Below are 57671 nucleotides of genomic sequence, written 5' to 3'. Positions count from 1 at the left end.
AGGGTCCACGGATATCCCGGATCACCATGAATCGCAGCGAGAGCAATGCTCATATGCTTGTCGGACAGCGCCGAGAGCCAACCGGGGCCTGTGCTAGCCGTGTCGCTCAGATGCAGGCGAAGGGCCTGAATGAGCATCGTGTAAGCAAGCTGCTGCGCAATGAGCGAGCCACCGGGCTTAGGGTCGCGCAGTTCTTCCCGTAGACGTTCCAGAGACCAGCGCATAGCAGCCTTGTCAGATTCGCGCCGGATGTGGACGACGGGAGGCAAAGATTGCAGAAGCATGCCGGCGTGACTTCCGGTCAGCGAAAAGTGGCCACCGGCGATATAGCGCGCTCCTTTGATCATTCCAAGGGCTTCGCTGCTTATTCCCAGCCGCGCCCGGGCGACCGTGTATGGAACCGCTTCCAGTGACAGGTCAGTTGCAAGCCGGAAGGGCAGTCCACGTGGGAGAAGGAAACAATCCCCGGCGTTGAGCTGTACTGGCTCGGCTACTCCTTCGACGACCAGCCAGCACTGACCGGCGAGCATGGCATAGCATTTGATCCCTTGATGTCTTGGGAAGTGGATCGCAGCGTCGCCCAGGACCGCAAAACCTCCGGCGACGTAGACCTGCGGCTTCATCAGGGCAAGCACCTCGGAGAGCGGGTCCATATACTGGCCCGATCCCTGACCGGCCTGGCTGGGCGGCAGGGTGACTAACTGCGCTTGAAATTCCGTTGCTGATGGGACGATCGGACTATTCATAAGGACTTTCAGTATAGATCGTCCACATTATAAGAACCATCTACTAGTGGACCGCTCATTAGGCGCGTACTTATGGAATGAAAAAGGAGATTCATCATGCGTATCTTTGTTACCGGTGCACCAGGATTCATCGGTTCGGCGCTCGTTCCGAAGTTGATTCAGGCAGGGCATGAGGTTCTTGGACTTACCCGGTCCGAGGCGGGTGCCGAAGCGCTTCGCACCGCCGGCGCCGCGGTGCAGTACGGCAATATCGAAGACCTCGACAGTCTCCGTGACGGAGCCGCCAAGTCGGATGGGGTGATTCATCTCGCGTTCAATCACGACTTCTCGCAATTTCAGAAGAACTGCGACGATGACCGTAGGGCGATTGCGGCCATCGGTGAGGTATTGCTCGGGTCGAACCGCCCCTTTGTGATGACCTCCGGGACGGCGATCGCGTCCTCCGTGGATGGTAATCCATCTACGGAAGACGGTCCAACTGCTTCGTGGAATCCGCGGGCTGCTTCAGAGGACTTGATGCGGGAACTGACGGCACTCGGGGTAAACACCACCGTGGTGAGGTTGCCGCAGGTGCACGACACCCGCAAGCAGGGGCTGGTGCCCTACGTGACGGCGGTGGCGCGCGAGAAAGGGGTGTCTGCCTACATCGGAGACGGTGCCAATCGTTGGCCGGCGGCGCATATCTCGGATGTAGCGCGGCTCTACCACCTCGCATTTGAGAAGGCTGAACCGGGTGCGATCTACCACGCAGTGGACGAGGAGGGAGTTTCCATGAAGGCCATAGCCGAAGCGATCGGTCGTGGGCTGAAGGTACCTGTAGTTAGCATCAAGCCGGAAGAGGCCGACGCCCACTTCGGCTGGCTCGGCCGTTTCGCCGGACATAATATGCCTGCTTCCAGCGCGCTCACGCAACTGAAGCTCAATTGGAAGCCAACCGGGCCAGGATTGATTGCCGACCTGGATGCTATGGACTACACGCTGGCCTAAGCAAGTCTGCAGCGCACTGGTGGATTCTCCGACCGGTGCGCTGCCTCCATAAAACGGGTTCTGGGCGGTAGAAACGCTAAATCGTTCCGCCGCCGGTTGCTCTTGGTTTCCTGTAGTTCAGCCCGGAATGTTCAGGGCTAGGGTGATTCACCTTGGAGACGCGACCGCTCTGGCGCATTCTCTGGTCAGCCTCCTCCCAGGAGGGGAGGGCAGTGCCTTCTTGCTCCCAGTGCGCGACGGAGGCTTCGTCGCACCAGTGCATCAGGTGAGGCATTGCGGTCTTGTGTGCCCCTGTGATCATGTATCGATGCATGCTTTCGCGCCCATCCCATGCTGTCATGGTCCAGAACACCCAGCTTCGGTCGGGCAGGAGCGATCCGGTGATAAATCCGGGGGCCTTCTTCACTTGCCGCAGAGATCGCATGGTGTGGATTGCAAACAGAGGCAAGTAGCGGATGGAGCGGATACGCAAGCGGGTGAGACTGACGAATGTCATAAGGGCGGACTTATCCGTATTTATGTTACCTCTCGACGTATGCCATTCTGCGCTCCTCTGTCGAATAAAGTGGTGCGCTCTTTGGAGCTCTTGCTGCAGAAGGTAAGGCAAACCATGCCTTGAGTGGTAGCCCCGCTTCGTATATTTGCTTTGCCATCTAAAAAGGCTCTTGTCCCAGCGATCGCTAAGGACAAGAGCCTCTCTAGATGGCGTTGACTGCGAAATGAATTCTCTAACCGGTGATTCCCTGATTGACGACGATCGTGACGACCACTCGGCGGTTCTGAGCCTGTGCGCTCCTGGAGTGCTCGGTTGCGACTTGGTTCGTCGTTCCCATCGCGGCTGGCGCGAGAATCCTCGTCATAGGAACAACACCTGTCTGCTGAATGATGGCCAGCACAGCATCGGCACGTTCTGCGCTCAGCTTTTGATTCATGGCGGCAGAGCCTGAGGTCGAAGCGTAGCCCTGTACCTCAATCATGTAACCCGGCGTATCCGCCGCAGATTTCACGAACTCGGTAAGCTGATCCCTATCCTTCTTGGTGACCGTAGCTTTCCCGTTGGCGAAGTTGACGGTAATGCTTCCCTTGGTAGCGTACTGATCCAAAGCCCCGATTCGCTGGTTTGCGTGGCCGACGCCCTGTGTATTTGCGGTCGTGATCTCATTCGTGGCTGCGAGTCCCTGCTTGGTGGCGTCGATATCCTGAGTGTTCTTTGCGAGATCCTGCTGGGTTTGATCGAGATCTTTGCGATCAGTACGAAGTTGATCCTGCGCCGCCGCAACCTGATCGTTGACGGGATTCAAGCCTGCCTCGATCTGTCTCGCAGTCTTCATCGAACTCCGCGAGAATGTGACCTTCGTAGCAACCAACTGGTGATCAGGGTTGTACGCACCCTCGACCTTCACGGATAGGCCAGGAACCAGGGCGGTGATGCCAAGGCTTTTTCTATCCAAGCCGAGAAAGCCTCCCTTTTCTGTTGCCTTTGTGCTGTCCGATAGAAGCACGGTGGTCTTGGGACTGTCTGCAGTCCTCACTGACATCGAAGAGCCACTCCTTCCGGTGACCAGGCCTTCAATCGTCGCTTCCTGAGCCAATGCCGTGAGACTAAGCGATGTAAACATCGCCAGGGATATTGCTAAACCGCGAGTTGCTTTGAGCTGACGCTGAATGTGCATGCATTGCTCCTCTTCTTGATTTGACCGGTCATCGCTTGCCGGAATCCGGCGCGTCGAGACCTGTCTGCCCGTGCCATGAAGCCCGCAACAGGGGGGCGACACAAGCTTTCGGTGTTGGATGCACGAATCGAGGAAAGGGGGGTCTGGAGCGATTGCCTATTGCTCTATGTCTAGCATTATCAATGCTTTGACGGATACTCTCTATCGAGTGCATATGTGCCAGAATCTACGCAACGTCTCTGGTGGCTCGATGGAACGCGTGGCGCCCTGGCGGCTATGAGCGGATGCAAAAGCATTTGAGCCCATGCGATTCAGGCATGGAGCCGTCTTTCGCTGGGATGCACTGCCCGTGAGGATCGACGTGCGGATGCCCCATCTTTTCGGCGATCCGGTCTTCAAAGCTCTCAGAGATAAAGTGCTCCAACCGTTCTGCTTCGTCGTGCAACTCATCGATCGGGTAGCCGAGCTCCCGATGGAGAAAGGTCTCGATGAGCCGATGGTGGCGGATGATCTCAAGAGCCCGCCTTCTTCCTCGAGGTGTGAGACGCGCTCCATCATGCCGTTCATAGAGCACAAAAGGAAGCTTTGCTGCTGCTAGCTTTTGGATCATGTTTGTCACGGAGGCCGGTGCGACCGAAAGTCGTTGGGCGACAGCGCCGCCGCTGACATTTTTCTTACCTTCACTCCCCAGATGAAAGAGTGCCTTCAGGTAATCGTCTACTGACTCTGTCGTCGTATCTCGCGAAGGGCTCTTTGACATCACTTATCCAGTATTGACCCATCCACGCTTTTAGTCTAGCCTAAAAATACTTTTAGGTGAGGCTAAATTTGAAACGTCCTTTTCTCCTGCTTTCATTCGTATGCAGTTGTGTTTGCCTTCAGGCGCTCTCGGCTCAGAGCAGTACTGCCGTGGAATTGTCTGGAGCAATAACCGACGCCAGCGGTGCCGCACTAACGCAGGCCACCGTAACTGTCCTCCATCAACAGACACAAGCGCGCCGTCAGGTGACGACGGACGAGGAAGGTCACTTCAGCTTTCTGCGACTTGCGACGGGGGAGTATCTCCTGACGGCGCAAGCCGAGGGGTTTGCCACTGCCTCAGAGGATGTGAACTACGACGGAACTCCGGCTCGGGTTATCCTCCGCCTCTCTCCAAAGGCCCTGGATAGTACCGTGAATGTCTCCGCAGACGTCGCATCACTCGATCCCGCAGCGTCAGCGCGTGTATCCGTGACGCTTGAGCAGATCGAGCGTATCCCAAGCCAAAGCGTCAGTTCTCCGCTAAGCTCTCTCATCACCAACACGACCCCCGGCGTGTCGGCGGATTCCAACGGCTCTTTCCATCCGCTGGGAGATCACGCCGAGGCATCGTTCGTCATCGACGGCCAACCCATTACGGATCAGCAGAGCCGGACCTTTTCCTCGCAGGTTTCTCTGAATGCTCTGCAGTCACTCGAGATCCGGGAAGGCGCGCCGCTGGCCGATGTTGGCGATAAGACCAGCATGGTCATCGTGGCGCAGACGCGATCTGGCCTGGCGCACACAAGGCCGATGGGCGAACTTGCTGCTAGTCGAGGCGGTTTCGCGACGAGTGAGGCAAGCGCCCACCTCGGTTACGGCAGCGAGCGCTTCGGAACCTTCACCGCAGTCGACGCGCTCAACAGCGGGCGCTTCCTCGATACGCCGGAACTCGCTGCTCTTCATGCCAACGGCAATGCAGAGAACTTCATCGAAAGGCTTGACGATCGGCTTAGCGCGCAAACGTCACTGCAACTGAATGTTGGTCTCAGCCATGCATGGTTTCAGACCCCGAACACGTACGACCAACAGGCGCTTGGTCAGAATCAGCGACAAACGATTCAAAGCTTCAACGTGGCCCCGTCGCTTCTTCACACCTTCGACGCAGCGTCGTTTCTGCAGGTGAATCTTTGGGTGCGGCAGGATAAGGTGCGTTATTTGCCTTCGGCAGATAGGTTCGTGGACACGCCGGCGTACCTCGCACAGTCGCGCCGTTTAACGAATGCGGGTGCTCGTTCCACGTATAGCCATGCGCGTGGCAGACACATCTTCTCCATGGGGGTGGAATGGAAGCACACCTTCCTTGCAGAACGCTTTGCCACCGGGCTTACGGCACCGGCATACAACAGTCCCTGCCTGGGGGCAGACGGGTCGCCATCGTCGAGCCCCTCGCTCATGGATACCGCGCAATGTGTTGGATTGGGCCTCACCAAGAATCCGGCGTTCCTCCCGCAGCTCCTTGCTATCGATTTGACACGCGGCGGAACGATCTTCGCCTTCCATGGCTACACCGATATCAAGCAGGAAGCACTCTTCGGGCAGGACAGTCTCACTCTCGGAGACTTCACGGCAAATATCGGCATGCGCTTCGACGCGTACAACGGCATCACGCGGTCCACGGGTATCCAGCCGCGCGTTGGCCTGGCGTATAAATCATCCTCTCTGCATACCGTATTGCGTGGTGCCTACTCGCGGATCTTCATCACTCCGTACAACGAGAACCTTATCGTCGCCAGCTCGGCAGGACCAGGGGCAACCGCGACGGTACTCGGTGCCGCGGACTCAGCACCACTTGCGACAGGCCATCGCAACCAATTTAATGTAGGTACGGAATCGCAGCTCTTCAAGAATGTGATGCTGAGCAGCGAGTATTTCTGGAAATTTACCTACGGCGCTTACGACTTCGATGTTCTGCTCAACAGTCCGCTAACCTTCCCGACGCAATTCAGAAAGTCCAAGATTGACGGCGGTTTGCTTCGCCTGAATGTTTCGGACACACATGGTTTCGCGGGATACATGACAGCGAGTCACGTCCGTTCACGACTGTTTGGGCCGGAGACGGGTGGCGTTAGTTTCAGTGCTCCGTATAGCAACGTCGTGCGGCCCGATCATGACGAAGGCCTGGCAACCAATACCTACCTCCGCTACCAGTTCGGTCGGAAGGGCCCATGGGCAGGCTTCTCCTGGAGATACGATGGTGGCCTCGTCTCGGTGGCCACACCGGACTTTGCCACGGTGCTCCGTATGACGGGAGACGAACAGGCGCAGTTGGGATTGCATTGCGGTGCAGTCTTCGCAACCGTAGCAGTACCCGTGCGCGCATGTCCTCTCGAGAATCTTGGAACCAGGCGTGTGCGCATCCCCGCGGCAGGCACCGAAGATGATGATAAGAATCCGTCGCGTATCGTTCCCAGAAATGTCTTCGATCTTTCAGTGGGGAAAGATGATATCTACCGCCACGAGCATCAGCAGGTTGGCCTCCATCTGGACATCGTCAACCTCACTAACAATGGCGGTCTCTACAACTTCCTCTCGACGTTTTCTGGCACTCACTTCCTGACCCCGAGGTCGATGACAGTGAGTCTGCGCTACGGGTTTTAGCTTACAGCTAGGGATAGACGGCCCAGGTGAAAACCGTCAACGAGAAAGGAGGTACAGAATAAGGAGTGGCTTTCTGAAAGTTGGGAATCGAACCATGGGAGAGGTTCACGTTGGCCCCCGTCTCGTTGTTATCGGTCAGATTCGCGGAAGTCAGTACCGAAACGCCTACCGTGCCCTTGGGTGCGTTCGGTCCCGAGAACGTGATCGGGAGCGATGAGGTTCGGCTGAGATTGATCACGACCGCACTATGCTGAAAAATGCCATCGCTGAACGCGAACGCCTGCAGGAAGTGGGCTCCATTCAACTGAATCGAATCGTTCGTACTCGCTGCCTGATTCCAAGTGGGGTTCGCGCCTGTGATGGTTGTTGCCAACATATTGCGCATGATCGCGGTATTGGTCAGTTGCTCCGCGAGAAAGACCGGCCGGCGCAGATTGATCTGCCCGCCCATATCGACAACCGTCCCGAAGAGCGGAGAGCTCTCCGAACCGCCATTGGTATTGTTGAATTGGATCGCCGCCCCCGGAAGAGCCCACACATTCTGCGTCTTGATACCGAGATCCCGCATCTGCAGAAGCATGTGGTCGGCCATGGCAATCGCTCCGCCCACGGAAGGAACGACAGCATTGACCATGCTTTGGGTCGCCGTACCACTCGATGTGCCGAGGTTCTCCTCGTAAGTGACGAGAGTTTTTCCGGCGGCCGTTACTGTCTGTGATTGCTGCGCCATCCAGCCGGTCGATACGCTATCCCACATCTCCGGTTGCGCGAACATGGGCCCGAAGATGGCTTCATGGGACGAAGTGTCGTTGAGCGTGGAAAACAGATAGGGAGCTACCGCTATGGAGTCGTAGCCCGAACTGCTTGCCATCTCCTGGCCCGTGTACCAAGAATTCAGAACGAAGCTGCCCATAATCAGGTCGAAGCTCTTCTGGTTGTAAGAGGGCGAGCGCCGCGCTGCGCCGAAGATCGTGGCAACCCGGTTGCCGTAAGCGATCGGATCGTTGATGGCGTTGCCAGGGAACGTAGGATAGTTCCACTGTTCGTTGCCCAGTTCAAGATGGATCGTTGGGAAGACAAGGGTCCAGGGCAGAATCTGTCCGAGTGCCGCGCGCTTCGCTCCGTAAGGCGTCAGGACGGATCCGCCGAGATACTCGATAAGGTGCTGCATCTCCAAAGGAGAGATCGCGGGAGGCAGGTTGTACCAGGGCTCCGCACCAACCGTCTGGCAGAGCTGCAGGAACTCATGCAACCCAATGGCAATATCGTCCTGCTCGGTCTGCTGCGTGCTCGAGCCCGCACGCTGACGGCCGAAAGCAGGCGTCAGCATATTGTCGATGGAACTCCCGAAGCTTGGCAGACCATCCATGTAGCGAAGCGAACCGGGATGCAATGCAGTCAACGCGCTGACGACATCGTCGCGAAAAACCGTCGGGTTGTTGGGGCTCGCTGCGGCGGGCCGAAGGCTGACGTCATCGAGCAGTACATCTCCTCCGTTCGTCTGAAAGTGGAGATCGACTGTTCCAGGCTTGACCGAGGCGTTCTCCGTCGCTCGAAAAGGGAGGGTGTAATCCTGCCAGGCGGAGCTCAGGGTGATCGTCTGATTGAAGTAGTTGCCATTGGGGATCAGCCGTCCCAAGGAGACATTCAACTGATTGTTGCCGCCCACGCCTTTGGCCCGGAACGTGATCACGTAAGGGCCGTTGAGCAGAACGAAGTTATGCGTATTGCTGCTGTCGAAGTACGAATCCACCCCAGCGGATTGCCCGGATCCGGATGCCGTCATGCGCAAAGCCTGCTTGCCGAGGGTGTTTGGCGAAAGATCCGTAAACTCCGTGCTGAGTGTCCCTCCGCCGTAGGTGCTTGGCCACCATCCGGCCTGCGCGTTTCCGGGAACCTTCATCTTGACGACGACAAAGTCCCCCACTGCCGGAGAAGTCGTCATCGACGAGAGTTGCAGCGTCGTGCCAACGCCTTTGCTTGGATTGGCCGCGCCGCTCGCAACAACCACTCCGGTCTCGCCCGAAGCGGCCCCATGGATAAACTCAAACGTTGCCCCGGCAAGAAAATTTGCTGGCCACTGTGCCCATACGTTTCCGTCCGTGCACGTTGTGGCGGTCACTGCGGCACAGTGCAAAATCGACTGCCATATCTCCCCTTCAAAACCGGGATTGCGGAATGTCAGGTTACGCATCATCTGGCCGGAGTCGTAGAAGTTCTGGCTGTCGATATTCATGCCGAGCCGTTTCATGCCGGTATGCAGCACGCTGCTGCCAATCTCAATGTTCGTCGCGTTCGGATCGGGGGGAGTGGTTGCCACTGACGTCATTGGACTTGGACCCGGCTCTACACTCGTCGACGTCCCCACCTTGTCCGGCTGCACTACGGTCTTGGCCAAAACGTGTAGCGGATGGCCGCAGACTGAAAACAATGCCGCTGCCGCCGTAATTATCCGAAAGCAAGATTTTGCCAAATTTAAGTTTCGCTGCTTCGATGGGTTTTGCATGGCACTCCGCTTCGAATCGAGATGCGCGAATCAACAGCGCCTGGGGAGCGTACAGCAACAAAACAGCAAAAGGTGTCGGTTCATCTTGAAGATGGTAGACATATTATCCTCTAGAAATGCGAATTCGATAGAGTACGAAGGTACTGGAATACAAAAACCTTCGTCGCACCCTCTTTCCAAAGACGACCGGGAAAGAGCGTTTGCTTCTAGAATGATCGAAAACGGCCCAGGCACGGAGATTGCGATGAACAGAAGAGATTTTTTAGCGTCGACTGCGACCATTCCATGCGCGTTCTTGCAAACGGCGCAGCACGTGACGCACGTAGATACAGTCCGGGACGGTGCCCCCTTGAAGAGTTCCGTTGTCAAGGGACAGGACCTCCCCGCTGTTGGTGATAGCCCTGGTGCAAGGGCCAAAGTGCATTTCAATGGTCCTACCAGCCAGCTTGCCGCAGTGGCATCCGGCGTCGTGACGCTCGAGCCCGGCTCCAGGCCCCATCCGCCACATCGCCACCCCGAGGAAGAGCTTGTCATCGTCACCGAAGGCACTGGTGAGATCGAGATCGACGGGGTCCCAACGCAGGTCAAGGCTGGAGACATGATGTACGCGGAAGCGAATGTGCTCCACGGCATAACGAACACAGGCAGCACCATGATGACGTTCTACTTCACCAAAATGCTCGGGAAGAATGCCGGCTAGATCGTTTGCGCGTGCGGGCTGAGTCTTTCTCGGGAAGACATCGCACACCCGCCGGGCAATATCCCGGCCCACCGTCTCGATGCGGCGGCGTATCTTTCAACCCTGGATCATGGCTAGGATTTGATACCGTTGCGTTATGCAGACCACGTCGCGTTCTACGATCTTTACCTTCCGTTTCGGGATGAGCGCAGTTCTTGCGTGCTCCCTGTTCATGCCATTCAGCTCATCCGCGCAAACCCCGGAGGCCAGAGTGCAGGCGCTCAGTGAGCGCTTTTGGACGTGGCGTGCGACCGAGCAGCCGTTTTCGAATGACGATATTCCACGTCTGGATCGGCCTGCGGGATTTGTATCGCATTGGTCGGCCCAGGATGTAGCCGGCTACCAACATCGCATTGCGGACTTCGACAAAGAGTGGCGCGCGTTGGATGTGAGCAGCGCTCCGGTCCCGGTGCAGGTGGACTACCGCTTGATCGGTTCGGCCATTGCGCGTGTCTACTGGGAACTGCAGGTGATCCCGGACTGGAAACGCAATCCATTCTTCTACGTAGACCAGGGCCTCACCGCCATGCAGCTTCTGATGCTGGTGCATGAACCCTTTACGCCGGAACGCCAGCGTGAGGTGGTGCTGCGTCTGCAAAGTGTGCCTCGGCTTCTCGAGGAGGGCCGCATGAATCTGACGGATATGCGTCAACCCTATGCCGTGATTGCCATGGGTGAGCTTGGAAAAATAGAAGAACGGATGCAACGATTCCGCGAGGCGGTGCACTCTGATGCGAACTTCAGCCCCGCCGAACTCGCGCAGTTCGATCGGGCGGAGGATGGAGCGGTAAAGGCGTTGGTGAGCTACCGCGAGTGGCTGCGGCCGCAGGTCGACGGCTTGAAGAAGGAGACTGCCGTCGGGCGCGAGGGCTATCTCTATTTCTTGCGCAACGTAGCCTTGTTGCCATACACGCCGGAGAGGATTCTTGCGGATGGAGAGATCGAGTTTCAGCGTGCAGTCAGCTTTGAGGCTTTGCAGCAGGCTGCGAACAAAGGGCTACCCGAGACGCCGGTGTATCCCACGCTGCAGGCGCAGATCGCGGATGAGGTGAAGCAGGAGGCTTCGATGCGGACATACCTGACGAGTCACGGCGTTCTCACCGGCGACCCCGGAGGTGTGCATCACTACAAGTACGTCCCGGTTCCGCCCTATGTTGCGCCCCTTGGATTTCTTGCGGTGGAAGACGATCTGACGAGTCCGGATCGGCTGGACGAGGATGGCAGCAGCTATAAGGGCAAGCCTGCGCTGGGCAGCTTCTGGGCGAACATTACGTCACGCGACGTTCGGCCACTGACGAATCATGAGGGCATGCCGGGCCACTACTTCCAGATGGCGTGGACCATGCGTCATCCCGACCCGGTACGGCGGCACTACTATGATTCCGAGACGCAGGAGGGAATTGGCTTCTACGCCGAAGAGATGATGATGATCGCCGGACTCTATGACTCTCAACCAAAGACGAAAGAGGCAATCTACGCGCTCAACCGTCTGCGGACCCTGCGAGTGACGGTTGACGTGAAACTGGCGCTGGGGGAGTTTACGTTGCAACAGGCGCAGGCGTATCTCCAGAACACCGTGCCCATGGATGAGGAGACGGCTCGTAGCGAAGCGTTCATGTTTGCCTCGACGCCGGGGCAGGCCATCACCTACCAGATCGGCAAGATGGACATTCTCAAGGGGCTCACGATGGCGAAACTCCAACAGGGAAGTGCGTTCTCCTTGCAAAAGTACCAGGACTACGTTTGGCTGAATGGCAGTGTTCCGTTCAGCCTGCAACGGTGGGAGTTGCTGGGAGACAAGTCGGACGTCCCGGGGATTCCAGCGTCATTCGACTGGATCGACAAGTAGCGCCATCGACCACAACCGTGTTGGATCGGTCACATACGCGTTTGGGCAGGCGTTGCAATGCGCCTTCCGGGGGAAGATACACGGAAACGATCACTGCGACGCCGGCGTTCCATCGCGTTTTCAACGGGCGGTGAGACCACCGGCAGTCAGCGGCCCTGCATCCAAACGCGAAAGAGGTCGTCGATGAAAACTTCTACGTCATTTTTGCTTCTGGCACCGTTGGCTTTCACGCTTGCTGCATCAGGACAAAATCCTGCCCAAACACAGACCACACCCCCTGCGGCGAGGGACTCCGCAGCAGCACCGTCTCAGACGCTACCATCGAACTTGCCCGCTCCATCCGAAGGTCGAAGCGCGGGTGGTGATATCGGAAGCGGCAGCGGAGATATCGGCAAAGGTGCCGGCAAGGGGGCGGGCAAGGCCGCGGAGGGAGTCGGTAAAGGGGCCGGGGATCTGGTTACGCTGCATCCGCTGGGAGCGGCCGAAAACGTCGGCAAGGGCGTTGGAGAAGCAGGGAAGGATGTAGGCGTAGGCACGGTCAAGGGAACCGGCAAGATTGCCAAGGGTACCGGGAGATTGATCGCGAAGCCATTCCACCATTCCAAGAAGCAAGCGAGCAAAGACGCACCTGCGCCCCAGGAAGAGTCGCCACACGCATAGAAGAACCCGCGCTGCATCTTCTCGTGGAGTATGCCTCTCCCGAGAGGACTCGTTTCCCGCCCGATCCAAATGCAGTCTGCATCCCTGCTCTCTTCTTGCAAGGGCAGGTCAATGCTGCATGTCGCTGTGAGGAAGCCTTGCCCAGCATCGCAGCAAGCTTATTCATCTTTACTCTCCAAAAAATCCAGGCAGCCGCTGACGCTTCCGTGTGCATCGTAACCCGTTGTGCTGGAATGCCTTCCACTCAAGAGAAGTGGCCTATTCAGCAGAATTCTTACTCCGTGGAAAATCGATGGCACCCAGGCAAGCTAAAAGGAAAGTAGACGGCATCCAAGAACACCATGCGTCCTCGAACGACGTGTGCCTCCGCGATCGGGTAGCCCCGAAGTTCGCGAGTAAGGACGGGGCTCTATCTGAGCTGCATGCACTCGGGGTCAAATTGTGGAGTTTGGCAACGACTCAGAAGCGGCTGCAGGCCTAGGCGATGGCGCAACCCTCTATCCCGCAGGGCTCGATGCCGCTCGATGAGACGAAGCGCAGCAGCGTGCGTGCGTTGCAGTGGACGAACTTCTTTCTGGCTGACGTGCAGGCGGGCCTCGGTCCGTTTGTCGCCGCGTATCTTGCAAGTCTTGGTTGGCACGCGGGCGCGGTCGGTCGTGCGCTTACCTTTGGTGGCATCGTCACTGTTCTGCTCCAAACACCCGCAGGCTGGATGGTGGACCGCGTCGCGTGGAAACGAACGATTCTGGTCGCGGGAAGCATCGTTCTTGCTTTAGGAGCCATTCTCTTGGCCACTTCGGCAAGTGCGCCCGTGGTCTACACCGCACAGGGACTGATTGGCCTCGCCGGGCCCTTCCTGGGGCCAACCATCGCTGCGATCACCATGGGATTGGTAGGCAGCCGTCTCTTCGACTGTCAGTTTGGACGCAATCAGGGCTTCAATGCCGCCGGCAATCTCTTTGCTGCAGCGGTCATCGCGGGAACAAGCAGGTATCTCGGCAACCGTGCGATCTTTTATGCGGTGGCCGTGCTCGTTCTTCCGACGATCGGGGCAACGCTCGCGATCAAGCGAGACGATATCGATCTCGAGCTTGCCCGCGGCGGTTCTGAGAAGGAGGAGGACGGAGGTGAAGTGAGTTCGCCTCTCGCGAAGCTTGCGAAGGACCGCGTGCTACTTACCTTTCTCGCCTGTGCTTTTCTGTTTCACTTCGCCAACGCCGCCATGTTGCCCCAGCTTGGTGAGCTGCTCGCGCATGGTTCTATGCAAGCCGCTGCCCCATTCATGGGAGCGTGCGTTGCCATCACGCAAATCGTAATGCTCTGCACCGCTGCCTATGTTGGCCGTTTCGCCAATCATCATGGCCGCAAGGGACTGCTCCTGTTTGGCTTTGCCGTCCTGCCGATTCGGGCTGTGCTTTACACAGTGTTCCATGCCGTCCCCGCTTTGCTCGCCGTGCAAATCCTCGATGGCGTAGCGAATTCCATCTTCGGCGTTGTCTCCATTCTGGTGATTGCGGATCGCACCCGTGGCACCGGACGGTTCAATCTTGCGCAGGGTGCTCTCGCAACCGCTGTCGGCCTGGGAGCCGCGATGAGTAACAGCTTCGGCGGCATGCTCATGGAGAAGGCGGGCTATCGAACATCTTTTCTCGCGCTGGGTGCTCTGGCGTGCTTAGCTTTCCTGCTTCTTCTCTTCGCCATTCCTGAGACCGTACATGGCAACACCGAACCCAACCAATTTGCCAAAGGATAACGTCATGTCCCAATCAACCTTTGAATCATTGCCGCTTTCCCCCACCCAGACCGTGAGCTGGATTCACATCGGAGACACACACTTAACGCGCCCGGGAGAACAAAACGAGATCGACCTCGGCCGCATTGTGGACGAGATTAATGACCGGTACGCCAAAGAGGGGGTGGACTTCGTCTTCGTTCCCGGTGACATCGCCGACGATGGAAGCGTGGTCGCTTACGAGGCCTTTCGTGCTCATCTGGACCGGCTTCAGTTGCCGTGGTGTGGCATCGTTGGCGACCACGACGTACATGAAAAGAGCTTCGCCAATTTTCGGAAATACGTTGCTCCCGAGTTATACAGCGGCTTTACTATCGGCTCGTACCGGTTTGTTCGGCTCAACGCCTTCTCCGAGCCCCGGCCCGATGCCTTCATTCTCGATGAGGAGCAGCTTCGCTGGCTCGAGCAGGAGTTGCAACACTGTGTGACCTCCGGGCAGAAAGCCGTGATTCTTCTCCACTGCTATCCCAGCGAACTCAAGCAGGGGAAAAAGGAGCTACAGCGTCTGCTGCAGCTCTATCCTGTAGTGCTGGTCGACATGGGACACACGCACTACAACGAACTGAGTAACGATGGAAGGGTTCTATACGGCGCGACCCGCTCCACAGGGCAGATCGAGGAGGGGCCCGTCGGATACTCCGTGATCACGCTCGACGGCGATGCTGTGAGTTGGCACTTTGTGCCGCTCGGATCACCATCCATGCTCGCCATCACGCAGCCTGAAGACGAGCGACTCTTGACGGTACGCAGCGCAAGCGTTGTCTTGCCTGGACCACTCCCTGTTCATGCCAGGATTTGGTCGTCGCGTCCTGTGCATGCGGTGACAGCTCGTATCGGCGACCTGCGAACGTCGCTCATCTCCGAAGATGGCGTCTTCTGGACCGGTGCTCTGGATACCGGAACTCTCCACAATGGGACCTATGAACTCCACGTTTCAGCCGACGACAAACTCAACAGCTCCATCCGGGTAGTACTCGGGCCGTGGCCGGACCGCAGATTTGCAGAAATCGACCACGAGAATGCGATCGGAGAATGGCGCGAACGCGGGCTGCTGGGGACGCAGCTTGGCCCCAACAAAAACGGGAAAAAATGGTGAGTATGACTCAGCCCATCGTGACACTGCTCATTCTCGTTATCACTGCCCTGAGCATCCTGCTCATGTTGCTTCGGCCCAGAAATCTGCCCGAAGTGTATTGGGTGGGCGCAGGGGCGACCCTTCTGGTCGTCTTGCGTCTGATTCCTCTGCGCCTTGCCGGTAAGGCGATCGCGGAGGGCAGCGATGTTTACCTTTTCCTCATCGGCATGATGCTCCTTTCTGCGCTCGCTCGGGACAACGGCGTGTTTGACTGGGTCGCTTCCAGATCCATTCAAGCCGCAAAGGGATCATGTGTAAAGCTCTTCGCTCTGATCTACTGTGTGGGAACGCTCGTAACCATCTGCATGTCGAACGACGCGACAGCCGTGGTCCTCACGCCAGCCGTTCTCACCGCCGTACGAAAGTCAAAGGCGCAACCGCTCCCGTTCCTGTTTGCGTGTGCGATGATTGCGAACGCCGCGTCCTTCGTCCTGCCCATCTCCAACCCTGCGAACCTGGTCGTCTTTCATGCCGGAATGCCTCCTCTTGGTCGCTGGTTGGCATCTTTCCTGCTGCCTTCGATTTGCTCCATCGCCACTACGTTCTTCGTGCTCCGCTGGTACTTTCGCAAGGAGTTGTGTGTCGCCCTTCCCGAAACGAGTGAAACCGTCGAGCTGGGAGGAAGCGGCAAGATGGTGCTCTACGGCCTTGGGCTCGTTGTCATCGTTCTGCTGATCATGTCTTCGCTCAACAAGGACCTTGGTTTGCCGACCTGTATCGCGGCTCTATGCGTCACCGTTGCCGTGTGCTTGAGGAATCGATGCAGTCCACTGCCCCTCGCCCGAGAGGTCAGTTGGGCAACTCTCGGACTTGTGGCCGCTCTGTTCGTAATCGTGGATGCCGTTCAGAGTATCGGTGCCCTGCGCCTGACTGAGGCCGCCTTGCACCGTGCGGAGGCTCTCGGGCCCTACCTGGGATCGCTCGTCACCGCCTTCACCGTCGCTGTCGGGAACAATCTACTGAACAATCTCCCCTTAGGCCTCATCGCCGGGGGGACACTCAATGCAACGCAATCCCATGGCCTGATTGCCAACGCGATACTGATCGGCGTCGATCTCGGTCCAAACCTCTCCGTCACCGGTTCTCTTGCAACCATCCTCTGGCTGCTGGCGCTGCGGAAAGAAAATCTGGATGTCAGTGCAATGGACTTTCTCAAGGTTGGAGTCATCGCCATGCCCGCGGCTCTATGCGCCAGCATGGCCGCAGCCTTCGTGATGCACGCTCTCTTTTCGACCCTCTAATCCCTCAGGAGAAACGCATGAACGCCGCATGGATCATCCCCTTCATCATTCTCGGCGGCGCGCTGCAGACCTGCGGCGCAGCCATGAACGGCCAACTCAACAAGTCACTCGTGAATCCCTTCCTGGCCTCCTCCGTCTCCTTTCTCGTCATCACATTTTTCTTTCTTGCTCTCTTCTTCGCCATGCCGCATCCCCTGCCCACGACGCAAGACATAAGGGAGATGCCTTGGTGGGCCGTATTCGGAGGCTTGGTGGGGGCAGTACAGGTCTTTGCGGGACTCACGCTGATTCATCGGGTTGGCAGCGGAACCTTTATTGCAATCACCGTCTCATCGGCCTTGATCGCCTCGCTGGTCATCGATCACTTCGGCTGGTTCCGCATGAATGTTCACGCCATAAACCCCACACGGCTCGCAGGGGCCCTCCTTCTTGTGGGAGGCGTCGTCCTGATTACCAGGAAATAGTTCCCACGGATGCAGCCGTAGCATCGCCTCAAACGCTCTTCAGCCTCGCACTCCACGCCATCCTCGTTAGAGCGTGCAGCAGCGAGTTGCTTAGCCCAGGTGTGTCGGCATGTAAGGGCAAGAGAGACCCCACGTCAACCCCATCGCATTACTTTGGTCCAGCCAGCAGGACTGGCTCCGCCGAGAACTGGCCATCCAAATAAATAAGGGCGGTTAGATTTTTTGGTTTCCAAGACCGCAGGGCCAATGATAGTCTTCACGAGATCAAAATCTATATAACCCTTGGGTATTCCTCCAAGGACTGATCGGGCCCAGCTGTCGTTGTGATCAAGTGTGGAACGATGGGGTCCCCGACGTGCAGAGTCAATCTGCGCGGAGGGATTTCTATACCCTTTGCACACTCCGGATCGTAGACGAAGGCGACCCGTGGAGCGAATATGGCGAAGAAGTGGGCGATGAAAGTTTGTCGAGCGGTACTCCTGACCATGATGTCGGTCAGTGCGGCACACGCAACCGAATTAACCCTGACGGGCGATGCCCACGTTAACTCCGCACGGCCAAACACGAACTACGGAGGCGTATCGAATCTTTCGGTTGGCAGTGGTACGACCGCCCTCCTGCAGTTTGATCTCGGCAGTCTGCCGGCAGGGACGATCTCTTCTCAGATCGCTCGCGCCACGCTCCGTCTCTACATCAATCGCATCTACAGCCCCGGCACAGCCACGGTATCTCCGGTCGGCGGTGCTTGGTCGGAGTACACGCTGACCTACGCGAATCTCCCGACGCTCGGCGCATCGGTCGCCACCTTTCCCATCTCGAACACCGCACAGGGACAGTACGTCACCATCGATGTCACATCCCTGGTGCAGAGCTGGGTCTCGTCTCCGTCATCGAACTTCGGCGTAGCTCTTTCGGCGGCAACCGCGAATGCTCTCTTCGATTCCAAGGAGAACGATGAGACCGCGCACGTCCCTGTGCTGGACGTCACGATCACCTCGCAAGGACCTACCGGAGCCACGGGCGCGCAGGGCATCCAGGGAATTCAGGGCTTGCTCGGAGCGACGGGCTCTCAGGGGCCGATCGGCCTCACCGGAGCCACGGGGGCTCAGGGCATCCAGGGGATTCAGGGAGCCACCGGCGCTACGGGTGTTGCGGGAAGCACGGGGGCCACCGGCCTGACCGGTGCCACTGGTTCTACCGGGGTAACAGGAGCGACGGGCAGCACAGGAGCGACCGGTCTCACGGGTGCCACGGGAGCGACCGGCGTAACCGGTAGCACAGGTCCGACGGGCAGCACAGGTTCTACTGGTGCAACGGGTGTCACTGGTTCGACGGGTAACACCGGCGCTACAGGTGCAACAGGCGCGACTGGCTCCACCGGTGCCACTGGTGTGACGGGCAGCACTGGAGCCACCGGCGTTACGGGTTCGACTGGGGCGACCGGAGCCACCGGCAGCACTGGTGTGACGGGTGCCACGGGCGCGACCGGAGCTACGGGCGTTACCGGCTCTACCGGCGCGACTGGTGTTACGGGCGGCACTGGAGCCACCGGCGTTACTGGTTCGACCGGAGCTACTGGCGCTACGGGCGTGACTGGTTCCATGGGCGCAACCGGCTCTACGGGCGTCACTGGCTCTACGGGCGCAACCGGTGCGACTGGGGCTACGGGGGGCACTGGCTCGACTGGAGCGACTGGCGTTACGGGTAGTACTGGAGCGACAGGCCCGCTCGTTGGCGGAGTCTACAGCGCCTCGATCGCCTATCCCGCGGGCTCGGTCGTCAGCTACGGCGGCAGCACCTATCTTGCCATCGCCTCCAGCACCGGCGTCACCCCCGGCACCAACTCCTCCGACTGGATCGCCACCACCGGCTCCGGCGGCGGCGGCTCTTCCTCCACCGCGAGCGCATTCGTCGCTACGCAGACCGGTGCATATTCGGTCTCGGCGGGTGGGAACTACCTGTCCTCGTCCAGCCCAACCACGTCGGTTCTAGGTTCGGGCCTCAGCTATGCATCAGGCGTGATCACCGTCAACACCGCCGGTATCTACCAGATTGACTTCGCCACGACGACGCCCGGCAATTCCGGCGGGGCGATTCCAGTCGTTCGGAAGACAAGCGGCGGGGTCACGACAGACGTGGCTCTCGTCAATGCGGGCAACATCAACGAGCAGGTGCTGATGCTCGCAGCAGGCGACACAATCACCATCGTTGAGTCGGGCAGCGGTACTGCCACCTCGGGAGGTCCGTTCCCCGGTTACTACACCCTGCAGCTCAGTATGAACAGTATCGGCGGTGCCACGGGTGCCACCGGCGCGACGGGAGCGGCGGGCGCTACCGGGGCGACCGGAGCTACCGGGGCCGGACTCACTGGTGCAGCCGGTGCCACGGGAGCCACCGGCTCTACGGGAGCCACCGGCATCACCTACCTTGGTGCCTGGGTCTCCGGAACGTCCTATACGCCCTCTCAGACCGTCACCTACAGCGGTTCCACGTACTACAACATCGTCGCCACCAGCGGCACCACCGCTCCCTCGGCAGACGGCACCCACTGGACGCTGATCGCCGCCGCGGGAACCAACGGCGCGGTCGGCGCAACAGGTGCAACCGGAGCGACGGGCACCAATGGCACTAACGGCTCTGCGGGCCCGGTCGGTGCTACGGGAGCCACTGGCCCGTTCGTCGGCGGCGTCTACAGCTCCTCGGTCGCTTACCCTGCGGGCTCGGTCGTCAGCTACAGCGGAAGCACATACCTCGCGATCGCCAACACGACCGCCGGGACTCTTCCCACCAACGCCAGCTTCTGGATCGCCACCACCGGCTCCGGCGGCGGCGGCTCCGGAGCCAGCACGTCGAGCTACATCACCCTGTGGACCAATACCATTACCTCGTCGGCCAGCGCCATCCCCGTAAACGGCTCATACTTTGCCTCCAACAATGGAGTGACCGTCACCGAGAACTCCAACTCCGGCTTTACCTGGAACGCATCCACGGGCATGATCACGGTCGCCACACCGGGCAGCTATCTCTTTGATTACTATGTTGCTTCCAACAACGCGAGTAATGGTTCCCCTTCTCCCTCGCTGTACCTGAATGGAACAGCCGTTCCCTCCAGCCAATTGAGCTACTACGGGATATCCGGTGTTTTCACCACGACGACCGCGAATGAGGCGCTGGTACTCAGAAATTCCACAGGCTCTGCCGACGGACTTTGCAATTCATGCTCGTACCCCCTCTCCACCGCGTACCTGCGCGTCGCCTCGATCGGCGGTGCGCAGGGAGCCACCGGAGCGACCGGAACGGTCAATTATCAGGGCGTCTATGACAGTGCAAGCACCTACACCGCTGGCATGATCGTCTCAGACTCCAACCACTACAACAGCTACGTCGCCCTCCAGACCTCGACCGGCCAGCCGCTGCCCAGCACCATCGGCGGAGTGACGGCCTACTGGGCCACCCTCGCCGCCCAGGGTGCGCAGGGCCTCGCCGGAGCAAATGGTGCCAGCGGTATCAGTTCCGTTTCAGTGACCAACGACAACTCAACCGGAAGCGCAAGCATCAGCGGAACCGCGCTCACCGTCAACTTCCCATCCGGAGGAAGCAATTCAGGTACCGGGTCCAACCCAACCGGATATCCCTTAACCTTCAGCTACCATAGTCTGGGCTCCAATGTTCCTTATATGAGCCCGGTCGGCTCTTCGGGAGCCGGGACGCCTGCGGGCACCCTCGGGGCCTATGTGATGCCCGCCACCTGCACCCCGAGCGCGAAGATCACGGCCTTCAACTCCGCCATCTCAGCCAGCCATCCTCTCACGGCTCAGTTCTATGCCGTCAACACGACGGCCGCGACGAGTGGGACCCCAACTGGCACCGATTGGACTGTCAACGGCAGTGCACTCACCAGTTGCACGATCAGCACGACCCCCGCCGCCAATGCTCCGGCCTCGTGCAGTATGACGGCACCATCCAGCGTCGCCGGTGGCACGGCGGTCACCATCAAGCTAAGCGGGGATTCCACCGCGCTGCCATCGATCAGCTATTTGTACTATCTGGCCTTCTCCTGCCAGTAGCTCCCACCCTGGAGAGCCGGGTCTCGGACGATCGAGACCTGGCATCCCCAACCGTCACCAACCTTAACCAGCAAGGAGCAAGAGCATGCCTTACCTTGGAGAGATTACGATGTTTGCCGGCCCCTTCACCCCGGAGGGCTGGAAGATCTGCGCTGGGCAGGAGATGAGCGTCCAGCACAACCAGGCGCTCTACAGCATCATCGGGAATCAATATGGCGGAGATAACAGGGTCTTCTACCTGCCGGACCTGCGCGACCGCTTTCCAGTGCAACCTGCTACGAAGTACCAGGTGGGCAAGCAGGGAGGAGCGACTCAGTACAAGATTGCCCCGGAGAACCTGCCCACCCAAGTTCATACCGTGAACGACCCAGGCCACAAGCATGTGGTCGACCTGAGCTCAGCCCCCCATACCTCCGCCTTTGCCGTTCCCACAGTCCCCGGAGAGGCTAGCCGAGCAACCACTACCGCGGGAACCACGGGCACCGGCAAGAGCGGCATGACCGTCACCCAGGTCCCGCTCACCATCACCCCGCCCAGCCTCTCGATCAACTTCATCATCTGCGTCGAGGGTGGCGATTACCCCCCACGCTCCGACGACTAGCCAGAGCCCCGCGTCCAGCAGCTTCGGCCCTCGGTCGCACAGATTGTTTCAAAGCAAAGGCAGAGCCACTACCGAAGGGACCGCAAGCGATGAACGCAACAAAACCGACAGTCGCGCAGCGTGTTCGTAAAGCCAAAATGCTTGACACGTTTTATAAAATGAAACAACAAGGCGATGGTGCGGGTGAGCCCATAAGGCTCCCCTCCTTCTCTGTAAATTCCGTAAAAGCCCTTTCGATTGAATACTTTGCGATTAAGTCTTTTGTGCTGAATACTTTACGGTTGTGTTCTAAGCTGAAGTCCTTTTTATCCAATGGTTTAGGGAAGAAGTGTGGGAGGGGGTGGGCTGCGGCGCAGTCTGGACCGCTCTCCTTTGCCTCCGGCCTGACTGCCAAGCTTGCACTCGCCGCTGGATTTATTTTCACGTTCTCTGCGGCCGCTCAGACCGCCGCGCAGCTCCGAGCCCTAGACCAGCTCAACCCCGCGAATTCTGGCTTGGCTGCGAGCGGTGTTGAGGCGACGACTGTTCCTGTTTCTGTTCCTGCTGGTCTTGCGTACGATGCAGTGGGGAATCTTTATATCGCTGCGATGAACGACCAGGTGATCCGGAAGGTTGACCTGAACGGAATAATCACGACGGTGGTTGGCACCGGCGAGCAGGGTTTTGGTGGCGATGGTGGTGCTGCGCTCTCGGCGCAGCTTGACTCCCCGGCCGGTATCGCGATCGACGGCTCCGGCAACCTGTATATTGCGGACTCGCATAACCACCGGATTCGCGAGGTGGTGAACGGCGTGATCAGCACCATCGCGGGCACGGGCACGGCAGGCTTCTCCGGCGATGGAGCCGCCGCGACGAGCGCGCAGTTGAACCTTCCCACCGCCGTCAGCGTCGATGCTTCCGGCAACCTGTACATCGCGGACACGAACAACCAGCGCATCCGCAAGGTGGTGGCGGGTACGATCACGACGGTCGCGGGTACTGGCGAACAGATCTACTCCGGCGATGGTGGCCCCGCTCTTCTGGCCGGTCTCGATTCGCCCAACGGCGTTGCGGCCGATACGCTGGTCGCAGGCAAGTTCTACATCGGCGATACGCATAACCAGCGGGTTCGCCAGGTGGATGCCTCCGGGATCATCAGCACGCTGGCGGGCACGGGCACGAAGGCCTTCTCGGGCGACGGTTCGAGCGGTGTGGGAGCCGGCCTCGCTCGGCCCCGCGGCCTGGCCGTGGACACCAGCGGTCGCATCCTGATCGCGGACTCCGACAACAACCGCGTGCGGCTTCTCGCCAACGGTACTATCGCGACGATCGCGGGGGACGGTGAGCAGACCTTTGCGGGGGACACGGGTCTGGCGATCGACGCGGCTCTCGATACACCGCGTACCACCGCCGTGAGCAACTCCGGCCTCATCGCCCTGACCGATACGAACAACCAGCGCGTGCGGGGCATCACCCTGTCCGGCGCCATCGCGACGCTGGCCGGCATCGCTCCCAGCTCGACCGAGTCGCTGGTGCTGAGCGGCGTCACCAGCACGGTCTACGGCAGCGGCTCGTTGACCGCCACATTCAACTACGGCAGCGCCACGGCGACCGGAACGGTAACGCTTCTCGATGGCACGACCGCAGCCGGCACCGCAACGTTCAGCAGCAACACCGCTACGTTCTCGCTGGCGACCCTGACCGCCGGCCAGCACACCCTTACGGCGTCCTACGCGGGCGATACGAACAACCCGGCGATCGTCAGCGGCGTGTACCTCGTCACGGTGACGCCGCTTGCCATTGTCGCCACGGCGAACCCGGTCTCGATCCTGTACGGTCAGCCGATTCCCACGCTGACCGGCACCCTGACGGGCGTCCTTCCCGCCGATACAGCCAACGTCACGGCGGTCTTCGCGACGACCGCGACGCAGGGTTCGCAGACCGGCCTCTATCCCATCACGGTGTCGCTGACGGGCTCCGCCGCGCCCAACTATAGCGTCTCTCTCGTGACGGGCGGCCAGAGCGGCCCCGACGGTGTCACCATCGCGCCGGCCTCCAGCAGGACAGTTCTGACGACCTCGAACGCCTCCCCGGCCTACTCGGTCTCGACGACGCTGACCGCGACCGTCACGGCCTCGACGAGCGGCACGGCGACCGGAACGGTCCAGTTCCTGAACGGTGCCACGGTCCTCGGGACATCGGCCCTGAACGCCGGCGGTGTTGCAACGCTGCCGGTCTCGACCCTTCCCCTGGGCGTCAACTCGGTCACGGCGGTCTACTCGGGCGATACCAACCTGACCACCAGCACCTCCGCCTCCGTCACGGAGACGGTGACGCCGTTTGCCCTGGTCGCCACGGCGAACCCGGTCTCGGTGCTCTACGGCCAGCCGATCCCGGCGTTGACCGGCACGCTCACCGGCGTCGCCCAGGCGGATGCGGCGAACGTCACGGCGGTCTTCGCGACGACCGCCACGCAGGGCGCGCGCTCCGGCGTCTATCCGATCACGGTGACGCTGACGGGCTCCGCCGCAGCCAACTACACGGTCTCGCTCTCGGGTACGCCAGCCGTCACCATCGCGGCGGCTGGAAGCAGGACGGTCCTCGCGAGCTCGAACGCCTCCATCGTCTTCTCCACGCCCATCACGCTGACCGCGACGGTCACGTCCCTGACGAGCGGGACGCCGACCGGAACGGTGCAGTTCCTGAACGGCACCACGGTGCTCGGCACGGTGGCGGTGAACGCCGGCGGCGTCGCAACGCTTGTGGTCTCGACCCTGCCGATCGGCGTGAACGCGCTCACCGCGGTCTACGCGGGCGATACGAACTTCGCGACCAGCGCGTCGACGGCGATCGCGGAGACGGTGGGGTCCTCCGACTTCAGCTTCAACCTCGCCACCGGCGGCAACGGCACGCAGACGGTCACGCCCGGCCTGAGCGCAACCTTCCCCTTCACGGTCGCGCCGACGCTGGCGACCTTCCCGCAGGCCGTGACCTTCACGGTCTCCGGTCTGCCGCCGGGCGCGACCTACACGCTGTCGCCGGCCTCGATCGCGGCGGGCGCCGGAAGCACGGCGATGACCCTGACGGTGCAGACCTCGAACCTGGCCGGCAAGCTGGCTCCCGCGCCCATGCCCCGGCGCCACGGATGGCCCGCGGTTGCCCTGGGACTGCTGTTGCTGCCCTTCGGTACGCGTCGCTTCCGGCGTCTGTCCAGGCGCTTCAGCAGGCGCGGTCTGATGTTGGTCTGGATGGTCTTCGGTCTGGCGGCCGCGGGTGCTCTCTCGGGTTGCGGTGCAGGCGGGTTCTTCAACCAGCAGCAGCAGAGCTACAACATCGTGGTCACCGCGACAAGCGGATCGATCTCGCACACGGCCAGCGTCACGCTGACCGTGCAGTAAGGAGAACGGATGGCAAGCACACGGTTCGGCTGGGCTCTGTTGGCAGTTGCGCTGACGGCTTCGGCCATGGCGCAGAGTAAGCCAACGGTCGGGGAGAAGAGCAGCCGTCTGGATCTGTCGGTGAACTACGTGGCCGACATCGCCAACGCGCACCCTGGAGCGTGCGGCTGCTTCGCCCTTCAGGGTGGAGGCACGGAGGAGGCGTTCTTCTTCCTTCCCAACGCGGCGGCGGTGGTGGATGTCTCGGTCGTCCACACGTCCAAGGTCAGCGGCACCAACGCTGGCCTTGGACTGGCGACGTTCCTGGCTGGACCACGCTATGCAATCCGTAACAAGAGTCGTTACACACCCTATGTGCAGGCGTTGATCGGCGGTGTGGTCGGCTTCGACGGACTGTTCCCAGGCCAAACCTCCACAACCGCCAAGTCCTTCGCCATCACCGTCGGAGGAGGGCTCGAGATGAAATACAACCAAAGGCTCTCCGTCCGCTGGATCGAAGCAAACTACCTCTCCACACACCTCCCAAACAACACAACAAACCAGCAAAACAACCTCAAACTATCCACCGGAATCACCCTACACTTCAAATAAAACTGTTCTGGCCGATGCTTTCACCATCTTCCATTTGTTACGCATCAGTTATCGCACAAGGCCGCAACGCAACGGGAGATAGGCATCGCGCGCAGCTCTATCGCTGACAATCGCAGGTGCCTAGCCGACATTCTAAAGAAGCGCTGTGTTCTACCGAGCGATGTAGTGAAGGATAAACAGGCCGACGAGTGCCCAGCCTATAGGCTTGATGGAGCGCCGCATCCCTGCCGCTGAGAGTACGACGACATTGACAATAAAGCCCAGTGCCAGACCGTCACTGACCGACGTGAGGGTCATCAGGAGCAGAGTGACCAACGCGGTGGAGGCAACCACGATGTTCTTCAGGTCCAGTTCAGCCAGACCTTGCATCATGAAGACGCCGATCATCACCAGAGCGCACGTCGTTGCGAGGGCTGGGATGACCGCGATGATGGGCGTGATGAAAAGCGCGAGCAGGAAACAAGTTGCGACGGACATGCTGACCAATCCTGTGCGCCCACCCTGTTCCACGCCTGCGGCAGACTCCAGATAGATGATTGCGGTCGTGCTACCCAGCAGGGCCGCGCCCGATGCAGCCGCGGCATCGGCGGAGAGTGCCTGCTTGAGCCTGGGTAGATTGCCGTCGGCATCGGTTAGTTGCGCTCGCGCTCCGACTCCGAAGAGAACAGCCATGGCAGAGAACAGATCGGTAAACAACAACGCGAGAATGATTGGGATGCTCTGGGCGAGATGATGCCAGGGATACACAAGGTCGAGCCTGAAGGCGACCGGCATGATGGAGTTTGGTCGCGAGAATAGATGCTGTGGCCAATCGGTGATGTGGGCGTGCCCGTTGACCCCAGGCAAAAACAGACCCACGATCGTGACCGCCAGGATCGACAGGATGAGAGCGGCCGGCACCTTGCGAACGACCAGTACAATCGCGAGAATCACTCCACCGAGAGCGAGTAGAACAGAGGGGGACGCGACGTTGCCCAGGGCCACGAGGCTGCGCGGGTTGGCGACTACGATCCCGGCGTTGCGAAGGCCCAGGAACGCGATGAAGAGACCGATCCCAGCCCCGATCGTCTTCTTGAAGCTGACCGGGAATGCCTCGATGATCTTCTGCCGCAAGCCTGTGAGCGAAAGCAGCAGGAAGAGGATTCCCATATAAAACACCATGCCCAGCGCCGCCTGCCACGGGATATGCATGCCCTGGCAGACCTGTACCGCCACGTACGCATTGACTCCCATTCCCGGGGCCATTGCGAGCGGATAGTTGGTGCGCAGGCCCATTATGATCGAGAAGATCGCGGCGATTAGAGCGGTAGCGGTAATTAAGGCTCCGCGGTCCATACCGGTACCGGAGAGCACGAGCGGATTCACGACCAGCACATACGACATGGTGCTGAATGTGGTCATTCCTGCGAGGATCTCTCGGGACATCGTCGAGCCACGATCCGAGAAATGGAACACGTGATCGAGCGACTGCGAAAGGACTCCTAACCATCCGCGGGGATGCAGAGCAGCGTCCCCGGGCGAGGGTTTCGTTTCTATCTGAGGCATGGCGAGGGCTCTTTTCCCATGGGCTGAGATCGATCGAGACGCGGTGAAACCGTGGCACCTTTTCGACCCGTTGCATGACAAGGAATTCTCGTGACTGTATCAGATTTCCCGCGCTGAATGCGGATGCGGACCGGATCCATCGCAGTGCCACTACCTATGCGCTCCATCTGGCTATCAGTAAAATGAAATCCTCGATCCATTAATGTGATTGGACTTTCACATGGTGTTCATTTTGAATCAGGCTAAGCAAACAACCCACAAGAATGATTTTCTCTCGGCTCTGAACCTAGGCTTCCGATGTGTCTCTTCAAGACATCGGTGGCTTACGCGCAGCCGTAGTTTGCATCAAGTTCTAGGAGAAGCCCTATGAAGCGTCTTTTTGCCGTTCTGTCTCTCTGTCTGTGCTTCGCCGTCCTCACGCGCATGGGATATGCACAATCGGTCGGTGCGGTCTCCGGCCATGTGACCGACTCCACAGGCGCAATCGTACCGGGAGCCACGGTGACGATCGTGAATCAGAACACGAATGCGACCCGCGTCGTCCAGGCTGACAAGAGCGGCTTCTTCGCGTTTGAGCTTCTGCCAATCGGAAGCTATACCGTGCATACGGAGGGCTTGGGCTTTCAGCCGTCGGAGTTGACCTCCATCGGTCTCGAAGGACAGCAGCGAGTGGCTGTCGAAGTCAAGCTGCAGCCCGCAGGCGTCTCTTCGGTGGTCGATGTGCGAGCCGACCCAACGACGGTGCAGCGCAGCGATGCAACGCTTGGCCAGACTATTCACGCGCAGGAGGTGGCCGACCTTCCGTTGAATGGCCGTAATTTCGCGCAACTTGCTCTCCTCACTCCAGGCACCACACGTGGCGAGCAGACGACCGACTTCCTCAATCAGGGCACCTCGTCCGAGGTCTCCTTCCGCGGCTCCGTCTCACTCTCCGTGCAGGGCATGGCGGAGAACACGAATGACTGGCGTCTTGACGGAGTTGACGACAACGAACTCACCGGCGGTGGCGTCGCTTACCTTCCGCAGATCGATGCCATCCAGGAGTTCAACGTCCTCACCTTCAACTACTCCGCGCAGTACGGTTCGCGTGGCGGCTCCACCGTGCTTGTCTCGACCAAGAGCGGCACCAATGACTTCCACGGCTCAGCCTTTGAGTTCTTCCGTAACGACTACCTCGACGCCCGCAACTATTTCGACCCCATCAAGAAGGGCAAGTATCGCCAAAACGAGTTCGGCGGTGCCATTGGCGGCCCTATCTTCAAGGACAAAACCTTCTTCTTCGCCGACTATCAAGGCAACCGCGTTCGCCAGGCCGCGCCTATCCAGAGCGTCGTCCCCACAGACGCGCAGCGCCTCCAGCACATCTTCACGAACCCCATCTTTAATCCTGTCCCGTCGCTTGCCGCGGCAAATGCCTCCAGCCGCACCAGCTATTACAGCTCTTCCTCCGGAGCCTACGTGATCCCCGCTTCGCAGATCAGCTCCGTTGGACAGGCCATTCTCAACCTCTATCCTTCGGCTCTGCCCGCTGGATCGCCGGGCCTCTCCACCGGCTTCAACTACACCTCGAGCCCCACCCGCTCGCTGAACGACGATGAGTTCGACGTGCGCATCGATCATCAATTGACCGAGAAAGACCGGGTCTTTGCCCGCTTTTCATGGGACAATGCCTCGCAGTTCAATCCCTCCGGTCTTCCCGGCTTCGGATCGAAGAGCAGCTACACCTCCACCACCAACTTCCGCACTCGCGCCCGCAACATTGCGCTGTCGGAGACCCACATCTTTACGCCCCGCATCCTCAACCAGTTTGCCGTGGGCTTCAATCGTGACTTCAACACCATCCACGCCCTCGGCTACGGCACGACCGCTGCGTCGGACATCGGCATCACGGGCGCGAACCTCGGCGACATCGCCACCTCCGGCATGACACTGATTTCGGTCACTGGTTTCAACCCCATCGGCGACCGCCTCTTCTCGCCCTACCAGGGCGGCACTAATGTCTATCACTTCTCCGACTCGCTTTCCGTCGTCAAGGGCAAGCACACCATGGTCTTCGGCTTCGACTTCCGGCCCATGCAGAACAACGGACTCGGCGAGACCTATTTCCACGGACAGATGGCGTTCACCAAGAACTTCACTGCCTACTCTCCCACCACCACCTTCGCCGCCACCATCACGGATCCTGCCAGCGGCATCACCGGAGCCAACGGTTCGCCCATAGCTAGCCTCCTGCTGGGCTACCCCAACGGCGGCAACCGCCAGAACCAGCTCAACAGCACCATCATCGGCAGGCGCTGGAAGGAGTATCGCGGTTACGCGCAGGATAACTGGGCCATTACGCCCAGCTTCACCCTGAACCTTGGTCTTGCCTACGGCGTCACCACCCCGCTGTCTGAGGCTCGCTCCCGCATCGCCAACTTCGACGTGACCACTGGCACCTTCTTCGTCGCAGGTTCCCAGGCCTCGGCCTACGCGGGCACCATCGCCAGCGACAAGTACGCCGGCATCCATACCGACTACTCCAATATCGAGCCACGCTTCGGCTTCTCCCTCTCGCCCTTCGGGCCATCGCGCAACACCGTCCTGCGTGGCGGCTACGCCATCTTCCACGACACCGCGCATCTTGGCCAGTCGGCCGGCATCCACCAGAACCCGCCCTACACCAACACCTATACCTTCACCACCAACGACATCAACCCGGCCCGTGTGCTCATTGCGGGCTCTGCCATCAATGGATTCCCGGACAACAGCCAGCCGCGCAACCCCACCACCTACACCGGCTCGCTCGTCGCGCAGGACCGCAACTTCAAGCAGGGTCTTGTGCAGCAGTACAACGTGAACCTGCAGCAGGGAACAGCGAAGGGAACGATCTTCACCGTCGCCTACGCTGGCACGCACGCTTCGCGCATCTTCAACAATGTCGGTAGCTTCAACGGAGCGGCGCCGGGAGCGGGCAACAATACCGCCTCGCGCCGCCCCTTCACCACGCTGAACACGATCTCCGACATCACCTCGAACGGATGGCTGGTCTATAACTCGTTGCAGGCCAAGGTTGAGCAGCGCATCAAGGGACTCTACCTGCTCGGCTCCTACACCTACGCGCAGGCGTTGACCAACGGCGTCTCCGAGGCCGTTACCACGCTCCCGGGCTCGACCTACTTCCCGCTCACGCTTGGTGCCAATCCGGCGTCAACCTTCTACCATGGCAGCCCTGTGCTGGTCTCGACTCCTGGCAACGCGGCCGGCAAGCTGATTACGGCGGACGCCGACCGCGGTCTCTCCTCGCTCCATCTCCGCAACAACTTCACCGCCAGCGCCATCTACGCTCTGCCCTTCGGCAAGGGACAGATGTTCCTGGGGCACGTCAACAAGCTGACGGACGAGGTTATTGGGGGGTGGCAGATCAACTCTATCGTCACGACGCACTCGGGCTTCCCGCTTGCGTTCACCCAGGTGACCAATACCTCCGGCTCCGGCGTCACCAATCGCCCTGACTTGGTTAGTGGCTGCGACCTCTACGCCGGTGGCCGTACTGTCACGAAGTGGTTCAACACCAGTTGTTTCGCCAACCCCACCGCGACGCAGCTTGGCAACGCGCCGCGCACCGTAGGCTATGGACCCCAGCGCACCAACGTCGATATGTCTCTCTATAAGAAGTTCTCGACCTTCGAGTCGCAGAACCTCGAGTTCCGCGCTGAATTCTTCAACATCCTCAACCACTCGCAGTTCGGTCTTCCGGACCAGGGCTTTGGCAATGCAACCTTCGGTACCATCTCGACGACGGTTCATGAAAATCGTCAGGTGCAGTTTGCCATGAAGTACCTGTTCTAGACTGCTCTGCCGGACGGGCCCCCGCGGTGGGGGCCTATCCGCAAGAATCCGTTTGAGACGGAACCCCGGAAGACCTTTGGAAGAAGTAGGAGAAGCTGATATGGCTGTACACGATTGGCAGCGGCCTCTCGATGAGATGGTGAGGGCGCGTGCGGTCGAAGCGGCGCAGGGCAAGGCACCGTTCGATATTCTCCTGACCGGCGGACAGATCGTCGATGTCATCACCGGCGAGATCAGAGCTGCCGATATCGGCATCATCGGGCCCATGATTGCCAGCGTTCATCCCAGCGGTTCGCGTCACGATGCGGCTGTCATGCACGACCTTGCGGGTCGCTTCGTCACTCCGGGCTTCATCGACACCCACGTCCACCTTGAAAGCTCGCATCTGCTCCCGCAGCACTACGCCAGCGTCGTTGTTCCGCAGGGTACGACCAGCGTTTTTTGGGATCCGCACGAACTCGCCAATGTGCTGGGTGTCGAGGGCGTCCGCTTTGCCGTGGAAGCCAGCCGTAACCTGCCGCTGCGCTGCTTCCTGCAGGCTCCGTCTTCGGTGCCTTCCGCTCCGGCCATCGAGGTTTCGGGAGCCAGCTTCGACGGCGAAGCGATGGAGCAGATGCTGGCGTGGCCTGAGGTGCTCGGCGTCGCCGAGATGATGGACATGAACGGTGTGCTCAACGCCACACCGCGCATGACCTCCATCGCGCACGAAGCGCGTCGCTCGGGCAAACTGCTTGAAGGCCACGCGCGCGGTCTCACCGGACCCAGACTCCAGGGATATGCCGCCGCCGGCATCGGCTCCGACCATGAGATCACCTCGGGGGAGGACTTGCTTGAAAAGCTGCGAGCCGGCCTCGCGATCGAGATTCGAGGATCGCACCTGTACGTCATCCCGGATGTTGTTGGTCAACTGATCGCGCTTCCTCACCTCTCATCCCAGCTCATGTTCTGCACAGATGATGTGCCGCCTGACCAGTTGCTCGCTACCGGCGGAATCAGCGATGTGCTACGCCGCGCTATCGCCGCTGGCCTCAAACCCGTCGATGCCATCCGCATGGCTACCTTCAACGCGGCTCTGCATCTCGGTCGCCACGACCTGGGAGCCATCTGCCCCGGCCGTCTCGCCGACCTGCTCGTACTCGACGATCTGGCCTCCATCTCGGTGACCGATGTCTTCGTTTCAGGCATCCATGCCGCCCACGCCGGCAGCATGATCGACCCGATCCAGGCACCTGCGATCGCGGAGCCGGAGAACTCGGTGCATATCGCGCCGCTCGACGTCCTGGACTTCCGGCTGCCGGTGCGCAGCGTCACCCACGGAGAGGTGACCTTGCGAACCATCAAGGGCGTCCGCTTCTCCGAGTGGAGCGAGGTTCGGCTACAGGTGGTGGATGGCTTCGCGGTCCTTCCCCCGGCGGACGGTCCGAACGGCGACCTCAACCTGCTCTTCCTCCAGCACCGCCACGGCCTGCACGCGGGCGGCCCACAGGTCGGTCTGCAGGAGGGCCTGCCCCGGCTGCGTGGCGCGCTTGCGACCACCTATGTGCACGACGCGCACAACCTGCTGGTGATCGGGGGCAATCCGGAAGACATGCAGATCGCCGCGAATGCTCTCATCGCCTGCGGCGGCGGTATCGCGGTCGTGCAGGATGGACGCGTACTCGCGATTGCGAAGTTCCCCTTCGCCGGTATGCTGTCTTCCGAGCCACCCGCGCAGGTAGCGAAGGACTTTATCGCACTGCGCGAGGCCGCAGACCAGGTCGTGGAGTGGAAGCCGCCCTACTGGGTCTTCAAGACGCTGGAAGGGTTGTCGCTCGCCTGCAACCCGTTCCCCTACCTGACGGATCTTGGTTTGGCCGATGGACTTTTGGGCGAACTGGTCGACATGGAAGTCGTCGCGCCGATTGCGAGGTCTTGACCCTGCACCAAACACCTGTGATGATCTGGAGATTCAGCGTGAATGTGGACTGGAGGCACCATGGAGCTCAAAAATCTCGCTGCATTTGTCGCGGTGGTCGAGAAGAAGAGCTTTATCCAGGCCGCCACGCAGCTCCATCGATCGCAGCCGGCCATCACCGCGCAGATCCAGCGGCTCGAAGAAGAACTCGGTGTCGTCTTGCTGGATCGTCATCACCAGGGGGTGCGGATGACGCCTGCCGGTGAAGCCTTCCTGCCCGGTGCCCGCGCCACACTGTTCGCTGCCGAAGAGGCAGCGCGCGCGGCGAAGCTCGTCACGAGCCAGCAGGTCGAACGCCTTCGACTTGGCTTTCCGCGCTCCGTCTCGCGCGAGATCATCCCTAAGATCGTCACCGAGTTCCACAAGCTCCACCCCAACGTCAAGCTGGAGCTCACGCCCTTCGGCACCAGCACCGTCATCATCGAGTTGCAGCGGGAGGCGATCGACCTTGGCTTCGTCCGACTTCCCATGAAAGCGAAGGGGATCGACATCGTCCCCGCCCACCGCGAGCCCCTGCTCGTCTGTCTACCCCGCGATCATCATCTCGCTGCGGCGGAGGAGGTAAGTATCGCTGACCTCCGCGGGGAGCGGTTCGTGATGTACGGGCGCAAGTGGGCTCCAGGCTTCTACGATATTCTCCTCGATCGATGTCTTCAGGCGGGCTTCTCCCCCCTGGTCTCCAGTGAGATCGACGAGATGTACGTCGCGCCCGCCCTGGTCGCGGCCGGAGACGGCATCGCCATCCTCCCCAGCATGGTCATCCAATCCTCCACCCAGAATGTCATCCTGAAGCCCCTCATTCCCAGAGACCTTTTTTCGGAGATCGGCATCGCCACGCGGTCCCGCGATCGTTCCCCCATGATCCGCTCCGCCGTTTCAATCTCGAAGGCGGTTTGTAAGCAGTTGTCCACCTAGATCTCAACGGAAAGTAGAAAACATGACCCGGTCCACGTTGCAGAAGTTCTCCCTCGTTACATCCACGGTCGTCGCCTCGTGCCTGAGCATGGGAGGCCTTCAGGCTCAGATTCAGACCCCAGCTGCAGCGCCGCGGCTGGTGATTGCGGACCAGGATACCTCCGGCCCAGGCGGGTCGGACATGGCGTCACTGCTTGTGCTGCTGCAGTCCCCCCAGGTGCACGTGCTCGGCGTTACAGTCGTGACCGGCGACATGTGGCGCGATGAGGAGGTGGCTCACGCGTTGCGTCTGCTGGAAACCGTTGGCCGCACCGACGTCAAGGTATATCCGGGCGCGGCGTTTCCGCTGGTTCGGACCCAGGAGTGGACGCGCCTGAACGCAGACCTGAACGGTAAGGTCACCTGGATGGGGGCATGGCGTGAGTCGCGGCATGTCGCCTGGGATGAGGTTCCACCGCTTGACGAAGGCGCGCCCGTTACTCACGCAGCCGAAGAAGACGCGGCCCACTTCATGGTGCGCATGGTCCATGAGTATCCGCACCAGGTGACCATCTACGCCTGCGGCCCTTTGACCAACGTAGCCCTCGCGCAAAGACTGGATCCCCACTTCGCCGAGCTGGCGAAGGAACTGCTCGTCATGGGCGGCAGCCTGTCCCCCAAGACCGAGGCTCGCGAATGGTACAACCTGCCCCGCCACGAATTCAATTTCTGGTTCGATCCGGAGGCCGCGAGCATCGTGCTCAACGCGCCCTGGCCGAAGATCACGGTCACGACTGTAGACGCTTCTATCCAAACGAAGCTTTCAGGCGTTCTAGAAGCCCTCAAGGGTGCCACCAGTCCGGCGGCGCAGTATCTGGTCCGCTACGCGAAGCACACGGGAACCTCTGACTTTGCCTGGGACGAACTTGCTGCGGCCGCCTGGCTTGACCCCGCCATCATTTTGCATGAGCGTCAGGTCTATATGGACGTCAACCTCGTGCGTGGCCCCGGATACGGCGATACGCTCACCTGGTCCGATTACGACAAGCCCGTCCTGTCACACCGTTTGGTCCATGCGCAGATGGACGTCGATGCTCCGAAGCTGGAAGTCGACCTAAAGAATCTGCTGATGGCTCCTGCCCCTAACGCGAAGAGTCCACGTGCTTTACCGGTAAAGTAGTGGTGGTGAGTTCCATACAGACTACCGCTCACTGCCCATGGAAAGAGATGCGGTAAGGTTATTCACCTACGCAAACTTGCATGGATAAAGGAGTTTCAGGTCGGAAAACGTTGTATTTCAATCTGTCGCCACATACGATCTTAGAGCATGAACGAGATGCTCTCACCTTCGTTGCCTGACCGTCCTGAAGCACTGAGTATCCTTATAAAGGCCTCCTCTTTGGTGCTGCATGCCGGAAGCGAGGAGATCCTTTTGGCGAAGATCCTTGATCTTGCGAGCAATCTTCTCGTTGCGGATGCGTATGGCATTTGGCGTGAGTCCGAGGACCGCCTCGGTTGGCGCGTGCTCGCACATCGAGGACTCTCCGGTGCTTATCCCAAAACATTCCTCCTGGATGGGAAGACTTTCCCCGGCGGTGTTTGGGTCGTTGGGGATATGGCTACGGATGAGCGTGTCCCGTTCCATCCATCGATCTATGAACGCGAAGGCATCAGCAGCGCGATGATCGTGCCGTGGGTATTGGACTCGACCAGCAACGGCGCGATGGTCTATTACTGGCGAAGTGCTCGGCAGTTCAGCCCTGATGACACGAGGTGTGCGCTGGCACTCTCAAATCTTTCGGCATCTGCGCTGAATCGTCTCGAACTGAACGAACAAAACCGTCGAGAGAAACAGCGGTTGTCGTTCCTGGCGGAAGCGAGTGCGATGCTGGCATCTTCCCTGGACTATGAATCGACTCTCGAAAGAGTGGCCCGTTTGGTCGTCTCCCATATGGCCGAATGGTGTACGGTCCATGTAGCTGAAAACGGGAGGCTGGCAAGGCTGGTCGTGGCGCATGCGGATCCGGGCATGGCAGGTTTCGCAGAGGAATACGAACGCAGATATCCGGAGCAGATTGAGACAGATCGGGGTGTCGGAAAGGTATTCAGCACTGGAACACCGGAGATCGTCTCCTCCATCACGGAAGAGATGTTGGACGCTGCCGCCCAGGATGACGAGCATCGGCATCTGTTACAACAACTTCAGTTGAGCTCAAGTATTGTTGTTCCTCTCAAATCGAGGGAAAAGACTCTCGGGGTGATTCGTTTGCTCGCGACCAAAGGACGCTATTTTGGCGACCGTGATGTGGAACTGGCGCTCGATCTTGCTCAGCGCGCTGCCGTCGCAATTGAGAATGCACAGTTGCACCACGCACTCTTGGAGCAAGCCGCAGAGTTGAAGTTGTCTCACGCTGCCGCCAAGATGGGAAGCTGGACTTGGGATCTGGAGAACGGTCGGTTGTCATGGTCGTCTGAATTTAAGGCGCTGCATGGACTACGGGAAGACGCAGAGCCCACCGGCGAAGCGGGTTACGAATTGGTCCACCCCGAAGATCGTGAACTGGCTCACCAGGCTTTTTGGGCCACACTTCAGTCTTCGGCTTCGGTATTCAACTCCGAGCATCGTACGATCACCCCTGACGGACGCATCCTTTGGCTACAGGTGCGGGGAAGAATTCGGCGAAATCAAAGTGGCAAAGCGACGTGGATCGCGGGCCTTATCATCGACGTAACGGAGTCGCGGATGGCGGAGCAGGCCTTGCGACGTGCGGAAAAGCTGGCGGCGGCTGGGCGCCTGGCTGCAACGGTGGCTCATGAGGTGAACAATCCGTTGGAAGCGCTGGTGAATGCCATCTACCTGGCGCAACATGTCGAAGGACTACCACAAGAGGCAGCGGACCATCTGTGTCTGGCAGACTCTGAGTTGCGCAGGATGACTCATATCGTCCGGCAGACGCTGGGTTTTTACCGTGAGTCCACGCTTCCGCAGTCGACTGGCATTCTGCAGCTTGTGTCTGAAGTATTGGACCTATACCGATCACGAAGCAATACCCGAGGATTGACGCTGCGTACCTCTGGCAACCTTGCGGATGAGTTGTTCGTTACGGTGATCGCGGGTGAGATCAAACAGGTTGTCGCCAACCTCGTTGCCAACGCGATCGATGCCACGCCACCGGGTGGTTTGATCGAAACTTCCGTCCTGCGTTTTGAGGACACAGTGGAGATCGTCGTAATGGACACAGGCTCCGGAATCTCCGAAGGCAACAGGAAACATCTCTTTGAGCCATTCTTTACGACGAAGTCGGACGTGGGAACTGGGCTCGGCCTTTGGGTATCGAAGGGGATCGTCGAGAAGCACGGAGGCTCAATTGTCATTGACGATGCAGGGGAGCAGGGAACAACTTTCCGGGTGCGGCTTCCGATTCGTACCGGGTAGCGGCGTACTTTCCGGCGCAGGACAATGACTCGTGTAACGGATGCGTTCTAGCGGGGAGTTCGAAGATCGCGGCTTCGATCAGATGCTTTTCCGCTGAGGAAATCTAGGTTGTCCCCTCTTTCTGATTCGTAAGAGCTTTCCGCATGCTGCCTCAGTGTGTGAGAAGATGAGACGAACTCCATAGCAGTGAGCTAACGGTTACTCCCCTCTACCAACCGTTCCTAGAGTGCCATCATCGTTGTACTTGAAAGACTTTCGTGCGGCTGTCCATCGACGCGATGGCTTAATGCAGCACCTGAACGAGCTTCAACCTTGTAACGTGCCAGTTCTGCTGCCAGCAAGGAGCCCTGGTAGAAAGGTGCATGGATGCTCCTTGATACTCGGATGGACGAGCATGGCCTTGGGTTTGTCATGCGGTTGTGCGCCCCCTTTCGCCGAAAGCTTGCTGACTTCCACAGCCCTACGAGCATCTTCGACCCGGCAGGCACACCCGCTCATTCCATCTTCGGTCTTTCGATGCTTGTGTTGGGTATCACAACGGCACTCTTCCTGGTCGTAGGGGGACTTCTTCTCTACGTTCTTCTGCGCTTTCGGCATCGGCCCTCCGATCCACTCGCCCAGCAGGAGCCAGCGCAGATCTACGGCAGCAAGCAGATCGAGCTGTCATGGACTGTGATTCCGATCCTGATTGTGGTGATGTTGTTTCTCGCCACTGCCCGCGTCATCCTCGCGACGGAACGAGCCAAAAAGCCCGCTGCGGCTTTGGACGTCGTGGTGATCGGTCACCAGTTCTGGTGGGAATACCGCTACCCGAAGCTTGGGATCGTCACGGCGAATGAACTTCACATTCCGGTGAGTGATCCGAAGCATCCGACGCCGACGTATCTCACCATGTCTTCTGCGGATACCGACCATAGCTTCTGGATTCCTCGACTGGCCGGCAAAATGGATCTGATCCCGAACAAGGTCAACACCATGTGGATCGATCCACCGGATCAGGGGCTCTACCTCGGTCAATGCGCACAGTACTGCGGAACGCAACACGCGAAGATGTTGTTGCGCGTATATGCCGATACGCCTGCTGAATTCGCCGCGTGGACCGCTCATCAGCACGCACCCGCGGTCGAGGATCCGACTGTGGCCGCAGGCAAGAAGGTCTTCCAGCAGAACGCCTGCATCAGTTGCCACGCCATCGCAGGCACCGTGGCCACGGGCAGGTTCGGTCCGGACCTGACGCACGTTGGAAGCCGTGACACGATCGCCTCTGGAGCAGTCCCGAACACGCCTGCCAATCTGCGTGCCTTTGTGGCTAACCCAGCACACTTCAAGCCTGGTGTACTGATGCCGCCGATGCACCTGAACGATCGCGATCTGGATGCCGTAGCAGCTTATCTCGTGACTCTTAAGTAGGACGGAAGGGAAGAAGCTTATGGCTACCCAGACGACAGCGACTGCTGTGCTCGACCTGACTCCACAACCTCCCGGGCGCAAGCTTCTGCTTGAAGTCCTGCACGATTGGGTGGTCACGGTCGATCACAAGAAGATCGGGCTGATGTACATCGGCTACGCCCTCATCTTTCTGGTTGTGGCCGGGGCGGAAGCAATTTTGATCCGCATCCAACTGGGCCTTCCCAATCTTCACTTCCTGTCGCCCCAGGCCTTCAACCGTCTCTTCACAATGCACGGCACGACGATGGTCTTCTTCGTCGGTATGCCAATTCTCTTCGGCTTCGGCAACTACCTGATTCCGCTGATGATCGGTGCGCGCGATATGGCGTTTCCGCGGTTGAATGCTTTCAGCTTCTGGATCTCTTCGTTCGGCGGCACGCTGCTTTACTTCAGCTTTCTCGGCGGGGATGGCCTGTACGGTGCCGGTAGTGCGCCGGATGTCGGCTGGTGGGCGTATGCGCCACTTACCTCACATGCCTTCTCGCCTGGCCACAGCACAGACTATTGGACACTCGCCGTGCTCCTGAGCGGCGTCGGCACCATCGGCACAGCCCTCAACATCGTTTCCACGGTCATTTGCATGCGTTGCCCCGGCATGAAGCTCAACCGCATGCCTCTGCTGGTGTGGCTCTATCTCGTCACCTCGATGCTGGTCTTCGTCACGGTCAGCCCGCTCACCGCCGCGCAGATCATGCTCATGCTTGACCGGTATCTCGGCTCTCACTTCTTTGATACCCAGGCCGGCGGCTCCGCGGTGCTGTGGATGCACTTCTTCTGGATCTTCGGACATCCCGAAGTGTATGTGCTCGTCCTTCCTGCCTTCGCCTTCGCCAACGAGATCATCCCGGTCTTCTCACGTAAGGCGATCTTCGGATACGCCGCCATGGTCGCGGCCTCCGTGGGTATCGGCTTCATCAGTCTCAGCGTCTGGGCCCACCACATGTTCACGGTCGGCATGGGCGCAGGAGCGAACACGTTCTTTACGCTCGCGACGATGATCATCGCCGTCCCGACCGGCATCAAGATCTTCAATTGGCTCGCTACGCTGTGGGGCGGCAAGATTCAGTTCACCACGGCGATGATGTTTGCCATCGGCTTTCTGTTCCAGTTCCTCCTTGCCGGGCTCACCGGCATCATGCTCTCAGCGGCTCCCTTTGACTGGCAGCTTGGCAACTCGTACTTCGTCGTCGCGCACTTCCACTATGTTCTGGTCGGTGCGATCCTTTTCATGCTCTTTGCAGCCTTCTATTACTGGTACCCCAAGATGACCGGCCGCATGTTGAGCGAAAAGCTCGGCAAATGGCACTTCTGGATCTTTCTCATCGGCTTCCATCTCACCTTTGACCTCATGCACATCCCCGGAATTCTCGGCATGCCGCGCAGGATCTACACCTACGAGGCGGACCGAGGCTGGACGATGCTTAACATGCTCATCTCCTGCGGCGGCTTTATCCAGGCCATCGGCACACTGGTCTTCGTCTACAACATGGTGTGGTCCTACTTCAAGGGCCCCATCGCCGGACCGGACCCATGGGACGCCTGGACGCTGGAGTGGTCGACGACTTCGCCACCGCCGTCCTATAACTTCGCCAAAATTCCCGTTGTCGAGAGCCGCCGGCCACTCTGGGATCTCAAGCATCCCGAAGACAGTGATGGTCAATATGAGTAGAAGAGGTCAGGCGTCATGAACGAAGCAGCCATCATTCCGCAAAGTGAGATCGAAGTTTGGAAGCTGCCCTCGCGCGGCATCGTCGGAATGGCATGCCTGATCCTCGCCGAGGCGGCCATCTTCATCATCTTCGTGGTCGCGTATCTCTTTTACGTGGGCAAGAGTCTCTCCGGCCCCACACCGCAGGATGTCCTCAGCCTACCTATCTTCACCAGCATCTGCCTCCTGTCGAGCAGTATCACGGTCCATCTTGCGGTCAATGCGCTGCACAAGGGAGCGCGTAGCCTCTGCTCGCTCTGGCTCGCCGCAACCGTCCTGCTCGGTGGAATCTTCCTCGCAGGCACCGGCATGGAGTGGTATCACCTCATCTATCACGATGGGTTGACCATCCGCACGAATCTCTTCGGCACAACCTTCTACTCGCTCGTTGGGCTGCATGCGACACATGTGATCATCGGCCTCTTCATGCTTTCACTTGCTCTCTTCTTCTCGCTGCGCGGCCAGTTGGGTGGCAGCAAGCATACGGAGCGGCTCGAGGTCATTTCGCTGTACTGGCACTTCGTCGACGCAGTATGGATCGTTGTCTTTCTCGTGGTCTATGTCTTCGGCCGATAAATTCAAATCTCTGAAGGGAGAACTTGTGGAACCCGATCACGCACACCATAACGCAGACGTTGTTCAACTTCCTTCGCCGACGGCGTGGCCCATGGTGCTGGCCCTTGGCATCTCGCTCATCTGCGCGGGCATGGTCACCAACATCGTCGTGGGACTCCTTGGTCTCCTGCTTACCCTGATGAGCAGCGTCGGATGGTTCCTGCAGGTGCTCCCCAGGGAGCAGCACGAAAGCATTCCTGTCGACGTGGAGGAGGTACGAATCGTCAGCAGCCGCACACTGATGGAGCGCCTCCCAACAAGTCCGGAGCACCGCAAAATTCTTCCCATCGAGACCTTTCACATCGTCACAGGGCTCAAGGGCGGCATCGCGGGGGGCATCGCCATGACAATCCCTGCTGCACTCTTCAGCGTGCTGCGCTATCACAGCGTTTGGTACGCGGCCAACCTGCTCGCTGCCGGCGGATTCGTGAGCTGGGCGGGCGCGAGCGATGCGTTCTTGAGCGAATTCCATCTCAACGGTCTCCTTGCCGCGATGATGATTCACGGACTTACCTCGATGCTGGTTGGCCTGCTCTACGGCTCGATCCTGCCGATGTATCCGAGGCATCCCATCGTCACCGCCGGTATCACGGTGCCGCTCTTGTTCACCGGCATCATTTACTCGGCTCTCGGAATTGTGAGCCCCATCCTGAACGCGCGTATCGACTGGTTTTGGTTCGTCGCCTCGCAGATTGCGTTCGGCCTCGTATGCGGCTACGTCGTCAATCGGCACACCAGAATCCGCACCCCGCAGTTCCGCGCGCTTCCTTTCTCCGTCCGCGCCGGTGTGGAATCCGACCAGGGGGCCTTCGTTCCCATCCCCGTGCAACTGGTCGACGAAAAGGACACCCCGCAATGACCTCGCGCTTCCGCACTCTTTCGCTTGGATGTCTCGTGGCTTTTGCCAGCGCGGGCTGTAGGAACGCGCCCGGCAGACCTGGCCCTGAGCCCGAGGTCGGCAGACCCGAGCAGCTTGTCCGCTTCGCGCCACTCTATCAACAAAACTGCGCCGGCTGCCATGGAAGCGGTGGGAAGAATGGTGCGGCCATTTCGCTGGCAAACCCTGTCTACCTTACGATCGCAGGCCCCAAGAATATCGAGCGCGTCACACGCGATGGAGTCCCCGGTACGATGATGCCGGCCTTTGGCAAACATGCCGGAGGCATGTTGACCGATCAACAGATCTCCATCCTCGCGCTGGGCATGCTCGATACCTGGGGACACTCCGATACACCAGCCCCGCCTTATCAAAGTGCCGCTCCTGGCGATCCGATCCAGGGTCAGAAGGCCTTCACCGTCTTCTGCGCCCGCTGCCACGGTGCCGATGCCACAGGCAAGACGAAGGACACCAGCTCGCTCGTCGACCCAGCCTACCTCGCATTGGTGAGCGATCAGAGCTTACGCACCGCCATCCTTGCCGGCCAATCGGAGCGAGGCATGCCCGACTGGCGTAGCGACCTCATTGGTGCCAACGCGAGACCGATGACCGATCAGGAGATCACCGACACCGTAGCGTGGATCGCCAGTCATCGCATTGCCACGCCAGGCCAGCCGTACCAGAAGAGCGAGTAACCCAGAGCACGCGGAGACAAGTATGAGCGAACCATTGCAAGGCCCCAGCATCGAAGAATCACCAGAACAGAAGGCAGCCGACCACACCCGCCGCACCTTCCTGTTCAAACTGGCCGTAGGCCTGAACGCTCTCGTCGGCACCGTGCTCGCCGTGCCGCTCGTCGGCTATCTGCTCGGGCCGGCCATGAAAAAAAGCTCAAGTTCAGGTGCCTGGGTAACACTTGGTTCTGCGAAGGATTTCCCCGTCGGTGAGACCAAGCTCGTGGACTTCGAGAGTCCCGTCAGGAGCCTCGGCGATGGCGAGACCGGCAAGGTAGCTTGCTGGGTCCGGCGTGTCTCCGCCGAGCAGTTCCAGGTCTTCGCCATCAACTGCGCTCATCTTGGCTGTCCGGTCCGCTGGTTCGCGCAATCGAAGCTCTTTATGTGTCCATGTCATGGTGGAGCCTACTACGAAGATGGCTCGCGCGCCTCCGGCCCACCCGAGCGCGGCCTCTTCGAATACAAGTACAAGCTCGATGGAGATTCCCTGTCGATCCACGCCGGAGACATGCCGACACTTGCAACGCAGGCCTCCTGCAAGGACAAGCCCCTCATCCAGATCGAGCCGGCTACTGCCGAAACGAGGTCCAAGCCATGGCAAGCCTGAAGGAGCGCGGCCTAGCCGCCGGACTGAAAACCTACGACTGGATCGAGCATCGCCTTGGTCTCATCAAGCCGATGGCCGACGCGGCCGCGCACCCAACCCCTGCCAACAACGCGAGCTGGTGGTATGTCTTCGGCAGCGCCGCCACCGTGCTCCTCATCATGCAGGTGATGACCGGCATCCTGCTCGCATTGATCTACAGCCCCTCCGCGAACGAGGCCTGGAGCAGCCTTCAGTTTCTGAACCACAACGTCGCTCTGGGCTGGTATGTCCGAGCCCTCCACGGCTGGGGCTCCGACTTCATGATCGCCATCGTGCTCATCCACATGGCGCAGGTCTTCCTCTTCGGAGCCTACAAGTTCCCGCGTGAGCTCACGTGGATCGTCGGCGTCGTTCTCCTGTTGCTTACTCTTGGCATGGCTTTCACCGGACAAGTCATGCGCTTCGATCAAGACGCCTACTGGGGCCTGGGCATCGGCGCTTCCATCATGAGCCGTGTACCGTTGCTCGGCGAGCCCTTGGTTCACCTCATGCTTGGCGGCCCGATCGTCGGTGCCGCAACGCTCTCGCGTTTCTTCACACTCCACGTCTTCGTCATCCCCGGCCTCTTGCTCGGCGGCGTCGGCGTTCATGTCTGGATGGTCCTTCGTCACGGCGTCAGCGATTGGCCCATGCCCGGGCGCATCGTCAGCAAGTCGACCTACGAGCGCGAGTACCACGAGCTTACCGAGAAGACCGGGATCCCCTTCGTGCCCGACGCCGCATGGAAGGATGCGGTCTTCGCCGCCGCCATCATGTTCGCCGTCATGGCCTGTGCCTTCTTCTTCGGCCCCTTTGGTCCCGGCGGCCCACCCGATCCAACCATCATTCAGACGGCGCCGAAGCCTGACTTTCCCTTCCTCTGGATCTATGCGGTTCTTGCGTTCCTGCCACCATCGATCGAGACACCCGTCATCCTCGTCGTCCCCGTCCTCGGCATCGCTGCGCTTCTTCTTCTGCCGCTCTTCGCGAGCGAAGGCGAGCGCCACTGGGCCAAGCGGCCCATCGCCGTCCTTACCGTCTCTGTACTTGCCGTAAGCCTCGGCATCTTCACACGCCTCGGCACCTACACTCCGTGGAGCCCAATCATGGACGCATGGACCGCCGACCCCGTCCCGGTAAAGTATCTGCACGACCGCACTCCGCTGGAGATCCAAGGTGCCCTGGTCCTCCAGGACAAGCAGTGCCGTAACTGTCACGCTTTGGAAGGAAAGGGAGGCCAGCGCGGTCCTGCTCTCGACCAGGTCGCGACACGCATGACGCAGGACCAGATCATCCGTCAGGTTCTGCAGGGAGGAGGCAATATGCCTGCCTATGGCAACGCGCTCAATCCATCCGAGACTCAGGCGCTTGTCCTCTTTCTCATGACCCTCCGCGGTGATAACCTCGCACCCGCGAGGGATGCTTCGCGTGATCTCGCGCACGTCAGTGAACTGCAGGTCCCCGAGAAGAAAGCTCCGTAACCATGTCCGATGCGGCCCAAGACATCTTCGCGGAGTGGTCCCTGCCTCTCTCGCTGACCCTCACAATCCTGGTGACGGCGATCCTCTATGTGCGGGGCTGGTTCGCCATCCGAAAGACACGCTCCGCCCAGTTCCATAGCCTGCGCCTCGTATCCTTCCTCGCCGGCCTCGCAACTCTCTGGCTTGCCATTGGTTCACCTCTCGATGGCTTCGCCGACGCCATGCTCAGCGCGCATATGTGCGAGCATCTCCTCCTGATGTCCGTAGTCCCACCGCTTCTGCTCTACGGGTGGCCGGTGGTCCCGCTTCTGCGTGGGCTACCCGCGGTCGTGCGTGCAGTCATCGGTCCCTTCATACGTTCAGCGTCCTTGCGCCGTTTAGAGCACTGGCTCGTCACGCCGCTGGTTGCATGGCTCGCCATGAACATCACCTTCCTCGGCTGGCACGTTCCTGCCGCCTATGACTTCGCACTCGAGCATGAGAACTGGCATGACTTCGAACACATCTGCTTCCTGGGCACATCCATCCTCTTCTGGTGGTGCATCCTCCGGCCCTGGCCTTCTGCGCGACGAAGCAAGAGCTGGGGTATCCTGATCTACCTCATCTCTGCCGATATCGTGAACACCCTGCTCTCGGCCTTCCTGTCCTTCTGCGGTAGGCCCATCTATCCGTACTACTCTGGAAGGCCTAATCCATTGCATCTCACGTCGATCGACGACCAGATCCTGGGAGCGGTCATCATGTGGGTTCTGGGATCCTTGGCCTTTCTCATCCCTGCCGTGCTGATTGCCTATGAGTTGATCGAGCCGAAGAGACACACAACCAACTCCGTGATTTCTTCCCATAACTCGTCCCTGTTCGGGAGGCGCGTGTAGATCTATACTGCCTCCCTGCGATCTCAGGGAGGCACGCGCTGAGGGGGCATCGACGGAGGATATCTCCGGCAAAGCGCCGACCAAATAGCGGCACCTGTCGTCGAGCCTTTAGCGCCTCGTTGGCGGTACATCGTTCGTGTCAGGGTATTGTCCGCCTTAGTGGCTGATTGCAGAAGGGGGTAACGCTTCGTTGAACTTCTGCTGCGCGGCACTCGCCGCGGCACATGAGTCCCGGCGTATGAACTCTGTCGGGATCGTCAGCCGGCGAGGTTCGAGGTTGGGGTTGGCAATGCGCTCGAGAAGCAACTCCGCCATATGCCTGCCCACCTGTTCGGGAAACTCGCGAATGGTTGTTAGACCGGGATAGAGCAGGCCGCCGACCGTGTCGTTGCATCCTGCAACACTAATGTCCTCCGGTATGCGCCAACCTTGCTCGCGAAGCCCTTTGTACACGCCGCATGCGGTGGCGTCGTTCCCGGCAAAGATGGCGGTAACGGGCTCACCGGTCGAGAGCAGGTACTTCGTCCCCAGGTAGCCGATTTCGGTGTCATCCTTGGAATCGATGCTGCTGAAACGCGGCGTGAGGCCGGCCTCCTCCATCGATTGACGATAGCCGTCGTAATAGCGGGCAAACCACGGCAGGCGGGTGTTCCCAACGAACCAGATGTGCTGGTGGCCCAGGCTGATGAGGTAACGAGAGACGTCTCCGCCACCACGGGTCTCATCCGAGAAGACCACATCATTCTTCAGTTCCGTCGCCTCGCCGAGGATATTGTTGCCAAGAACAACATAACTGATCTCTTTTTGCTCCAGAAGTTCGAGAAAATTTGGGGAGGTATCGCCGGCGAGTATAACGCCACGTACCGAATCGCGGCGCTGAAGGACTTTGGGCAGATGTAGCTCTCGCGAAGAGACGTTGGGCGAGTACTGAAACGAGAAAAAGAAAAGGTCCCAGCCGTGCGCTGCACAGTAGGCCTCGGCCCCCACAAGGATGCTGGCGTGAAAAGGTGCGAGTGCCGACCGGTTGTTGAGCAGAAAGACCAGAGAGCCGGGCTTATTGCGGCGCTGCGGCGAGATCTCGAGCCTGGCGGCTGCCTCAAGGACCAGTTTTCGCATCGCGGGGTCGACGCGACTGCTTCCGTTCAGCACGCGTGACACGGTAGCCACGCTGACGCTGGTCGCGGCCGCGATCTCTTTCAGCCCCAGACTTCCTTTTCTGCCAGCACGTGTCGCTTTCATGCGGGGAAACCAACCTTACTCGATATTTTGGGGTCCATCTCGAACACTTTCGAGATGGAAACAGTAAAGCTTATGAAAATTTACCATACGAGAAAGAAAATCAGTCGCCCCGATGTCTCATTCGATATGGAATGCCTCGATCAACATTCCTTTGAGTTTCGATTCATTCATTTGCAGTGACTTGCCAGCGATATACGGGATCGTTTCTTCCCCTGAGATGAAGAGGCAAATCAAGCAGACCTCCAAAACTCTTTCCAGCACGACCATGCGATTTTCTCAACTATCTGGAAAATTATTCCATAAATGGAGAAATTTTCTGTTGACAGTCCTGTCATCAAGTCATACTTTGTACCTAGATTCCTGCCCCTCCTCCCCGTTCTGGGGTAAGTGCTCCAGAGCGGTACCGAAATCACGCTGGGCCACCCGTTCTTCCGGGAGGCAACGAGCCCGTGCATGCTGAACGTCACTCGTTTCCGCTCCAGGAAGGCCGGTAATTCTCGCTGTCAGACTGTTTCTCTAAGGAGTCCGATCTTGTCATTGCACTCTGCCTTCTCCCGTCTGTGTCTCATTTCCTATCAGCGTTTGGGTCTTCGCGTGATGGTCGTGCTGGTCGTGTTCTGCGCATCGTTGTCTCATCTCTTTGCGCAGGGGTTCGGCAGTATCCAGGGCACTGTAGTTGATACGAGTGGCGCGGTCGTGGTGGGTGCCAGTATCGTGGCGACGCAGACCAATACTGGCCAGCAGGCGACCGTGCCCACCAATGACAGCGGCCGGTTTACCTTTCCGCAGTTGGCGCCGACGCAGTACACGCTGAGGGTGACCTCTTCCGGCTTTGTCACCTACACGCAGAAGGGGATCACTCTTCAGGCGGATCAGTCGCTGATGTTGAATGTGGTGCTCAAGGTAGGTTCCTCCGGAGATGTCGTGACGGTGACAGCCGATGCCACGCAGGTAAACACCACAGACGGGGCGCTATCGCAGGTCGTCAACAGTGCACAGGTTGAAGAGCTTCCTCTGAACGGCCGCAATGCCGCTCAGCTCACGACCTTGGTTGCTGGTGCAGTAGCAGGGCCAAACGACGGTGCGGACCAGGGCGTCACGAAGACGTTTCCCGTTGTCGCCTCAACATCCATCAACGGGTCGCGCGTCTTTGAGACGAGCTACATGCTCGATGGTGGCAACAATGTCGACGAATACACCAACGTCAACGGACCGTTCCCGTTTCCGGATGCGTTGCAGGAGTTCAGCGTTCAGACCAGCAACTATAACGCGGAGTATGGGCAAAATGCCGGCGGTGTCGTCAATATCGTGATCAAGACCGGTCAAGCGAAGTATCACGGCGTACTGTTCGAGTATCTGCGCAACGGTGTCTTCAATGCCGCGTCGCCCTTTGGATACGTGCAGTCTTCCCAGACCACGCCTCCGGTCAAGACAGTGGACCCTTTGAAGAGAAACCAGTTCGGCGGCACCATCTCCGGACCTCTTGGCATTCCGCGCTTGGGCAAAGTTCCCAGCACCTTTTTTATGTTCGGCTACCAGAAAAGCTTGTGGCGCAACCAGACCCCGTCGAACGCTTTCGTACCCACGGATGCGGAGCGGACCGGCGACTTCTCCGCGCTGTTGACGGTGAATGCAAATAACCCGATCGGCGCGACGGAAAGCGTCAAGAACCCGTCCACAGGAACGAAGTATAAGAACAATATCGTCCCGACATCCGCCTTCGATCCGGCTGCTGTTGCGCTCTTGCAGGATCTACCGCACGCCACGGGCAACGGCCAGACGTACTATCGCGTGCCGCTGAAGGAAAATTTCGATGAGTACGTCACCAGAGTGGATCATAGCTTCAGCGACAAGGACCAGATGTTCGTGCACTTTTTCTCGGATGCCTTTCTCTATGGTGGCTATCTCGATCCGCGCAACCTTCTGACGTACACCGACGGCTCCAACATCGTGTACCGCAGTTCATTAATCTCGGAGACGCACGTCTTTACGCCGCATCTGCTGAACAACATCATCGTGAACTATATGCAGGAGCTGGCCCAGCGGCATGCGCCGGACAATGCGCCCGACCTCGCTGACTACGGCGTCAAGATCTGGCAGCCGGACCTCAAGGCGATCGAGCGCCTGAAGGTGAAAGGTTACTTTAGCCTCGGCGCCAATCCGTATGCGCAGTTCCAGCGCAACAGCTATAACCTGTCGGACGATGTCCACTGGGTGCGTGGCAACCACAACTTCGCCTTCGGGGGACGCATCGAGCTTAGCAAGATCGACAACGGCGGCCCCTACCAGGAGCCCGGCCTGTTCACGTTCAACAAGCGCGCCGGTGATGGCGCTGCCAGCTTCCTGCTAGGTTCGGTGACCACATTTGTGCAGGGCGCAGGAACATACAGCGCTCTTCGCAACAAGTTCTCGGGCTTCTATGCGCAGGATTCGTGGAAGCTCACACGCCGACTCTCGCTCAGCTACGGTCTGCGGTATGAGCCGTATTTACCCTGGACCGAGGCAGGCAAGCGTACGGAGGTGTTTGACCCTGCGGCTTATGCCGCGCACAGGACTTCGTCGATCTATGTGAATGCACCGGCAGGCCTGCTGTTTCCGGGCGATCAAGGCGTTGAGCCGCAGGGCTACAGGCCGCTCTTCAGCAACTTTGAGCCGCGTCTCGGCTTTGCGCTCGATGTCTTCGGTGATGGCAAGACCTCATTGCGTGGTGGTGGCGGTGTCTTCTACGACAGCCGCACGCAGGGCACCTACAGCTCGAACGCCGCTCAGGTGACACCATTCGGGGTTTCGGTGCAGTACACCAATCCGGTGGGCCCATTCTCGAATCCCTATCAGGGCATCACGAATCCCTTTCCAACACCGACCAACCTTGCCACCAACGGAGTCTTTCCGCTGCCAGTGCAGGTGTTCACTTACAACGCCAACGGCTATCTGCCTCCGCCGGTGACCTATCAGTGGAATCTGGGTATGGAACAACAAATCACGAATAACCTGATGAGCCGCATCGCGTATGTGGGTTCGCGCTCCACGCACCTTACCACCTTCCTCGAAGAGAACCCAGGCCAGGCCAATACCTCCGGGACGGATGGCGCGCGACTCTATCCGAACTTCTCCACGATCACCAACACCAATAACGGAGCCAATGCCACCTATCACTCGCTGCAGGTGACTATGCAGCAGAGGCTCTCGCATGGCCTTACCTACTCGTTCAACTACACATGGGCGAAGTCGCTGGATGATGTGCCGTACGATCCCGGTGACCTCTTGAGCTACGTATACCCCATCTATTACCCGAACTTCCGCAGCCTCGATCAGGGGCGTTCGGACTTCGACCGTCGTCATGTTTTCTCAGCGTCGTATGTATGGAAGCTGCCGAAGCTGAACTCCCAGGCTGCAGTGCTGCGCGCGCTGGTCAACGGCTGGGAGACGACGGGCATTGTGCAGGTGCAGTCTGGCGATGCACTCACCATCATCTCGACGGCGGATACTTCCGATACCGCCATCGGCCAGGACCGTGCCCAGTTCAACGGTACCAAAGCCTATGGCGGTGGAAGCTGCACCTCCAGCAGCGGGCCCTGCCGGAACTTCCTCAACGTTTCCGCCTTCTCAAGCCCGGCATATGGAAGCTTTGGCAACATGGGCAAGGGGGCTCTTACGGGACCGGGCTATGTGAACTGGGACTCGGGCCTGTATCGCGTCTTTCCAATCTACGCACAGACCGTTCTCCAGTTCCGCGCGGAGTACTTCAACGTGTTGAATAAGACGAACCTCGCCGACCCTGTGAACGATGTAGCCGCATCCGGATTCGGCAATATCATAAGCAATGGTGGATACACGCCGCGCATCGCGCAGCTCTCACTCAAACTGCGCTTCTAACCAGACCAGGCGGCACTGACGTTGATGACTCACACCATTTTCTATCTTCGCCCCGTGGCCAGACGTTGGCTGTTGCCTTTGGTCTTGTCAGGGGCGTTTTCGGCAGCCGTGGCTCAACAGGCATCCGTGGCCGACGCGGATAGATCGTTACCCAACGATCTATCCGTGGGTGTTGTCGAACAGACGATGAAGGCCCATCCGGTGCTCGCGAGTCTGGGCAAGTGGAACTACACGCGCGCCCTTACGCTTTATGCCATTGAGAAGGTCTACGAGAGAACACACGACCTCCGGTATCTGCACTACGTACAGGGGTGGGCCGACGCGCATGTGAGTGCGAAGGGAGAGATCGACGAGCCACTGGTTGACCTGGACAATATGCTTCCAGGCATCCTCATGCTGTCGCTCTATCGCGATACGGGTGAGGAGCGCTATAGGATAGCGGCACAGACGATTCGGCGTCGCTTCGATACGTATCCGCGCACGAAGGACGGTGGCTTGTGGCATGGGGCAGGCGTCGAGCATACGCACCAGCTATGGCTGGATGGCATGTTCATGTCGATGCCTTTCCTCGTGCAGTATGGAGAGATGTTCGGTGATCAGAAGTACGCCTATCGCGAAGCCTCGAAGCAGTTGCTGCTCTATGCGTCACATCTCAACGATCCAAAGACCGGCTTGCTCTTCCACGCTTATGACGAGCTGGGCACCGAGCCCTGGGCGCAGCCCGTCACCCACCATTCCTCATTCTTCTGGGGGCGCTCCATCGGTTGGTATGGCGTGGCGCTGGTCGAGGTTCTGGAGACGATGCCCAAGAACGATCCGGACCGCCCCAAGCTAATGGCTCTTGTGCGTCAACTAGCGGCGGCATTTGAGCGCTACCAGGATCCGCATACGGGGCTTTGGTTCAACGTGGTCGACAAGGCGGATGAGCCCGGTAACTGGCTGGAAACCTCGGCATCGTCAATGTTTATCTATATGCTCTCGAAGGGCGTAGAGCGTGGGTATATCGAGCCGAAGTACGCGGGGATCGCCTGTAAGGGATACCGCGGCATGCTGACGAAGCTGATCGCCAATCCTGAAGGCCGTGTGAGTGTGACGGCCATCTGCGCCGGAACGGTGGTTGGAGATCTTGCCTACTATTTGAAGCGTCCCGCCAACACGGACGATCTGCATGGCATTGGCGCGTTCATGCTGATGAGCGAGCAGATGAAGAACACGCCGTGCGCCCGAACGAATGCGAGTCGTTGAGTCGGAATTTTTAGCTGGTCTAGGAGCATTATGCTGAAGAAACAATCACTGCTGATATTCCTTACCATCCTTACGCTCGCGGGCGCTGGACACGCACAAACTCCGATCGCCGATCTCGATCACGATGCCAAGATCCGCGCGGACATGGTGCGCTTCGATCCGCACTATCGTGAGCTCATGACGCAGCGCAGGAAGCTGCTCAAACCGATGGCGGCGGAGATCACCGCGCGTGAAGCGGCTGGAAAGAAGGTTGAATGCTCCCATGACATCATGATTGAGACGCGTTTCCTGATGGGCTATACCGCAGACTTCCCGGCGATCGATCAGCATCTGGAAAGCCTGAAAGAAAGCCTGCTACATCCGGAGCTCGAGACGCACGCCGAGGAAGAGAGCCCGCAGGACGGCACATGGGGTGGATGCTTCACCATCTGGTGGGAGCGCCTCGATGCCTCCTATGATGTGTTACAGATGAAGAAGGCGAACGGCATCCAGCCGAAATACCGCTTCAGCGTGCTCGACCGCGTGAACTCGCCGGAGAAGCTGAAAGCCTACTTCGATTCCATCACCGAGTCCGATGTCGCGCACACCGGAATTGACAAGCGCAAGGAGCTCAACTTCGCGTATGTCGATCTTATCCGGCTCATCATGGCGGACGAGCCGGCGGGCTATCTCTGGGCACCAGGCATGAAGAACACACTTCTCGATCTGGTGCTCCACAAGTATCGCAACCAAAAGACGGGCTGGTGGGGAGAGAGCTACCTCCATGAGGGCAAGCGCGAGCAGGCCGATGACCTCAGCGTCACCTTCCACATCGTACAGTCCCTCAACAACGATGTTCCGATGAAGCGCGAACTGGCCACGACGCTCTTCGCGGTGAAGGATGTGGACTACCCGGTGGGTTGGTATGAGCATGGAGTGCAGACCAACCACAACAACATGGACGTTATCGTCCTCATGGGTGCAAGCTGGAGCGCCATGACGCCCGAACAGCAGAAGCGGACCAAGACTGAGATCGCCAGCATGTTGCACTGGTGCCTCACCGAGTCGCTGCAGCCCGATGGATCCTTCAAGGGCGCCGGCGACGCCGATTCCATCGAAGAAGACGAACACTTCGGAGCGAACTTCCTCGCACGCATCGGCTACTTCAACAAAACCAGACGCTTCTGGACCGATCAGGACTTTCCCGAGGCTGAAGCCAATCGCAAGCGTATCGTAGGCTTCATCGAATCGCACATAAGCACCGGCGCCGCCGGTGGAGCGTACTACACCAGCTCTCTCCAGGAAATCGCGAAATAGTCATCAAGAGGAAAAGATGATGGACGTGTCGCACAGTGCTCCGCCACGCCGTACCAGCAGCATTCGCTGGTGGATCTGTGTGCTCCTCTTCGCCTCGACGGTGATCAACTATCTCGACCGGCAGTCGCTCGCCTTGCTCGCGCCAAACCTCAAGCAAATGTTCCTCTGGGATAACCGCGATTACGCGCAGCTCGTCATCGGCTTTCGCGTCACATACACCGTAGGCCAGGTCTTCTGGGGGCGACTGCTCGACCGGGTGGGCACGCGTAAGGGCGCAACCATCAGCGTAGCGCTCTACTCGGTAGCATCCATGCTGACACCCTTGGCCGGCGGGCTGAGCTCGTTCCTCGGATTTCGCTGTCTGCTGGGCGTGGGCGAATCGGGCAACTGGCCGGCCGCAACAAAGGCAGTCTCCGAGTGGTTTCCCGCGCGTGAGCGTGGATTGGCAACGGCCTTCTTCGATAGTGGCTCTTCGCTCGGCGGTGCTATCGCTCCGTTCCTCATCTTCTGGATCTACAGGCACTGGGGCTGGCGTGCTGCGTTTGCAGTTCCAGGTTTGCTCGGAGTGGTGTGGCTTCTGGTGTGGCGCTGGTTCTATCACCAGCCTGAGCAGCATCCGATGATCTCCGCTGAAGAGCTCTCCATGCTCCAGGAAGAGAAACGCCTCGCCGGAACGGATAGTGCGGACGAACCAGTCTCGCTGAAGTCATTGCTTGCTCTGCGTGAGACATGGGGATGCATCGCGGCACGCGCTCTCACTGATCCCGTATGGTTCTTCATCACCGACTGGTTCCCCATCTATCTCGTGAGCAAAGGCTTTGCGCTGAGCAGCAGCCTGCTGGCTGTATGGGTTCCGTTCCTCGCGGCCGATGCGGGAAGCTATGTTGGCGGCCTGGTCTCCGGTTGGCTCATCCAGCGTGGATGGCCTCTTTTGCCGGCTCGCAAGGCAATCGTCGTAGCGGGCGGCATCGGCACCCTGTTCCTTATCCCCACGATCTTCGCAACCAATCTGCTTGTGCTGACCGCACTATTCGGCATCGCCACCTTCTCCTACCAAGCCTTCTCCGTGATGGCAAACGTCTTGCCTCCGGACCTCTATCAGCCCCGAGGGGTTGCGACGGTCAGCGGTCTCTCGGGCACCGCAGCCGGCATCGGCACAATCATCGGCTACGAAGCCATCGGATATTTCAGCGATGCGCGCAGCACATCCGGCACACACGCCTTTGACCCCATCATGATCGTATGCGGGCTGGTCCCGTTTGTCGGAGCTTTGCTTGTGGTGTGGCTGATCCGGCCTCAACGCTCGGCCTCCACCGCACTCAAATCTGTCTGACGTACACGCAGGGAGACCATCTTGAAGTTGTCTGCCATCATCCGCTCCGCGCTTTTTCTTACCCTGGGCACCACCGCTTTCCCGCAGGAGCCCGCCCTCGTCCCGCTCCCGCGCGAGGTGCGCTCGCTCGGCTCCATCTCACTGGCCCATGGACTGAATATCTCCGTGCCGGGCGGCGACGCCGAAGACAAGGCAGCCGCCGCCGATCTCGCCGGGACGCTAAAAGAGCGTGGCATACAGCCTTCCGCCAGGCCTTCGGTCCACATTATTTTCCTGCGCGTCACAGTTCGCTCTGCCGCCGCCATCCTTGCTCGCAATCACATTGAACTCACTCCCGCCATGCACGATGAGGGATACGCCATCGTGAGCGAGGGCAATACAACGTACGACATAGCCTCCACCTCTGCCGGCATCTTCTATGGTGCCCAAACCCTGGCACAACTCATCACCGTCGATCACTCCGTCGCGATGCTTCACGCTGTTATCCTCCGCGACTGGCCCGCGATGAAATACCGCGGCCTTTCACACGATCTCTCTCGCGGCCCAATCTCGACGCTTGCCTTTCAGCAGCACATCATCCGAGTCCTGGCCCAGTTCAAGGCGAACATCTACTCGCCCTATTGCGAGGTGTCACTCGCCTATCCTGGCAATCCCTTGCCCGCCCCGTACCACGGAGCCATGACGCCCGCCGACGTGGCAGCGCTGGTTGCCTATGCGAAGCCGTACCACGTCACCATCATTCCCGAGCAGGAGGCCTTCGGCCATCTGCATCACGCGCTCATGTTCGAGCAGTATTCGAGCCTGGCCGAAACACCGCACGGCAGCGCTCTCGCTCCTCAGGCACTAGGCTCCATCGAGCTCATCGATCAATGGTTCCGGCAAATCGCGACGATGTTTCCCGGCCCCTTTCTTCATGTCGGCGGAGACGAGGTCAACGAACTTGGCCTCGGCCAGTCGAAGGAGCGTGTCGCGCAGCAGGGTGAGCCCAAGACCTACATGGACTTTCTCATGCGCATCCACGCGCAGCTTCAGCCTCTGAAGAAGAAGCTGCTCTTCTGGGGCGATATTGCGATGTCCCATCCGGACCTGGTGAAGAAGCTGCCCAGCGACATGATCGCAGTCGCTTGGGACTACGACCCGCGTCCCCAGGGGTTCGACAAGTGGATTCGTCCTTTCACCGACATCGGCATGGAGACTTGGGTTGCGCCTGGCATCAATAACTGGAACCGCATTTATCCCAACAACGATGAGGCGTTGCGGAACATTCAGGGCTTCGTCTCCGATGGGCAGCGACTCGGAGCCACGGGTGAACTGAACACCATGTGGAACGTCGATGAGGATAACGAAGGGCTCTTCAATAACAATTGGTATGGGGTACTCTTCGGGGCGGCCGCAGGTTGGCAGCCAGGCTCCTCGAGCATCCCGGTCTTCCACCAGTCCTTCGGACAAGTCTTCCACGGAGACTTCAGCGGCAAGCTGAACCAGGCACAACTCGAACTCACCGAGGCCAGCATGGCGTTCCGCAAAGCCGGCTTCAAGTATGGAGCGATGACGGATCTTTTCTGGGCCGATCCTTGGTCGGAGCAGGGAAGACTTGACTCAGCGAAGATCCTTCCCGTGGCTCACACGATCCGCATGCACGCCGAGCGCGCCATCACGCTCATTCACGAGGCGCAAGTATCCGCTCCGTTACGTGAACCGGACGCCCTGAATGCCATGGAAATTGCCGCCAGGCGCATCGATTTTGTGGCCTATAAGTTCCAGATGGCCGACGAGATACTCACTGCCTACCGGCAAGCCGTCGAACAAAACAACGGGACGAAGGCCAAGGGCGCACCGCTCTTCCATATCAGCTACTTTTACCAGGACCTCATCTCCACCTACGGGCAGCTCCGCGATATGTACCAGGACGCGTGGCAAAAGGAAAACCGCTCCTACGCGTTGCAAAACGTGATGGTCCACTACGACATGAGTATGCAGCTATGGATGCTGCGCAGCGACCTCTTTCGCGACGCGAAGCTTCACTTTACCCAGACCAGGATTTTGCCTGTTCCTCAAGAGCTTGGCATGCCAGCCTACAGGTGAAGCCAGCGGTCCGTACTGACAGGTTTCTAACAGTTGCAGATGCCCAGCCTATCCAGGGACGATGATTGGGGCTTCGCAGTCCCTCCAGCGGCTGAAAGAAGCCCTCCTGGTTGTTCTCGATCTTCCGCGTATATCTCAAACCGGCCTCAAGGCGCTTGGAGTTACAGGCAATGCCGGATGGCATACGTTCCGTCATTCCTAAGCGGCGATCCTGAAGTCGCATGGGAAGATGTGAAGACCGTCCAAAACCTTCTTCGCCACGCCAACAGCAGCATCACCCTGAATCTCTATGCTCAAGCCGTGACGGATCAAACGTTCGGCACAGAGCAGGGTCTGCCGGCTGATGTTTGAGCCAGGAAGAAGAGGAGGGTCCGAAGAATGGGTTTTATTATCGGACGGCGATGTTTTTGGTGGGTGTGCGGTAAGTCATTGAAGCGATTTGGCGTCCCCGACGGGATTCGAACCCGTGTTACCGCCGTGAAAGGGCGGTGTCCTAGGCCACTGGACGACGGGGACGCGACTCTGCCGCAGTACTCAGAATACTCGGTGCTTCATGCTGGGTCAAGGGCTTTGAGGGCCGCGAGCAACAACGGGCCAGCCTGGGAGACGGTGCCTGCGCCCAGTGTGATGATGAGCGAATTTGGCTGGGCGCGCAGGGCTAGACGTTTCACCGCCCCGTCCATCGTGGGCGCATACTCAACCGAGTCTTTGCGGCGAGACATCTCCGCGGCCAACGCGGCAGCCGT

Annotated in this window: 40 protein-coding genes and 1 tRNA gene (2 of these 41 running past the window's edge); 32 read left to right on the top strand and 9 right to left on the bottom strand. The window is 59.4% G+C overall.

Annotated features, from left to right (window positions below; all coding sequences use genetic code 11):
* On the bottom strand, positions 1–746 hold the 5' portion of the coding sequence (locus BM400_RS17835) for an AraC family transcriptional regulator (RefSeq protein WP_245781950.1). It extends 277 nt beyond the left edge of the window; only the first 746 of its 1023 coding nucleotides appear in the window; its start codon is at positions 744–746; its stop codon lies off the left edge, out of view.
* A gap of 96 nt (positions 747–842) precedes the next feature.
* Here BM400_RS17835 and BM400_RS17830 point away from each other — a divergent pair, with 96 nt between their 5' ends.
* The gene (locus BM400_RS17830) at positions 843–1733 is read left to right on the top strand and encodes an SDR family oxidoreductase (RefSeq protein WP_089841299.1); all 891 of its coding nucleotides are present in this window, start codon (positions 843–845) and stop codon (positions 1731–1733) included.
* 76 nt (positions 1734–1809) lie between these two features.
* On the opposite strand, the gene BM400_RS17825 is transcribed toward BM400_RS17830, so the two are convergent.
* The 3 genes from BM400_RS17825 to BM400_RS17815 all read right to left on the bottom strand — a co-directional run bounded on the left by BM400_RS17825 (position 1810) and on the right by BM400_RS17815 (position 4166).
* On the bottom strand, positions 1810–2229 hold the full coding sequence (locus BM400_RS17825) for a DUF3291 domain-containing protein (RefSeq protein ID WP_089841296.1): 420 nt from the start codon (positions 2227–2229) through the stop codon (positions 1810–1812).
* Between the two features lie 232 nt (positions 2230–2461).
* The gene (locus BM400_RS17820) at positions 2462–3406 is read right to left on the bottom strand and encodes an OmpA family protein (RefSeq protein WP_089841294.1); all 945 of its coding nucleotides are present in this window, start codon (positions 3404–3406) and stop codon (positions 2462–2464) included.
* Between the two features lie 274 nt (positions 3407–3680).
* Positions 3681–4166, bottom strand: a complete 486-nt coding sequence (locus BM400_RS17815) for a metal-dependent transcriptional regulator (protein ID WP_089841292.1) — start codon at positions 4164–4166, stop codon at positions 3681–3683.
* 56 nt (positions 4167–4222) lie between these two features.
* On the opposite strand from BM400_RS17815, the gene BM400_RS17810 reads away from it, so the two are divergent.
* The gene (locus BM400_RS17810; RefSeq protein WP_175529105.1) at positions 4223–6805 is read left to right on the top strand and encodes a TonB-dependent receptor; all 2583 of its coding nucleotides are present in this window, start codon (positions 4223–4225) and stop codon (positions 6803–6805) included.
* A 7-nt stretch (positions 6806–6812) separates the two neighbouring features.
* Here the strand turns inward: BM400_RS17810 and BM400_RS17805 are convergent, their stop codons facing one another.
* Positions 6813–9125: a hypothetical protein gene (locus tag BM400_RS17805; protein WP_175529104.1), complete on the bottom strand. Its 2313-nt coding sequence runs from the start codon at positions 9123–9125 to the stop codon at positions 6813–6815.
* A gap of 277 nt (positions 9126–9402) precedes the next feature.
* Between BM400_RS17805 and BM400_RS17800 the strand changes: the two genes are divergently transcribed.
* The 11 genes from BM400_RS17800 (at position 9403) to BM400_RS17745 (ending at position 25827) form a co-directional block, all read left to right on the top strand.
* Positions 9403–10011 (top strand): cupin domain-containing protein, encoded by a 609-nt coding sequence (locus BM400_RS17800; RefSeq protein ID WP_245782008.1) that lies wholly within the window; start codon positions 9403–9405, stop codon positions 10009–10011.
* A gap of 181 nt (positions 10012–10192) precedes the next feature.
* Positions 10193–11899 (top strand): DUF885 family protein, encoded by a 1707-nt coding sequence (locus BM400_RS17795; protein WP_175529103.1) that lies wholly within the window; start codon positions 10193–10195, stop codon positions 11897–11899.
* A 327-nt stretch (positions 11900–12226) separates the two neighbouring features.
* Positions 12227–12559 (top strand): hypothetical protein, encoded by a 333-nt coding sequence (locus BM400_RS22170; RefSeq protein WP_175529102.1) that lies wholly within the window; start codon positions 12227–12229, stop codon positions 12557–12559.
* A 484-nt stretch (positions 12560–13043) separates the two neighbouring features.
* Entirely contained in the window at positions 13044–14312 is a 1269-nt protein-coding gene (locus BM400_RS17780) for an MFS transporter (RefSeq protein ID WP_342714599.1), read from the top strand.
* Positions 14275–15447, top strand: coding sequence for a metallophosphoesterase family protein (locus BM400_RS17775; protein ID WP_245781948.1), 1173 nt, complete (start codon positions 14275–14277; stop codon positions 15445–15447). Before BM400_RS17780 ends, BM400_RS17775 begins: the two co-directional genes overlap by 38 nt.
* Positions 15448–15449: 2 nt before the next feature.
* Positions 15450–16727 (top strand): SLC13 family permease, encoded by a 1278-nt coding sequence (locus tag BM400_RS17770; RefSeq protein WP_089841280.1) that lies wholly within the window; start codon positions 15450–15452, stop codon positions 16725–16727.
* A 17-nt stretch (positions 16728–16744) separates the two neighbouring features.
* Positions 16745–17191, top strand: a complete 447-nt coding sequence (locus BM400_RS17765; RefSeq protein WP_089841278.1) for a DMT family transporter — start codon at positions 16745–16747, stop codon at positions 17189–17191.
* 455 nt (positions 17192–17646) lie between these two features.
* On the top strand, positions 17647–21258 hold the full coding sequence (locus BM400_RS22865; RefSeq protein WP_175529101.1) for a DNRLRE domain-containing protein: 3612 nt from the start codon (positions 17647–17649) through the stop codon (positions 21256–21258).
* Positions 21259–21343: 85 nt separating this feature from the next.
* Positions 21344–21859 (top strand): phage tail protein, encoded by a 516-nt coding sequence (locus tag BM400_RS17755; protein WP_089841276.1) that lies wholly within the window; start codon positions 21344–21346, stop codon positions 21857–21859.
* A gap of 494 nt (positions 21860–22353) precedes the next feature.
* Entirely contained in the window at positions 22354–25236 is a 2883-nt protein-coding gene (locus BM400_RS17750; RefSeq protein WP_175529100.1) for an Ig-like domain repeat protein, read from the top strand.
* A gap of 9 nt (positions 25237–25245) precedes the next feature.
* Positions 25246–25827: a hypothetical protein gene (locus BM400_RS17745; RefSeq protein ID WP_089841272.1), complete on the top strand. Its 582-nt coding sequence runs from the start codon at positions 25246–25248 to the stop codon at positions 25825–25827.
* A 150-nt stretch (positions 25828–25977) separates the two neighbouring features.
* Here BM400_RS17745 and BM400_RS17740 read toward each other — a convergent pair whose 3' ends face one another.
* The gene (locus BM400_RS17740) at positions 25978–27252 is read right to left on the bottom strand and encodes an NCS2 family permease (RefSeq protein ID WP_281245507.1); all 1275 of its coding nucleotides are present in this window, start codon (positions 27250–27252) and stop codon (positions 25978–25980) included.
* Positions 27253–27738: 486 nt separating this feature from the next.
* Here BM400_RS17740 and BM400_RS17735 point away from each other — a divergent pair, with 486 nt between their 5' ends.
* From BM400_RS17735 to BM400_RS17675, 13 genes are all read left to right on the top strand, one after another.
* Complete coding sequence (locus BM400_RS17735; RefSeq protein ID WP_089841268.1) at positions 27739–31203, top strand: TonB-dependent receptor; 3465 nt, start codon at positions 27739–27741, stop codon at positions 31201–31203.
* 100 nt (positions 31204–31303) lie between these two features.
* On the top strand, positions 31304–33118 hold the full coding sequence (locus BM400_RS17730; RefSeq protein WP_217644119.1) for an adenine deaminase: 1815 nt from the start codon (positions 31304–31306) through the stop codon (positions 33116–33118).
* 60 nt (positions 33119–33178) lie between these two features.
* Complete coding sequence (locus BM400_RS17725) at positions 33179–34072, top strand: LysR family transcriptional regulator (protein WP_175529098.1); 894 nt, start codon at positions 33179–33181, stop codon at positions 34070–34072.
* Positions 34073–34094: 22 nt separating this feature from the next.
* Positions 34095–35231, top strand: a complete 1137-nt coding sequence (locus BM400_RS17720) for a nucleoside hydrolase (protein WP_245781947.1) — start codon at positions 34095–34097, stop codon at positions 35229–35231.
* 147 nt (positions 35232–35378) lie between these two features.
* Positions 35379–37487, top strand: coding sequence for an ATP-binding protein (locus BM400_RS17715; RefSeq protein ID WP_089841264.1), 2109 nt, complete (start codon positions 35379–35381; stop codon positions 37485–37487).
* A gap of 366 nt (positions 37488–37853) precedes the next feature.
* Positions 37854–38897 carry a cytochrome c oxidase subunit II gene (gene coxB / locus BM400_RS17710; RefSeq protein WP_089841262.1) on the top strand — a complete coding sequence of 348 codons (1044 nt, stop codon included), beginning with the start codon at positions 37854–37856 and terminating at the stop codon, positions 38895–38897.
* A gap of 19 nt (positions 38898–38916) precedes the next feature.
* On the top strand, positions 38917–40605 hold the full coding sequence (gene ctaD, locus BM400_RS17705; RefSeq protein WP_089841260.1) for a cytochrome c oxidase subunit I: 1689 nt from the start codon (positions 38917–38919) through the stop codon (positions 40603–40605).
* A 15-nt stretch (positions 40606–40620) separates the two neighbouring features.
* Positions 40621–41220: a cytochrome c oxidase subunit 3 gene (locus tag BM400_RS17700; protein WP_089841258.1), complete on the top strand. Its 600-nt coding sequence runs from the start codon at positions 40621–40623 to the stop codon at positions 41218–41220.
* 25 nt (positions 41221–41245) lie between these two features.
* Positions 41246–42118: a hypothetical protein gene (locus BM400_RS17695; protein ID WP_089842109.1), complete on the top strand. Its 873-nt coding sequence runs from the start codon at positions 41246–41248 to the stop codon at positions 42116–42118.
* Between the two features lie 35 nt (positions 42119–42153).
* Positions 42154–42831 (top strand): c-type cytochrome, encoded by a 678-nt coding sequence (locus BM400_RS17690; protein WP_245781946.1) that lies wholly within the window; start codon positions 42154–42156, stop codon positions 42829–42831.
* A gap of 22 nt (positions 42832–42853) precedes the next feature.
* Positions 42854–43477, top strand: coding sequence for a QcrA and Rieske domain-containing protein (locus BM400_RS17685; protein ID WP_089841254.1), 624 nt, complete (start codon positions 42854–42856; stop codon positions 43475–43477).
* Positions 43465–44976: a cytochrome b N-terminal domain-containing protein gene (locus tag BM400_RS17680; RefSeq protein ID WP_089841252.1), complete on the top strand. Its 1512-nt coding sequence runs from the start codon at positions 43465–43467 to the stop codon at positions 44974–44976. The genes BM400_RS17685 and BM400_RS17680 overlap by 13 nt, the downstream gene beginning before the upstream one ends.
* Before the next feature lie 2 nt (positions 44977–44978).
* Positions 44979–45851, top strand: coding sequence for a cytochrome c oxidase assembly protein (locus BM400_RS17675; RefSeq protein ID WP_089841250.1), 873 nt, complete (start codon positions 44979–44981; stop codon positions 45849–45851).
* Positions 45852–46007: 156 nt separating this feature from the next.
* Here BM400_RS17675 and BM400_RS17670 read toward each other — a convergent pair whose 3' ends face one another.
* A complete protein-coding gene (locus BM400_RS17670; protein ID WP_089841247.1) occupies positions 46008–47090 on the bottom strand; it encodes a LacI family DNA-binding transcriptional regulator in 1083 nt (360 codons plus the stop codon).
* A gap of 582 nt (positions 47091–47672) precedes the next feature.
* Between BM400_RS17670 and BM400_RS17665 the strand changes: the two genes are divergently transcribed.
* From BM400_RS17665 to BM400_RS22165, 6 genes are all read left to right on the top strand, one after another.
* Complete coding sequence (locus BM400_RS17665) at positions 47673–50966, top strand: TonB-dependent receptor (protein WP_175529097.1); 3294 nt, start codon at positions 47673–47675, stop codon at positions 50964–50966.
* A gap of 165 nt (positions 50967–51131) precedes the next feature.
* Complete coding sequence (locus BM400_RS17660) at positions 51132–52211, top strand: glycoside hydrolase family 88/105 protein (RefSeq protein ID WP_175529096.1); 1080 nt, start codon at positions 51132–51134, stop codon at positions 52209–52211.
* Between the two features lie 30 nt (positions 52212–52241).
* Complete coding sequence (locus BM400_RS17655; RefSeq protein ID WP_089841240.1) at positions 52242–53507, top strand: hypothetical protein; 1266 nt, start codon at positions 52242–52244, stop codon at positions 53505–53507.
* A 16-nt stretch (positions 53508–53523) separates the two neighbouring features.
* Positions 53524–54840: an MFS transporter gene (locus tag BM400_RS17650; RefSeq protein WP_245781945.1), complete on the top strand. Its 1317-nt coding sequence runs from the start codon at positions 53524–53526 to the stop codon at positions 54838–54840.
* A gap of 21 nt (positions 54841–54861) precedes the next feature.
* Entirely contained in the window at positions 54862–56925 is a 2064-nt protein-coding gene (locus tag BM400_RS17645) for a family 20 glycosylhydrolase (RefSeq protein WP_089841235.1), read from the top strand.
* A 177-nt stretch (positions 56926–57102) separates the two neighbouring features.
* Positions 57103–57276: a hypothetical protein gene (locus tag BM400_RS22165; protein ID WP_175529095.1), complete on the top strand. Its 174-nt coding sequence runs from the start codon at positions 57103–57105 to the stop codon at positions 57274–57276.
* Positions 57277–57365: 89 nt separating this feature from the next.
* Here the strand turns inward: BM400_RS22165 and BM400_RS17640 are convergent.
* Both BM400_RS17640 and murC read right to left on the bottom strand, forming a co-directional pair.
* Positions 57366–57441: transfer RNA gene (locus BM400_RS17640), tRNA-Glu, on the bottom strand.
* A 35-nt stretch (positions 57442–57476) separates the two neighbouring features.
* On the bottom strand, positions 57477–57671 hold the final stretch of the coding sequence (murC, locus tag BM400_RS17635; protein WP_089841233.1) for a UDP-N-acetylmuramate--L-alanine ligase. Its footprint extends 1209 nt past the window's final position; only the last 195 of its 1404 coding nucleotides appear in the window; its start codon lies off the right edge, out of view — the gene reads right to left on this strand; it ends in the stop codon at positions 57477–57479.

The organism is Granulicella pectinivorans (assembly GCF_900114625.1).
Lineage (GTDB): Bacteria > Acidobacteriota > Terriglobia > Terriglobales > Acidobacteriaceae > Edaphobacter > Edaphobacter pectinivorans.
Note: the sequence above shows the minus strand (reverse complement) of the source record. Positions and strands in the feature narration are given on the sequence as shown.

Coding starts and splice junctions, on each gene's coding strand:
- BM400_RS17830 (WP_089841299.1), top strand. CDS start 843: ATGCGTATCTTTGTTACCGGTGCACCAGGATTCATCGGTTCGGCGCTC.
- BM400_RS17825 (WP_089841296.1), bottom strand. CDS start 2,229: ATGACATTCGTCAGTCTCACCCGCTTGCGTATCCGCTCCATCCGCTAC.
- BM400_RS17820 (WP_089841294.1), bottom strand. CDS start 3,406: ATGCACATTCAGCGTCAGCTCAAAGCAACTCGCGGTTTAGCAATATCC.
- BM400_RS17815 (WP_089841292.1), bottom strand. CDS start 4,166: ATGTCAAAGAGCCCTTCGCGAGATACGACGACAGAGTCAGTAGACGAT.
- BM400_RS17800 (WP_245782008.1), top strand. CDS start 9,403: ATGGTAGACATATTATCCTCTAGAAATGCGAATTCGATAGAGTACGAA.
- BM400_RS17795 (WP_175529103.1), top strand. CDS start 10,193: ATGAGCGCAGTTCTTGCGTGCTCCCTGTTCATGCCATTCAGCTCATCC.
- BM400_RS17780 (WP_342714599.1), top strand. CDS start 13,044: ATGGCGCAACCCTCTATCCCGCAGGGCTCGATGCCGCTCGATGAGACG.
- BM400_RS17775 (WP_245781948.1), top strand. CDS start 14,275: ATGGCAACACCGAACCCAACCAATTTGCCAAAGGATAACGTCATGTCC.
- BM400_RS17770 (WP_089841280.1), top strand. CDS start 15,450: ATGACTCAGCCCATCGTGACACTGCTCATTCTCGTTATCACTGCCCTG.
- BM400_RS17765 (WP_089841278.1), top strand. CDS start 16,745: ATGAACGCCGCATGGATCATCCCCTTCATCATTCTCGGCGGCGCGCTG.
- BM400_RS22865 (WP_175529101.1), top strand. CDS start 17,647: ATGAAAGTTTGTCGAGCGGTACTCCTGACCATGATGTCGGTCAGTGCG.
- BM400_RS17755 (WP_089841276.1), top strand. CDS start 21,344: ATGCCTTACCTTGGAGAGATTACGATGTTTGCCGGCCCCTTCACCCCG.
- BM400_RS17745 (WP_089841272.1), top strand. CDS start 25,246: ATGGCAAGCACACGGTTCGGCTGGGCTCTGTTGGCAGTTGCGCTGACG.
- BM400_RS17740 (WP_281245507.1), bottom strand. CDS start 27,252: ATGTCCCGAGAGATCCTCGCAGGAATGACCACATTCAGCACCATGTCG.
- BM400_RS17735 (WP_089841268.1), top strand. CDS start 27,739: ATGAAGCGTCTTTTTGCCGTTCTGTCTCTCTGTCTGTGCTTCGCCGTC.
- BM400_RS17730 (WP_217644119.1), top strand. CDS start 31,304: ATGGCTGTACACGATTGGCAGCGGCCTCTCGATGAGATGGTGAGGGCG.
- BM400_RS17725 (WP_175529098.1), top strand. CDS start 33,179: ATGGAGCTCAAAAATCTCGCTGCATTTGTCGCGGTGGTCGAGAAGAAG.
- BM400_RS17720 (WP_245781947.1), top strand. CDS start 34,095: ATGACCCGGTCCACGTTGCAGAAGTTCTCCCTCGTTACATCCACGGTC.
- BM400_RS17715 (WP_089841264.1), top strand. CDS start 35,379: ATGAACGAGATGCTCTCACCTTCGTTGCCTGACCGTCCTGAAGCACTG.
- coxB (WP_089841262.1), top strand. CDS start 37,854: ATGCTCCTTGATACTCGGATGGACGAGCATGGCCTTGGGTTTGTCATG.
- ctaD (WP_089841260.1), top strand. CDS start 38,917: ATGGCTACCCAGACGACAGCGACTGCTGTGCTCGACCTGACTCCACAA.
- BM400_RS17700 (WP_089841258.1), top strand. CDS start 40,621: ATGAACGAAGCAGCCATCATTCCGCAAAGTGAGATCGAAGTTTGGAAG.
- BM400_RS17685 (WP_089841254.1), top strand. CDS start 42,854: ATGAGCGAACCATTGCAAGGCCCCAGCATCGAAGAATCACCAGAACAG.
- BM400_RS17680 (WP_089841252.1), top strand. CDS start 43,465: ATGGCAAGCCTGAAGGAGCGCGGCCTAGCCGCCGGACTGAAAACCTAC.
- BM400_RS17675 (WP_089841250.1), top strand. CDS start 44,979: ATGTCCGATGCGGCCCAAGACATCTTCGCGGAGTGGTCCCTGCCTCTC.
- BM400_RS17670 (WP_089841247.1), bottom strand. CDS start 47,090: ATGAAAGCGACACGTGCTGGCAGAAAAGGAAGTCTGGGGCTGAAAGAG.
- BM400_RS17655 (WP_089841240.1), top strand. CDS start 52,242: ATGCTGAAGAAACAATCACTGCTGATATTCCTTACCATCCTTACGCTC.
- BM400_RS17650 (WP_245781945.1), top strand. CDS start 53,524: ATGATGGACGTGTCGCACAGTGCTCCGCCACGCCGTACCAGCAGCATT.
- BM400_RS22165 (WP_175529095.1), top strand. CDS start 57,103: ATGGCATACGTTCCGTCATTCCTAAGCGGCGATCCTGAAGTCGCATGG.